We start from the raw sequence: 57,671 nt of genomic DNA, 5'->3' as shown, positions 1-57,671 counted from the left end.
CCTCCGGAGCCCACTATCGGGGCCGCGGCCTGGTGTGGGGCCTTGAGTTCCAAGACAGGGGCCGTGCCGGACAAGTCGCCCGGCGTGCCTTCGACCTCGGCCTACTCATCGAGACCTCCGGAGCGGACAGCGAGGTCCTCAAACTGCTTCCGGCTCTCACGATCACCCCCGAGGAACTGGACGAGGGACTCAGTACGCTGAGCCGCGCCATCCGGGAAGTCGAAGAATAGTGCTGCATCAGGCAATGTTCAGCTGCTGACCCTGCTGACCCTGCTGAGACAGCTCGACGCCACGTGCCAAACCGCGCCACCGAAGTCGCCTTCCAACAGCACGCCGACAGCGAGATCCTGCTCAGTTTCCCCGGACTCGGTCCCCAGCTCGCAGGCCGCGTCCTCGCCGAGATATTGGCCCCCCGCGCGCGCGGGGATCCTCCGGGAGTCGAAGCCAACGGCCTGGTGCGCGGTCGGTTGCCCCCGCGCTCGCGGGGCGGCTGGCGCTGTTCTTCCGGGCCTCTTCCAGCGCCGCGCGCAGTGCGACGCGGGCGAGGTCGGCGCCCGAGGAGGGCTTCTGAGCCGGGCTCATGCCGCACCTTTCGGGATGCAGGTCAGCACGTCGGCGAGGAGCTCCGTGTCCGTCGCCAGCGGGGTGTGCTGGTGGCGGAGGTGGGTCAGGCGCTGGGCGAGGAGGTCCTCGGCCGCGCGGGCGCTGGCGGTCTCGGCGGCGTGAGCGGCCGCAGCGATCGCTTCCGATCCGGTGGGGTCGTGCCGGTGGTGGCTGCGGGACCGCTCGGCGGTGTAGGCCCAGTGGCGCTCGGTCCGGGCCTGGCGGGTGCGGGCCAGCTGCGCGAGGGCGACGGCGCGGTACTCGGCACCAGCTTCCCGGGCGGTACTCAGTCCCCGCCAGGCGGCGACCGTCGGGATGGTGGGATCGTCGGTGATGCCGTCGGCGTCGAGCGCGGCGCGCAGCTCATCCACACTCGACGCGACACGGCCCAGGATGTCGTCGCGGACCTGGCCCATGACGGAGGCGACCTCGTCCGCACGCCGCGGGTTCGCGGCCCAGGAGACCTGGCACATCCCCGCCTCCACGATCACGGCCCTGAGCTCGCGGCGGTAGCCGCACACCTCGCACAGGTCGGCCGCATCCCGGCCACCGCAATCCGCACAGGGCAGGGCCTGCCGCACCCGCTCGCGGGCCGCAGCCTCCACGTGCTCGCGAGCCGCCCGTTCCCGCGCCGCAGCACGCATCCGGTCGCTGCGCTCACGCTGGGCGGCATGGCGCCGCTCCCGGGCCTGGGCCTCGCGCTCGGTGTGCTCGCGGAGCCGCTCCTCGAGGACACGCTGGCGCTCGGCGGCGCAGAGGGTGGGCTGCTCCTGGTCGAGCTCAGCTGCGAGGCGGGCCCGGTGTGCGCGGCGGATGTGGATCACATTCCCGCAGCTCGCACAGGCCAGGCCGGTGTCCAGGCTGATCCCGTCGTCGCAGCGCCGGTCGGGGCAGACCGGGCGCTGCACGAGGCCGCGGTGCAGCAGCCAGGGATAGGGCTGGCGGATCATCACCAGATCCGGGTCGTCGCCAGTGGAGCGCCGTTGCGTAAGGACATCGTTGTGTGAACCGATGCGGCGTCTGTGGAGCGTGCCTCGCAGTGTGCTTGCCCCACCTGCGTGAGCTGGGCTTTTCGTTCCCTGAGTGAGCGAGCGGGTGTGACCGAACCGCCGCCCTGCATGTCAGTGCTGGCTGCTTACATGAGCCCATGGACACCGTGCACACGACCGCTGCCCTACTCCCGGACCCCGCCGAGCTCCGCGCGCACCTGCGCGCGCTGGCCGTGCTGGACCAGGTGATCTGCCGCGACCCGCGATTCTCCCGCTACTCCTTCTCCACCAGCTGGGGGCCTGGGACGGAGGCGGCCCTGATGGACAATGGCTCGGGTGACGACTTCTCCGTCCTCTTCACCCCGGCCGGTGTGCTCGTCCGCGGCTTCGACCACGAGTCGGAGATGAGCCCGTACGCCACGGACGACGAACAGGTCTGGCCCGGTGTCATAGCGGACCAGGTCGATCGAGCGACGGTGCTCGCTCACGGCGTGGACGTCGTAGCGGGTGAAGTCACCGGCGATGCAGATCAGGCGGGGGCCGCTCCACAGGACCTGGGACGCGACCGTCGCCCCGAGCCGTTCGTGGACCAGGTGCTCGACCTCGGCACGGTGGTCCATCAGCCAGGCCAGGTAGAACAGGCCCTGGTTGATCACGCCGGCGTCGGTACCGCGCTTGTACTCAATGATGCACGGTGCACCGTTCTCGTCCAGCCCGAGCGAGTCGATCCGCCCTCCGTGCACCGGTCCGGTGCTGTACTCGCTCGCCAGGAACCGGACGCCGAGCAGCTTCTCCATGTGCGTCTCGACGACCGTCTGGACATCGGCCTCGTACTCGGCGAGTCGCGAGACGACCTCGGTCACGCCCTCATCCGTCGCGTGGAACAGTCTCAGTTTCCGCACCTCCCCCTTCGCCGCTAGGAAGAGATCAACATCGGACACGTGCGCGATTATTTCCTCGCACGCCTCGCCGGTTGTGAAGACGGTGTGAGATCCTGCTCCCGGCTCGGCCGGGACGCATGTGCCCCACGAGCCCTGGGAACCTAAAATTCCCATTGCGTTGCCACGCCCTGGGGATGCAGCCCGAGGCTCCTGCGTTTGCGCAGGTCAGCCCCCGTAGCTCAGTGGATAGAGCAGGCGCCTTCTAAGCACTCCTGCTGTCCGACACCGCCTCGGGCCCGCGCCAGCGGCGACTTCGCCCCAAGCACGGACCCGCCAACGGAGACATCCTCTCGTCAAGCCGCAGGAAGGGCGTCGTCTCCCTCTGCCGGCCCGCAGAGTAAGGGAATAGCGCCGGTTAGCCCAACCGGCCTTTCCGCGGACGCTTGTTCTCCCACGTCCGCTCCCGAGCACGACCACGGGGCCCGACCCACCTGAAAGCTCACCGGCACACGATCCACGACACAGTGCGGGCTTCCCGCGGTTAGGGCTCTCAAAGGCTGGATCAGGCTCCGTCACTTTCGCGTGCTCCGCGCCCCAGGAGAATCGCCCCACTTGCCCGTTGGACCAACATCACCGCACACCGGAGCGGGACAGGAACACCAGCATGAGATCGTTCCTGAGACCTCTCCTCACCAGCCCGACGCCGCGCCCACAGGCCCCGCAGCGCTCTTGGCGCATCCCTGGTACTCAACCAGCGACCTCGCCTCCTGGCTGGGGGTAGACGCGTCGACCCTGCGCCGCTGGCGCACCGCAACGCCTCCCCAGGGCCCGCCCTTCGTCACGATCTCCGAGCGCGTCACCCTCTACAGCGCCCTGGACGTGGAGGCCTGGCTGCGAAAGCGGCGCACCGTCCCCGCGAAGGGGATCAGTGGCCGATAGGACCAGCCTTCCCGCTGGCGTCCGGATATCCACCGACATCGAGCATCGCCCTGACCGCCCCGCCCCCTACCGTGCACGCGTCCGCTGGCACGACCCCGTCAGCAAACGCCGCCTTTCCCTATCCGAGGGCAAGGACACCGAGGACGAAGCGAAAGAATGGCTTCAGGCGATAGCCGAGGCCGCTGAAGCAGGACTGAGCCCGACGGTCGCCACCATGAAACTCGCGGACTACGGCACGACCAATATGGATCTGGCCCTGCGCGGCCTTGAGTTGAAGACCCGGGACCCCTACCTCGCCGGCTGGCGCACCCGCGTGATCCCCACCCTGGGACACCTCGCCGTACGGACCATCACGAACGGCGTCGTCGACCGCGCCGTGCAGGGCTGGATCGCCGACGGGCACAGCCGCTCGACCATGAAGAACACCATCGCCGTCCTGGTCCGCGTCATGGAACAGGCCGTCCGCGACAACGTCATCAAGGTCAACCCCGCCCGGGTGACCGGCTGGCAGAAGCTCTACAAGCAGGCCGAGGACGAACTCCTCGACCCCCGCGCACTGGCCCTGCCCGACTGGGAGACCCTCGTCGCGCTCGCCGACGCCCTCGTGGCCGCCTCCCACGGCCACTACCAGGGCTGGGGCGAGGTCGTCCTCTTCGCCGCCTGCACCGCCGCCCGCATCGGCGAGGTCGCCGGCTGCCGCATCGGGGACATCGACACCACGCAATGGATCTGGACCGTCCGGCGACAAACCACCCCCGCACCTGGCGGCCTCACCGACAAGGGCACCAAGGGCAAACGCGCCCGCTTTGTACCCATCATCGAGGAAATCCGCCCCCTCGTCGCCCAACGCATCCTCGCCGCCGGCCCCGACCCCGACGCCCGCCTCTTCACCGGCCCCCGAGGAGGCCGCATCTCCACCGCCGTCCTGCGCGACGCCACCCACTGGGACGAGGTCGTCACCAAGCTCGGCTACGAACACCTTCGCCGCCACGACCTCCGCCACACCGGACTCACCTGGTTCGCCGACGCCGGCACCCCCGTCCACATCCTGCGCCGCATCGCCGGCCACGGCTCCCTCAACACCACCCAGCGCTACCTGCACCCCGACATCCACAAAATCACCGCCGCCGGAACCGCGCTCTCCGCACACCTCACCGCCATACGCGCCCCACACCCACTCCCCCACCCCATCGCCATGACCCGCTGAAACACCGGTCAAGCGAGCCCTGGTCCCCAACTGGTCCCCATAAACGCCTCAGGGCCGGTGTCGGATTTCTCCGATACCGGCCCTGAGCTGCGACTTCGTAAAGTCGGGACGACAGGATTTGAACCTGCGACCCCTTGACCCCCAGTCAAGTGCGCTACCAAGCTGCGCCACGTCCCGATGCCCGGCTGAGGTGTTCCCCGTGCCGTGCGAGAAGTACATTACCGCACGTCCGGGGGGTCGTGTGCACAGGGAGGGCGGTGAGGGTCTTGGGTGAGCGTGACCGGGACGCGGAGGGGCGGGCGCGCAGTGCGCGGCCGCGGGACGGGCTGGGGCGGCCGCTTCCGTACGGGGACCCCGGTGGGGTGCCTCGGCAGCCGGAGGGGGTGGTGCGGGCGGGGGACGAGACCGTGCGCGAGGCGCAGGCGCTGCTCGACGCGGGGCGGCCCTTTCACGCGCACGAGGTCTTCGAGGACGCCTGGAAGAGCGGGCCCGAGAGCGAGCGGGCGCTGTGGCGGGCGCTCGCCCAGCTCGCCGTGGGGCTGACGCACGCCGCGCGCGGGAACGGGCGTGGCGGGGCCAGGCTGCTGCTGCGCGGGGCGGCGGGGCTCGAAGGGCGCGGGGGCGGGTACGGGCTGGACCTGCCCGGGCTCGTGCGCTGGGCACGCGCGCTCGCCGGACGCCTGGACGCGGCCGTACGGGACGGGGACGGTGTGGACCCCGTGGTGGAGGCGCCGCGGCTGCGCGGCTGAGCGCCCCTACCCCGGCACCGGCCCCCCGTGCCCCCATACGGCAGACTCCTCCCGTGCGAACCATTCACGTCATCGGGATCGGAGCCGGGGACCCGCGGCAGCTCACGCTGGAGGCGGTCGACGCGATGCGGGACACCGAGGTGTTCTTCGTCCTCGACAAGGGCGAGGAGAAGTCCGACCTCACGGCGCTGCGGTACGGGATGCTCGACGCGCATCTGCCGGACCCCGCCGCCTACCGCGTGGTGAGCGTGCCCGATCCCGAGCGGGACAGGGACCGGGGCGCCGGCCGGGAGCGCTACGCGCGGGCGGTGGACGAGTGGCGGGCCGCGCGGGCCGCGCTCTTCGGGCGGCTGTTCCGTACGGAACTGGGTGAGGACGGGGTCGGGGCGCTGCTGGTCTGGGGCGATCCCGCGCTGTACGACTCGACGCTCGGGATGCTCGCCGAGGTGCGCGCGGCCGGTGTCGACCTCGCCACGACCGTCGTGCCGGGGGTCACCGCTCCCGCGACGCTCGCGGCGCGGCACCGTACTGTGCTCAACCGGATCGGTGGCGCGGTGCAGATCACCACAGGGCGGCGGCTCGCCGAGGGCTTCCCCGAGGAGGCCGACGACGTCGTCGTGATGCTCGACGCGCACACGCGCTTCGCCGCGTACGCCGGGCGGGAGGACCTCGACATCTACTGGGGCGCCTACCTCGGCACCCCGGACGAGCTGCTCGTCTCCGGGCCGCTCGCCGAGGTGTCGGAGCGGCTGGTGCGGTTGCGCGAGGCGGCGCGGGCGCGCAAGGGCTGGATCATGGACACGTACCTGCTGCGCCGTCACCGCGACGCGGGCACCGAGCGCGCGCCGGTGGTCCTGCCGGAGAGCTGACCCCGGCCCACTGCCCCCTCCCCTTCCGGGTGCGCACCTCGTGCGGGGGGTGGGGGCCGGTGTGAGCCTGGCAGAGTGACGACCGCTCCCGAGAAGGTCCCCGCCGCAGCCGCGCAGCCGCCGGTGCTCGACAAGCGCCGCCGCAACATCGTCTTCGCGACGATCACGCTCGGCATCCTGCTCGCCGCGCTCGACCAGACCATCGTGGGCACCGCGCTCCCCACGATCGTGGCCGACCTCGGCGGCGGCGAGCACATGTCGTGGGTGGTCACCTCGTACCTGCTCGCCGAGACGGTCTCGACCGTGCTCGTGGGCAAGTTCGGTGACCTCTTCGGGCGCAAGGTCGTCTTCCAGATCTCGGCGATCGTGTTCATCACGGGATCGTTCCTGTGCGGTCTCGCCTCGAACATGACGCTGCTCATCGTGTGGCGCGCGCTCCAGGGGATCGGCGCGGGCGGGCTGATGGTGACGGCGATGGCGCTCATCGCTGACGTCATCCCGCTCCGCGAGCGCGGCAAGTACCAGGGCGCGATCGGCGCGGTGTTCGGGGTGTCGACGGTCGTCGGGCCGCTGCTCGGCGGGGTCTTCACGGATCACCTCAGCTGGCGCTGGGCCTTCTACGTCAACGTGCCGATCGCGATCGTCGTGGTGATCGCGGCGGCGCGCACGATCCCCTCCGTGCGGGCGGGCATGAAGCCCGTCATCGACTACCTCGGCATCGCGCTCGTCGCGATCGGGGCGAGCGCGCTGATCCTGGGGACGAGCTGGGGCGGCAATCAGTACGCGTGGGGCTCGGGCGTCATCATCGGGCTGTTCGCGGCGGGGGTGGTGGGGCTCGGGCTGTTCTGCCTCGTCGAGACGCGGGCGAAGCAGCCGATGCTGCCGATGCGGCTCTTCCGCAACCCGGTCTTCGCCGTGTGCGCGATCCTGAGCTTCGTGGTGGGCTTCGCGATGCTCGGCGCGCTCACCTTCCTGCCCACGTACCTCCAGTACGTCGACGGGGACTCCGCGACGATCTCCGGGGTCCGTACCCTGCCGATGGTCATCGGCCTGTTGATCGCCTCGATCTTCAGCGGCAACGTGGTGAGCAAGACCGGTCACTACCGGATCTTCCCGATCGTCGGCACGCTCGTGATGGGGCTCGGGCTGTTCCTCCTGTCGCGGATGGACAACCACTCGGGAGCGTGGCGCGAGTCGCTGTACATGTTCGTGCTCGGGGTCGGGATCGGGCTCTCGATGCAGGTCCTGACGATCGCGGTGCAGAACACCGTGGACTACTCGGATCTCGGCGCGGCGACCTCGGGCGTCACCTTCTTCCGCACCCTCGGCAGTTCCTTCGGCACGGCCGTCTTCGGCACCATCTACGCCAACGCGCTCACGCCGAGGCTGCGTACGGGCGTGGGCGAGGCGGCGCGCGCCGCCGGGCTCGATCCCGCGGCCGTGGCGCGCGGGGCGGGGAGCCCTTCCGGAGTGCACGGGCTGCCCGCGGCGGCGCGCGAGCCGATCGTGCACGCGTACGCGGAGTCCCTCCAGACCGTCTTCCTGTGGACGGTGCCTGTCGCTGCCTTCGGCTTCGTGGTGGCGTTGTTCCTGCGGCAGGTGAAGCTCAACGACCCGGCGCGCAGCGGTTCGACGGATCTCGGCGAGGGTTTCCAGGCCCCGGCGGTACGGGCCTCGCAGGACGTGCTCGAACTCGCGGTCGCCCGGGTCATGCTGAAGACCCGCAAGGACACCGGACGGCGGCTCGTGGCCGAGTCGGACACGCGCCTGGACATGGCGGGGGCGTGGGCCGTGATGCAGATCTACCTGTTCACGCGGCTCGTGGGCTTCGCGAGCATCGGCGTCATCGCCGCACGCCACCGGCTGCCGCCCGAGGTCCTCGTCCCGGTCTACGACCGCATGGTCGAGGAGGGCTACGTGACCCGGGACGGTTCTCTCCTCTCGACGACGTCGGCGGGCGAGCGTGAGACGGCCCTCATCACGGGCGCGTGGTCGCACTGGCTCCGCGACCAGCTGGAGGGCATGGAGGAGCCGGTACGGGAAGGCGCGCCGACCGGGGCGACGCTGAAGCGGCCGGACGAGGCGGAGGTGCGGGCCGCCCTCGACGCGATCGCGAAACGGCTGTTGGCGGAGGACCTGGCGGAGGATGGGACGACAGCGCCGGTACGGGCGAGGAGGCTCAGCCCCTCCGGGACGGACTGAGGGACGTGCGGGCGCCCCTTGGGGCCCTCTCCCCTCACGGGGCCCCGCCCGTCCCGGCGCTCCCGCTCCGGAGGGGCTGGACGGTCACTCCCGCCGCGCCTCCACCTGCAAGGCCAGCTCGCGCAACACGTCCGCCGAGCTGACGTCCCCCCGCCCCTCGTCGTGCACCTCCGCCAGCTCCGACCAGGTGAAGACGAACCCCGCCGCGAGGCGCGTCAGCGCATGGCTCATCTGTTCCCCGATCACCGCCCCCAGATCGGAGACAGCCGTGCCTTCGGGGATCTCCACGGCGGGCAGCACCTCCTTGACGAGGTCGCCGACGAGCCCGAGCCTGCTGAGGTCGTCTTCCTCGTCCTCCGTGCCTTCCTCGGCCCGCATCCACTCGGCCGACGCGGTGAGGAGGCTGATGATGCGGAGGATGATGTCGCGCTGTTGCTCGTCGTACTCCATGCCGCCGAGGCTAGTACGCCGCACCCGCACCACCACCCACGCGCGACCGCCCCACCCCGCGGGACGGGATGGGGCGGCGCCGGTCGAGTGCGGGGATCAGTCGCGGGCCGCGCCCGCTCCCGTACCGCTGCCGGAGGTCTCCTTGCCGAGCGCGACGGTGTCGCGCGGGGCGGGCACCTCGCCGGAGGCGACGGCTTCGGTGGCCGGCGCTTCGGTGGCCGCGGGGCCGCCCTCGGCGGCGAGGCGCTCCATGCCGCTCGTGGTCTTGAGCGGCTTCTCCTTGATGAAGAGGACCGCGATGATCGCGAGGAAGGCGAAGGGCGTCGCGACGAGGAAGAGGTCGCCGGTCGCGACACCGTAGGCGTGCTCGACGATCTCCTTGATCTGCGGCGGGAGCTTCGTCATGTCGGGTACGGCGTTGCCGCCGCTCTCGCCCGCGGGGATGCCCGCGTCCTTGAAGCCCTTCGTCAGCTCGGTGCTGACCCGGTTGGCGAGGACGGCGCCGAGGACGCTCGTGCCGATCGTGCCGCCGAGGGAGCGGAAGAAGGAGAGCACCGAGGTGGCCGCGCCGAGTTCGTGCGCGTCCACGTCGTTCTGCGCGGCGAGCACGAGGTTCTGCATCAGCATGCCGACGCCGAGACCCATGACGCCCATGTAGACGCTGAGCAGCCCGAAGTGCGTGTCGGAGCCGATGGTCGAGAGCAGGCCCAGACCGGCGGTCATGATGATCGCGCCCGCGACCAGGTAGATCTTCCACTTGCCGGTCGCGGAGATGATCTGCCCCGCGACCGTCGAGGAGATGAGCAGGCCGAAGATCATCGGCAGGCTCATGAGCCCGGCGACGGTCGGGGACTTGCCGAGCGAGACCTGGAAGTACTGCGAGAGGAAGACGGTCCCCGCGAACATCGCGATACCCACGAGGAAGCTCGCCACGGTGGTGAGCGTGACGGTGCGATTGCGGAAGATGCCGAGCGGGATGATCGGCTCCTTCGCGCGGGTCTCGACCCACACGGCGAGCCCGAGCAGCACGACGCCGAGTCCGACGAGGAGCCCCGTCTCGGTCGAGGCCCAGTCGAACTTGTCGCCCGCGAGCGAGGTCCAGATCAGCAGGTCGCAGACGCCCGCGACGATGAGGAAGGCGCCGAGCCAGTCGATGCGGACCTCGCGGCGGATCGTGGGCAGCTTCAGGGTGCGCTGGAGCAGGATGATCCCGGCGAGCGCGAAGGGGACGCCGATGAAGAAGCACCAGCGCCAGCCGAGCCAGGAGGTGTCCACGAGGACGCCGCCGACGAGCGGACCCGCGACGGTGCCGACAGCGAAGACCGCGCCGAAGATACCCGCGTACTTGCCGAGACGGCGCGGCGGGATGATCGCGGCCATGACGACCTGGGCGAGTGCGGTGAGGCCACCGCCGCCGATGCCCTGGAGGACGCGGCTGATGATCAGCGTGACGACGTCCTGCGAGAAGCCGGCGACGAGCGAGCCGACGATGAAGAGGCCGAGCGAGAGCTGAAGCAGCAGCTTCTGGTTGAAGAGGTCCGCCAGCTTGCCCCACAGCGGCACCGTCGCGGTCATCGCGAGGAGTTCGGAGGTGACGACCCAGGTGTACGAGGACTGGCTCGCGCCGAGGTCGGCGATGATGCGGGGCAGGGCGTTGGCGACGACGGTGCCCGCGAGGATGGCGACGAACATACCCGCCATCAGGCCCGACATCGCCTGGAGTATCTGGCGGTTGGTCATGGAGGTCGGCGACGACTCGGTCGCCTCGGCTGTGCTCACGTTGTCCTTCTTGAAAGGGAGACGGTGGTACGTGTGTGGGGGCGGGGCGGAGCCCGTACGGCGGGGCCGCTTCCGGGTCCCCGGGAGGCGGGCGGCGGTGCCGTACTCCGGGACGGTCGGGGGACGAGCGGTGGTGGCGGGGAGACGGGACGAGGACACCCGGGGCGGCGGACCGGCGCCGTGTCCCGGTGGGGGCTGTCCGCCCGTCAGTCGGTGGGCCGCCGTAGTCCGGCGGCGAGGTGGGCGAAGACCTCGGTGAAGGTCTCCGCGAGGTCGGTGTCCTCGGGGCGCGCGCACCAGTGCTCGAAGGTGACGCGTACCGCCGTGTGGGCCACGGCGGCGAGGAGCCGGGCGAAGAGGGGGATGTCGGCGCCCGCCCACTGCCCCGGTTCCTCGCCCTCCGTTCCCGGGGGCGGGGGCGTGTTCCCTGCGCCTGCCAGCCAGGCGGCGATGGCGCGGGCGAGTTCCCGCTCGTCGCTGGAGTAGGCGTCCATCGCGCGCACGATGAGGTGCGGGGAGCGCTGGAAGACGACGATCTGGAGGCTGAAGAGCTCTTGCCGTTCCTCGAAGGCCGTCAGCTCGCCGACGAAGGCGGCGTGGACCGCCTCCAGCGGGGTGAGCGTCGCGGGAGCGGTGCGGACCGCCTCGCGGATGCGTTCCGATACGCCTTCGTCGATCACCACGAAGGCGTCGTCGTGGCTGGCGAAGTAGTTGAAGAAGGTACGGGGCGAGACTCCCGCCGCCTCACTGATCGCCTCGACCGTGACGTTCTCGGCCCCGTGCTCCGCGGCGAGCCGGATGGCGGCCTCGGCGAGGGCGGCGCGGGTCGCGCGCTTCTTCCGCTGCCGGAGCCCGCCGACGGGCGCGTGGTCGTTCGTCACGTCCTGCATATTAGGCAAAAATGCAGAGCCTGCAAACTCTCGCTCGCAAAAGCCGCGAACACGAGCAAACGGATACACACTCACTCGTCTGGCACATTCACGGTGGATGCGGATATATCCGCCGATCACTCGCACCCCATGTCACGAACGAGCAACCGCCCGTACGGATTGCTCGCCACCTGTGCAGTCCATGTGATGTTTTCGTGTGCGCGGCGCACTTCAAGTGCCTCTCACGAAAGGGTGATCGGCCCGCTTCGCACGGCGCGTCCGCACCCCGGGCAGGCGGACTCGTGCGCGCGCGCCCAAAAAGACCAGGGGGTGGGGATGAACGGGCGGAGACTGCCCGGCGAGACCGTGCTCGGCGCCCTCACCCGGACGAGCGAGGAGGAGCGATCCGTGGACGCCAACCAGACCATGCCCCGGGGCGGGCCGGGTTTCGCGCCGCCACCCCGCCCCCCGGCACGGCGGGGAAGGTTCCGCCGGTCACGCACGCCGGCGACGGTCTTCGCCGTGATCGTCCTGGCCGTCTCGGGGCTGTACTGGTGGTACTTTCTGCGCCCCAACAGCGATCCGCGCGCCCTTCGGGGCACTCCGCCCCTGGAGAGCATGGACAAGGTGCTCACGGAGTTCGGACTCGCTCTGCCGTCGTGCGAGACGGAAGGGCTGCGGTGGTCGGGGGACTCGGAGGGAGCTGACAGGAGGCTGCTCTTGAGCTTTCGCGTCGAGAAGCAGTGCCTGAACGCGTACCTGCGGAAGTACGGTGCCGACCCCGGCGACGGGACAGAGTGGTCGACCAAGGATTCCGGGTCCCGAGTGGACTCCTTGCCGGACGATCGGTCGGTTCCCCCCATGTCAGAGACCGACCTGGAGAGGTTCGGGCTCACCAGCCGACCGGGAACCGTCTGGCTGACCTGGGATTTCCAGCTGCCCGGCGACATCACGCTGCTGCTCACGAGCGAGGCGCGCGGCGCGCTGGAGCAGGTCTACGTCAGCACGGTGTCCAACGGCGAATTCTGAGGTCCGCGCGGGAACGGGTCGGTGCTCCTCCCGAGGAGCACCGACCCGCCGCTCACACCGGCGCCGTCCCGTTCCCCGTCGCCCGCCCCGATTCCGCCGTGTCCTCGCTGACCCAGTCGAGGAGGATTTCGCCCTCGGTGCCGGTCGGGAGGCGCAGGATGAGGGCCAGGCCGGCGAGGTCGGCGAGGGCACGGGAGCCGGATGCGGCCTCCAGGGTGACCGTCCAGGGTTCACCGTGCCCCTCGGGCCCGTCCGAAGGCTCCAGGACCGCGAGGGCGACGACGACGTCGATCCCGGCCGCGCTCACCCCCGTGCCCTCGCCGACCAGCAGGGCGGGACCTTGGTAGCTGCGCATGGGTTCTCCTCGCCTCGCGCGCCGGACACTCCGCCCTCCAGGCTGCTCCGGCCGGACCCCGCGCGCATCCCGGCGAATGCCCCGCTTCGCACCGTTTGACAGAAATGACCGTGATGAGACGCTGGGTGGTGCGGGCACCGCAGTCGCGCGCCCCGTACGCACCGGGGCCCCGCACCACCCAGGAGGCCGCATGTCGAAGCACCACCGCTCCCAGTCCGAGGAGAACAGCCCCCGTCGGGGGATGCCGCGCAGGCCCGATGACGACCGGCTCGCCGCGCGCACGGAGGAGGAGCGGGTACGGGCCGGGCTCGACGCGTACAACCCCGGCGAGGTCCCCCCGGCGACGGACACCAATCCGCCCAGGCGGGTGACCGAGAGCCGGCAGTACCAGGACGAGAAGACGGAACTCGACCGCGAGGTGCGCAAGGGCGAGATCCGCCCGGACGGGCTGGAGTCGCGCCGGGAGCGCACGGAGGACGACCCGTACCCGCCGACGCGGTACGAGGACTGAGCCGAGCCCGCCGGGCGGGGAGAGCGGCGGCGCGGTGCGGACCGGGCGGTGACCCGGTCCGCACCGCGCCGCCTTTTTGTGCGGCTCGCGTGCCCGTGAGGGCAAGAAATACGAAGGAGACGCGACCTCCGGGGCACATTTTCCGGCCAACGGGGGCTCAAACCTGATGATCTATGCGCGTCACACGGGGCGGGTCCCGGGAGGAAGCGGGGAGAGACGGGCCATCCGGACGATTCAGCGGGCGGCGACATTGCGGGCACATGTCGGCGGGGGACGAAGCGGGGCTTTCCCGGCCGGACGGCAAGCGGCTTCTTTTCCAATTCTTTCCCGGGGAACGGGTCCGCATAGCGGCCCCGCGCGTCCGGGAGCCGAACGGAATCCGCCAACCTCGTGATGCGCACCTGACAAGCACGCGCCGGGGCTGCCACAGTCTCCCTCGGCCAGCGGTCGGGCACGCTTCTTCCCCACCGCCCACCGCGGGCTCTTCGTCACCCCACCGGCCGCCTGTGCGCGGCCCGTTGAAGGAGCCCTTCCTTGAGACGAACCTCCTCCCGTCGCGCCGCCGCCACCGGCGGCGCGCTGCTCGCGGTCTCCGCGCTGCTGACCGCCGCGACGCAGACGGGCGTGGCCACGGCCGCGCCCGCCCCCACAGGGAAAGCCGCCTCGGCGGCCAGGCCGGGAGCCCTGCCGGCGCAGCTGACCCCTGATCAGCGCGCCGAACTCATCGCCAAGGCACAGAAGAAGAGCGCGGCGACCGCCGAAGAGCTGAGTCTCGGCGCTCAGGAAAAGCTCGTGGTCCGCGATGTGATCAAGGATCAGGACGGCACGCTGCACACGCGCTACGAGCGCACGTACGACGGGCTGCCCGTGCTCGGCGGCGACCTGGTCGTCACCACGGACCCGGCCGGCGCGACCGGCAAGGTCGTACGGGCCTCGCAGGCGAAGCTCAGTGGTGTGAGGACCACGGCGAAGGTCCCCGCGGCGACCGCGCAAGAGCAGGCGCTCGGCGCGGCGAAGGCGCAGGGTGCCGCGAAGCCGGCGACCGACCAGGCGCCGCGCAAGGTGGTGTGGCTCGCCGGGGGCAAGCCGGTGCTCGCGTACGAGACCGTCATCGGCGGGCTCCAGGAGGACGGGACGCCCAACGAACTGCACGTCGTGACGGACGCGGCGACGGGCGCGAAGCTGTACGAGTACCAGGGCATCGAGAACGGCACGGCCAACACGCAGTACAGCGGCACCGTGACGATCACCACCACCAAGTCCGGGTCCACGTACAACCTGACGGACGCGACGCGCGGCGGGCACAAGACGTACACACTCGCCAACAAGACCTCGGGCACGGGCACGCTCGTCTCGGGCCCCGACGACGTGTGGGGCGACGGCAAGGGCACGACGCCCGAGACCGCGGCGGCCGACGCGGCCTACGGGGCCCAGGAGACCTGGGACTTCTACAAGGACACCTTCGGACGCAACGGCATCCGCGGTGACGGCGTGGCCGCGTACTCGCGCGTCCACTACGGCAACCAGTACGTCAACGCGTTCTGGGACGACAGCTGCTTCTGCATGACGTACGGGGACGGGTACGGGAACGCCGCGCCGCTCACCGCCCTCGACGTCGCGGGCCACGAGATGAGCCACGGCGTCACCTCGGTGACCGCGGGCCTCAACTACAGCGGCGAGTCCGGTGGGCTGAACGAGGCGACGAGCGACATCTTCGGCACCGGCGTGGAGTTCTACTCCAACACCGCGACCGACCCGGGTGACTACCTCATCGGCGAGAAGATCGACATCAACGGCGACGGCACCCCGCTGCGCTACATGGACAAGCCCAGCAAGGACGGCGCATCGGCCGACAACTGGTCGTCCACGCTCGGCAACAAGGACGTGCACTACTCCTCCGGGCCCGCGAACCACTTCTTCTACCTCCTCTCGGAGGGCAGCGGCGCCAAGACCGTCAACGGGGTGAGCTACAACTCGCCGACGTACGACGGCCTTCCGGTCACCGGCATCGGCAGGGACAAGGCGCTTCAGATCTGGTACAAGGCGCTCACCACGCAGTTCACCTCCACCACCAACTACGCGGGCGCCCGTACCGGGACGCTCGCGGCGGCCTCCTCGCTCTACGGGGCGACCTCGGCCGAGTACAAGGCGGTGCAGGACGCCTGGGCGGCGATCAACGTCGGCGCCCGCTCGGGGGGCGGCACGGACCCGGGCACGCCCGGCGGGACGGTCTTCTCGTCCACCACCAAGGTCGCGATACCGGACGCCGGTTCGGCGGTCACCTCCTCCGTCGCGGTGACGGGCCGCAGCGGCAACGCGCCGTCGAACCTGTCGGTCTCGGTGGACATCACGCACACCTACCGCGGTGACCTCGTGGTGGACCTCGTCGCCCCCAACGGCACGAGCTACCGCCTCAAGGGCTCCAACGCCTCCGACTCGGCCGACAACGTGAAGGCCACCTACACCGTCAACGCCTCCTCGGTCGCCGCCAACGGCACCTGGAAGCTCAAGGTGCAGGACGTCTACTCGGGTGACACCGGGAGCATCAACGGCTGGTCGCTGACCTTCCCGTAAACCCCCTGCGCGACCTCGGCGGAACGACCCCCGCCGCACGTGGTGCCCCGGCCGCCCGAGGTGGCCGGGGCACCACTCCGTGCCAACCGGGGCCGGAACAGCGCGGTCCCGCACCTCCGTCCGCCCGTGTCCCCGCCCCCCTCCCTCCGTGCCCCCCGCACCCCGTCCGCCCCGCTTCCCCCGTCAGCCCACCACCCCCCACTCCCCCACGTCCCCCGGTCCCTGCGCCACCGCCCGCTGGCGCCGCGCGGGCTCGCCCCGGCGGAGCACGTCCCGTACCACCGCGGTGACCTCCTCCTCGTCCCCGAGGTCGGCCAGTGCCTCGCCGACGTGGTCGAGCAGCGCGGCGACCGCCTCGCCCGCCGGCACCGCGGTACCGCTCCCCGGGTGGACGAGCGAACCGCCGACCCCGTACCGCGCCGCCGTCCACAGTGCGGCGGCGACGTCGTGCGCGGGGACGGGCGCGGGGACGCGGCCCGCCGCGCGTTCGCGCAGCGCCGTCACCACGAGCGCCCGCGTGAGCCCGGCCTGCGCGGCGACCTCGCCGACGGTCGGCATGACGTCGGCGACGCGCACCTCCAGGGTCGGGACGTGCGCCGACGGGCGCGCGAGCCAGTAGGCGTTGCGGGCGCGCTCGGGGAGTACGCCGGTCGCGAAGAGCCTGCGGTGGGTCGCGTCGTAGTCGGCCGCGTCGGCGAAGTACGGCGGGATCTGTGTCGTGGGCCAGCGCGAGAGGACCATCGTGCGCCAGCTCGCGAAGCCGGTGTCGACGCCGTGCTCGTACGGGGAGTTCGCCGAGAGCGCGAGCAGCACGGGCAGCCAGGGGCGGAGGTGGTCGAGGGCGTGCACTGCGGCCTCGCGGTCGGGGACGCCGACGTGGACGTGGCAGCCGCAGGTCTCGGTGCCCCGGGCGAGGAGCTGGTAGAGCCCGGAGACATCGCGGTAGTGCGGGGCCGCTGTGGGGGTGCGGGGCGGCGCGTGGCGGGCGGCGGTGCCGTGGGCGAGGACGCGGCAGCCCGCCTTCTCCGCCGCCTCGACGAGGCGCTCGCGGGCGGCCGCGACCTCGGCGCGCAGCTCCGGCAGGTCCGCGCACACCGGGCTCGTGGTCTCGATCATGCTGCTGAGGAGTTCGCGCTGCGGGACCGTCACCGCGCCCTTGGGGTGGAGCCTGTGGTGCACGTCGAGTACCCGTTCGGCGGCGTCGACAGGGACCAGGGTCTCGGCGTCGACCAGCAGGAACTCCTCCTCGACACCGAGCGTGGGGGGTGCGCTGTGGGCCGCGGGTAAGCCCGCGCCCCCGCTCTGCGTTGCGCTGGCGGGCATGCGGCAGCTCCTCGGGAGTGGACTGGGTCGCGGCGGGCCCGAACGGCGGGCCCCGGGGCCGGGCCCATCCACCTTGCCGACGGCGCGAGTGACGCACGAGAGCGCATACGGGGCGCCCCGGCGCACGGAGTCCGCGATTCCGCCGCGCGGCGGGGCGGGCGTGACAGGGCCGGTCCCCCGTTGCGCCGGAGGCGCTCTCCCCGGGTTCCGCCCCGGGCCCTGCCCTCCGAGCCCCGCGGGGGCTCGCTCACCGGGCGCGTTACTCTTGCCCCACACCGGACACGGGGTGCCCCGCCAGGGGGCTGAGATCACACCCGTCGAACCTGAACCAGCTCGTACTGGCGGAGGGATGTCTTCCATGTCATTGCCGCATGCCCCCGGTCGCGCCCCGGAGGGCGCGGCTCCGCAGCAGGCCGCCCGGGTCTTCGGCGGCCGGATGCCCGAGGCCCCGGGGGATCTGCGCGTCGAGGCGCACGGCATCGCGCCCGTGCCCGACGACCGGCGCTACGGCGGTCCCGGCCGGCTCTTCACGGTGTGGTTCGCGCCGAACCTCACCATGACAGGCGTCTTCACGGGCACGCTCGGCATCGTCCTCGGTCTCGACTTCGCGACGGCGCTCGCGGCTGTCGTCGCCGGCACGCTGCTCGGCGCTGTGCCCGTCGCGTACCTCGGTACGTGGGGCAGCAGGACCGGGGCCGGTCAGCTCCCCCTCTCGCGGCTCGCCTTCGGGCCCGCCGTCGTGCTCCCCGGCATCCTCCAGTGGCTCTCTTCGATCGCGTGGGACGCGCTCATCGGTCTCTTCGGCGGGGACGCGCTCGCGCGTCTCTTCGACTGGCCGTTCTGGCTCGGGGTGCTCGTCATGATGGCCGGGCAGGGGCTCGTGGGCGCGCTCGGTTACGAGGCGATCCACCGGCTCCAGAAGCTCATGTCCTTCGTCCTCGCCGTGGCCTTCGTGGTCCTCGCCGTGAAGATGCTCGACGGCGTGAGCCCCACGACGTCGGGCAGCGCGCACGGCATGGACCGCTTCGGCGCGATCATGCTGACCAGCACGGTCGCGCTGAGCCTGTCGCTGTCCTGGGCCCCCTACGCGAGCGACTTCAGCCGCTATCTGCCGACGGAGACCTCGCGCACCCGGATGTTCTGGTACACGCTGCTCGGCGTGAGCCTGTCCTTCGTCGTCGTCCAGACGCTCGGCCTGTGGGGCGCTTCGGTCTTCACCGACCAGACGGCGGGCGGCGTGGAGAAGCTGCTCGGCGGGGGCTGGCTCGGCGCCTTCGGGCTGCTCGCCGTCGCGCTCGCCGCGCTGTGCAGCAACGCGATGAACGACTACAGCGGCTCGCTCGCGCTCCAGACGGTGGGCGTGCGCGTCCCGCGCCCGCTCGCCGCCGCGGGCGCGGCGGCGCTCGGGCTCCCGCTCGTGCTGTGGATGCACGCGGCCGACACGACCGCGCGCTTCCAGAACGTGCTGCTCTTCGTGGGCTACTGGATTCCCGGGTTCGTCGCCGTGGTCGTCGTGGACTGGCGCGCGCGGGCGAGGGAGCGGGCCCGCACGGGTACCGGGCACGCAGGTACGGGGCATACGGGTACGGGGCACACGGGTACCGGGCACGCGGGTACGGGGCGGACGACCGCGGGGCTCGACCTCGCCGCCGAGAGCGCGCGCCCCGTGCCGTGGTGGCCCGCGCCGCTCGCCTTCCTCGTGGGCTTCGGCGCCGCCGTGCCCTTCATGAACACCTCGCTGTACGCGGGCCCGGTCGCCGACGCGCTGCACGGCGCCGACCTCGCGTACTACGTCGCCTTCGCGGTGGCACTGCTCGTCTACGCGCCGCTGCGGCTGCGCACCCGGCGCGCCGCCGCGTGAGCCCCGTGCCGCCGCCTGATCCCCGTCCCCCCTCTGGAGTGCCCTCATGACCACGGACCATCTGGAAGCCACCCGTGCCGCGCTCGCGCGGGTGCGCGGCGCCGAGCCGCTCGTGCAGTGCCTGACCAATACGGTCGTCACGAACTTCACGGCGAACGCGCTGCTCGCGCTCGGGGCCTCGCCCGCGATGGTGGACATCCCCGGCGAGGCGGACGCGTTCGCACGGATCGCGGGCGGAGTGCTCGTCAATCTCGGTACGCCGCACGCCGAGCAGCGCGCCGCGATGACGGAGGCGGCGAAGGCGGCGCGCGAGGCGGGCACGCCGTGGGTGCTCGACCCGGTCGCGATCGGCGCGCTCCCGGTGCGTACGCCGCTCGCGCACGAACTGCTCGCACTCGGTCCCGCGGTCGTACGGGGCAATGCCTCCGAGATCCTGGCGCTCGCCGGTGCCGGGGCGGGCGGGCGCGGCGTGGACGCGGCCGAGAAGGTCGAGCAGGCCGCGGAAGCGGCGCGCGAGCTGGCCCGTACGAGCGGCGCGGTCGTCGCGGTGTCGGGCCCCGTGGACCTCGTGACGGACGGGGCGCGCACGGTGCGGATCGCGAACGGGGACGCGCTGCTCACGCGGGTGACAGGCGGGGGCTGCGCGCTCGGCGCGGTGATGGCGGCCTTCACCGCCGTCACCGAGGACGCGTTCGCGGCGACGGTGGCCGCGGTGACGACGTACACGGTCGCCGCCGAGTCGGCGGGCGAGGGGCGCCCAGGACCCGGGACCTTCGCGGTCCGCTTCCTCGACGCGCTCGCCGCGCTCCGGGACGCGGACCTCGTGGCGCGGGCGGCGCTGTCGTGAGGCCCGATCTGTCGGTGTACCTGGTGACCGACACCGCGCAGTGCGCCGCGCGCGGGCGGACCGTCGCCGAGACGGTCGCCGCCGCCGTCGCCGGCGGGGTCACCGCGGTGCAGGTGCGGGAGAAGGACGCGGGCGGGCGGGCGTTCCTTGAGCAGGTGCGCGCGGTGGCCGGGGTGCTGCCCGCGCACGTGACACTCCTCGTCAACGACCGCGTCGACGTCTACCTCGCCGCCCGGGCCGCCGGGGCGCGCGTGCACGGCGTCCACGTGGGCCAGTCGGACCTGCCCGTCGCCGCGGTACGGGACCTGATCGGCCCGGACGCGCTGCTCGGCCTGAGCGCGGCGACGCCGGAGGAGCTGGCGGCGGCCTCGGCGGCACCCGTCGACCACGTCGGTGTCGGCGCGCTGCACGCGACGACGACGAAGGCGGACGCGCCGCCCGCGCTCGGCGTCGAGGGCTTCGCGCGCCTGCTCACTCCGCCGGGGCTGCCCCCCGCCGTCGCGATCGGCGGCGTGGTGCCGGGCGACCTGCCCGCGCTGCGCCGCGCGGGCGCCGCGGGCGCGGCGGTCGTCTCGGGGATCTGCGCGGCCGCGGACCCGGAGGCGGCGGCGCGCGCCTACGTGGCGGCGTGGGAGCGGGGCGCGCGCTGAGGCGGACGCCGCACGGGAGGCCCGGGCCCGCCCCCGGCCCTTCGGGTCGCCGCGCTCAGACCGTCTCGGCGACCTTGGCGCGCTCGTGCTTCCAGTAGCCCGAGAACGTGATGCGGTCCTTCGGCAGGCCCGCGCGGTGCAGGTGGCGGCGTCCCTCGGTGGCGAGCTTCGACTCGCCGACGACGAAGGCGTAGCCCGTCGCGGCGAAGGACTCGTGGCGGCGCAGCGCCGCGAGGGCGGCCTCGCCCGGCACGGCGTGGGCGTCGTCCCGTACGACCCAGGTGATCTCGATGCCGTCGGGCGCTTCGAGTTCCCTGCGGTCACCGGCGAGGGGCACCTCGATGAGGGCACGGCCCCGCGTGTGCGCGGGCAGCGAGCGCAGGATGCCGGCGAGGGCGGGAAGGCCGCTCTCGTCGGAGACGAGATGGACCTCGCTCGCGTCCTCGGGGCAGTCGAAGACGATGCCCTGGTCGTAGAGCGCGACGGGGTCGCCGGGCGCGACGGAGCAGGCCCAGATCGCCGCCGCGCCCTCGGGCTCGCCGCCGGGGCCGCAGTGCACGACGAAGTCGATGTCCAGCTCGCCCGTCTCGGCGCGGAAGCCCGCGACGGTGTAGTTGGCGCAGTGCGGCCGGATCTCCTCGGGGAGCGCGAAGTACGGGTCCCACCAGCGCTGTCCCGAGAGTTCGGGCAGTTCGAAGCCCGTCTGGTGCGGGAGGCGCAGGAAGAGCCTGAACCAGTGGTCGTAGCCCTGGTACGGGAAGGTCGCGAACTGGGGGCCGGTCACCGTCACGCGGTGCATGGACGGGGTGAGTCGCGTGCCGCGCAGCACCTCTCCGCGGAACAGGGTCGGGTTCTTCGGCATCAGCCGGGGGTTCTTCGCCACGGAATTAGGCTAGCCTAAGCTGACTTCGTGCCCAAGCCTCACCCTGTGTTCGCCCCCCGCCGTGGGGGCGCACTCGTTCTCCTGTCGCTCCTGCTGCTCCTCATGGCGGTCGCGAGTCTCCTGCTCGGCAGCAACCACCTGTCGGTCTCCGCCGTGCTCGACGGCCTGACCGGCTCGGGCTCGCGCGCCGACCACTCCGTGGTGTGGGGCTCGCGCGTACCGCGCACCGTGCTCGGCGCCCTCGTCGGCGTGTGCCTCGGCGTCGCGGGGACCGTGATGCAGGGGCACACGCGCAACCCCCTGGCGGACCCCGGCCTGTTCGGCGTCTCGGCGGGCGCCGGGCTCGCGGTCGTGCTCGGCGCGTACGTGTGCGACGTACGGAGCGGCGGGGCGACGGTGTGGCTCGCGCTCGCGGGGGCCGCCCTCGCGAGCGTCGCCGTCTTCGGCATCACCGTCGCGGGCAGCGGCACGGCGAGCCCCGTACCGCTCGCCCTCGCGGGCGCGGCCGTCTCCGCGCTCCTCGGCGCGCTCACCTCGTTCCTCACGCTGACCGACCGTGATTCGCTCGACGCCTACCGGCTGTGGGTCGTCGGCTCGCTCGCCGGGCGGCAGACCGATGTCCTCACCTCCACCTGGCCGTTCATGGTCGCCGGGCTGCTCCTCGCCGCGCTCAACGCGCGCGCGCTCGACAACCTGTCCCTCGGTACGGAGGTCGCGCACGGCCTCGGCGAGAACGTGCCGCGCGCCCGCGTCGTCGGCCTCCTCTCGCTCACCCTCCTGACCGCCGCGGCGACCGCCGTCGCGGGCCCCATCGGCTTCGTGGGCCTCACGGTGCCGCACGTCGCCCGCGCCCTCGTCGGCACCGCGCACCGCTGGGCGCTGCCCGCGGCCGGGCTTGTCGGGGCCGTCCTCGTCCTCGCCGCCGATGTCGTCGGGCGGCTCGTCGCAGGGAGCGCCGAGATCGAGGTCGGCATCGTGCTCGCCGTGATCGGCGGTCCCGTCTTCGTCGCGGTGGCACGCCGCAGATCGCTGGTGGCGCTGTGAGACACGACATCCGGGTAAGGGAACGGGCCGCCGACGGCGTACGGGCACCCGCGGGGCCGGACGGCCTCACGCCGCGTACCGGCACACGGCCCGTCACGCCCCGTACCGGCGTGCTGATCGGGCCCGTCGGGCTCGCCTGGCGCCCCCGCGTCCTCGTGGTGACGCTCGTCGCGCTCGGGCTCGCCCTCGCGCTCCTCGTCGCCTCCGTCGCCGTCGGCGCGACGGCTCTCCCGCCGCTCACCGTGGCCCGCGCGCTCACCGGGGGCGGCAGCCCGACCGACCACTTCCTCGTCGTGACGCTGCGGCTGCCGCGCGCCCTCACGGGTGCGCTCGCCGGGCTCGCGCTCGGCGTGGCGGGCGCGCTCACGCAGACGTTCACGCGCAATCCGCTCGCGACGCCCGACATCCTCGGCGTGACCTCGGGGGCCTCGCTCGGCGCGGTCTCCGCGATCGTGCTGGGCGGCGGCGGGTACGCGATGGGCGCGGCCGTGCTCGGCGGCACCGTCCCCGCGGCGGCGACGGCGGGCGCGCTGCTCGCGGCGGTGCTCGTGTACGGGCTCGGGCTGCGCGGCGGGACACAGAGCTACCGGATCGTGCTCGTCGGGATCGGCGTCGGGGCCACGCTCGACGCGCTCACGAGCTATCTGCTCGTCAAGGCGCAGATCACGCAGGCGACCGCCGCGTCGGAGTGGCTCGTCGGGAGCCTGTCGGGTACGTCGTGGACGAGCGTGTGGCCGCTGCTCGTCTCGACGGGGACCGGCTTGCCGCTCGCCCTCGCCACCTCGGCCGCGCTGGCGCTCGGTCAGCTCGACGACGACGTGGCGACGGGCGTCGGGCTCGCGGTGCGCCGCCACCGGCTGCTCGTCATCGCACTCGCCGTGCTGCTGACGGCGGGCGCGGTCGCCGCGGCGGGCCCGGTCGGCTTCGTCGCCTTCGTCGTGCCGCAGATCGCGGTACGCGTGAGCCGCGCCGCGCGGCCTCCGCTCGCGCTCTCCGGGCTGCTCGGCGCGGCCCTCGTCCTCGGCGCCGACCTCGTCGCGCGCACGCTCTTCCCCTGGGAGGTGCCGGTCGGAATCCTCACGACCGTGGCCGGTGCCCCGTACCTGATCTGGCTGCTCGTGCGGCACCGCAAGGAGATGACGTCGGCATGACCGTTCCGAAGGCCACAGGGCCCGTCCTGGAAGCGCGCGGCCTGCGGCTCGCGTACGACGGGCGGACCGTGATCGACGGGCTCGACCTGTCGCTCGAAGCGGGGAGTGTCACGACGTTCCTCGGCGCGAACGGCTGCGGGAAGTCCACGCTCCTCAAGGCGCTGGGGCGGCTCCTGCGGCCGGTCTCCGGCGAGGTGCTGCTCGACGGGACACCCATCCGGCGCGTACCGGGGCGCGAGGTGGCGCGGCGGCTCGCGATCCTGCCGCAGAGCCCGGTGGCCCCCGCAGGCACGACCGTGCGCGACCTCGTCATGCGCGGCCGCAACCCCCACCAGAGCTGGGCCCGCCCGTGGACGCCGCACGACGCGGAGGTGGCGGAGCGGGCCATCGCTGCGACGGGCCTGGCCGAGGTCGCGCGCCGCGATGTCGCCTCGCTCTCCGGCGGGCAGCGGCAGCGCGCCTGGATCGCCCTCGTCATGGCACAGGAGGCGAGCACGCTGCTCCTGGACGAGCCGACCACGTACCTCGACCTGACGCACCAGCTGGAGGTGTTGCGCCTCGTGCGGCGCGTCAACCGCGAGCAGGGCACGACGGTCGTGATGGTGCTGCACGACCTGTCGCTGGCGGCACGGTACTCGGACCGGCTCGTGGTGCTGCACGAGGGCGGGATCGTCGCGGACGGCACGCCCGACGAGGTGCTGACGCCCGCGCTCCTGGAGCGCGCCTTCTCCCTGCGGGCACGGGTGGTGCCCGACCCGGCGACGGGGACTCCGCTGGTGGTGCCGGAAGCGGACGACGAGGCGGCCGGAACGCGCGCGCAGACGGAGGAGCGGGAGGGAGCGGGCGGCCGGACGGGCGCGGAGGAGCGGGAGGGAGCGGGCAGCCGGACGGGCGCGGAGGAGCAGGTGGGAGCGGGTGCCCGGTGACACGCCGCTCAGTTACTTAGGTTAGCCTCACCTTTCATGAACCTCCCCCGCTTCGGCGCACCCCGTGCCGCCGCCGTGGCCGTCCTGACCGCGGCGGCGCTCCTCGTGACCGGCTGTTCCTCCGACGACGGCTCCTCCGGTGACGGCTCATCGGCCGCGAAGGCCGCGTCGGGGCCGTGGACCTTCAAGGACGATCTCGGCAAGACCGTGAAGCTCGACCACAGGCCGCGGCGGATCGCCGGGCTCAACGACGTGCTGGTGTCGTTCATGAACTACGGGGTCGAGCCCGTCGCCTCGTTCGGCTACAGCTCGATCACCCAGGACAAGCGCTTCGCCGGTCTCGACACCAAGGGCGTCACGCCGGTCGGCACGACGTACGGGGCGATCAACCTGGAGAAGCTCGCCGCGGCGAAGCCCGACCTCATCGTCACCAACGTCTACCCGACCGACGCCAAGGGCACGATCGACAAGACCCAGCCCTCGTACGGCTTCAAGAACCTGGAGCAGCAGAAGCAGGTCGAGCAGATCGCCCCCGTCGTCTCGCTCTACATGGGCGGTGACGGCGCGAAGGTCATCGCACGCACCACCGCGCTCGCCACGGCGGTCGGCGCGAAGAAGGCCGTGGTCGCCGCCGCGAAGAAGAAGTTCGACAGCGCGAAGCAGGCGCTCGCCGAGGCGGGCGGGAACACGGAAGCGAAGGTCACCGTCCTGTACGCCGACGCGGACGGCGTGAGCGTCGCCCGGCCGGCCGACGACCCCGCGCTGCGCCTGTACCGCGACATCGGCGTCCCGATGACCGTCCCGAAGCCCAAGGGCTACTACTGGGGCAACTACAGCTGGGAGAACGCGGGGAAGATAGGCGGCGACCTGCTCCTGCTCTCGCAGGACGGCTACCAGACCGCCGACCTGAAGAAGCAGCCCACCTTCGCCGAGGCACCCGCGCTCACCTCGGGACAGGTCCACACCTGGGAGTCCTCGGGCATGGACTACGTCTCGCAGGCCGCGTACATGAAGCGCCTCGCGGGCTGGCTGACGAAGGCGAAGGCCGTCACGAAGTGACCGGTAACCGGTCGCCGTCCCGGTGGGAGGACGCGACCGGCGCCGTACGCGCGGCGTCCCTGACGCTCAGGGCCTGCGGTCGCCCCTGGGCGGGACGACAGTGTTGTGGACGAAGTGGGAGCCGTACCGCGAGCGGTGCGCGGCCGCCTCGCCGCGGGCCTTCGCTTCGAGGCGCAAGCCCTCGGCGTCCTCCGTACGGGAGTGCGGGCGGCGCAGCAGCTTGGCGACGAGCAACACCCCGAACAGCACCAGCACGCCCAGCAGCAAGCCGATCGTGACCACGACGAGTCCCCCTGCCTCCCGCGCCCCCGCGGAGTCGTAGCGTCCCTCGTACGAGGGCTGCCCAACCTACCCCCTCCCTCCGCCCCCGGCAATCGGCGCACCCCGCGCGGACACCATGAACCGGCGCCGGGCGTGACTCAACAGGACGTTGGAATACGGGAGTTCACCGGTGGGGCGCGCGGAGGCGGTCCGCTCGTCGGCCGCGGCTCCGGGCGCCCCGTACCGACCGGGACTACCAGCCCGCCTTCGCGCCGTCGTACGCCTTGCGGCAGGCGGCGTTCGTGGCCTCGGCGGAGAGCTTGCTCATGGCATTCGTCCAGACCTTCTTGGCCACCGTCTCCAGGCCCCGCGTCCTCTCGGGGACCAGCGGCGCGAACTTCTTGAGTGTGCCGACGGATGAGGTGGCGAACTTGACGCACACCGCGCCGCTGGTCCTCCTGTACCGCTCGTCCAGATCCGTCGCCACCGCCTGGCCGTTCGCCGTGGCCCAGTTGTTCCATGCCGTGCAGGCGGGCTGCGTGAGTGCCTCCTGGTCCGCCTCGCTCAGCGCCCCGACCTCGGCGAACAGCGCGTTCTTCGCCTTCTCGGGCACGGTGAAGTACGCGACGGGGAACTTGTCGAGGGTCTTCAGGAGCGCGTCCTGGCAGGCGGGCGGCAGGGGGGCCGCGAGCGGCGCCCGGCTCGCGAGCGCCCCCAGCCCGGCGCGTGCCTCCGGTGCGACGTGTGCCCCCGGGCCCGCGTGTGACTCCGATGCCGCGTGTGCCTCCGGTGCCGCGTGTGCGAAGGAAGGGACGGTCACTACGGAGGCGGTCACTACGGAGGCGGAGAGGACGGCGGCGGCGATGACGGTGCTCCGGAGGGTGCGGCGAAGGGCCATGAGGGTGTGCTCCTTGGGGAGAGGCGGGGACCGCGACGGGCCGGGAGCGCGTCGCGGGTACGGCGGCGGAAGACGAGGAAGGCGCAGGACACGGCCGCCGCGCACCACAGGATCTGGATCTCCAGCCCGCGGGCGGATGAGTCCGTGGAGAAGGCCGCGGCCATGCCGGTCTGCACCGCTCCGTACGAGGGCAGGAAGCGGACGAGGGCGCTGTCGGACCCCGAGCTGGACAGGGGGTTCTGGAGGGCGACGTCGAGGATGCTGATCATGAGGATCGCGAACATCCCCTCCACCTCGTGCCGGAGGACCGAGCCGAAGACCACGCCGAGCGCGCCGTACGTCAGCGCGGCCCAGAAGAGCGCGGCGGTGAGCAGGACCGGCTGCCGGGGGGACCAGGCAATGCCGGTGGCCACCGTGGCGTAGGCGGAGATCGCGGCGCAGATCAGGGTCAGCGCGGAGAGTTTGGCGAGCACGAGGTGGAAACGCGGGTAACCCGCCATCGCCAGGCGCCGGTCGAAGGCGCCGCCGGTGAACGTGGCGGCGAACATCATGAAGCCGGCGATCAGGGTGACGGCGTTGAGCGCTCCTGTGATCTGCGTGAGGTGGTTGCCCGCGGGCGCCAGGAGCCGGCCCGTGGCGCGGAGCCTGAAGGGTGCCCTGCGGTCGGGAATGGTCACGTAGGCGAGGGTGATCCAGGTGGGGATGTAGAGCACCACGAGCAGCATCGCGAAGCGGTTGCGGGCGTGGCCCGTGAGCGCGTACCGGGTCGCGGTGGCGAAGAGCGACAGGTGCCCGTTCACGTCGCCTCCCCCGGACGGGTGTCCTGCGGGTGGAGGCGGCCCTCGCTCAGGCGCCACAACTCGTCGAGCCGCCCCGCGTCGTAGGCCAGGTGCGAGACGACGAGCACGGAGCGCCCGGCGTCGCGCAGCGCGCCCGCCAGTTCCCAGAAGCGCAGGTACGTCTCCCAGTCGAAGCCCTGGTAGGGCTCGTCGAGGAGGAGCACGTCCGGGTCGTGCATGAGGGCCAGGGTCAGGTTCAGTTTCTGCCGGGAGCCGCCGCTGAGCAGTCCGGCGCGCTGGTCGAGGTACTCGGTGAACGCGAGCGTCTCCAGGATCTCGTGGGCCCGGCGCAGGTCGCGGAGCCCGAAGGCGCGGCGGAAGAGGTGGAGGTGCTGCCGCACCGTGAAGGCGTCGTCGAGCACGACGGTCTGCGGGCAGTACCCGAACCTGCCCCGGTGCCTGACGGTGCCGCGGTCGGGCCTCAGCTCCCCCGAGAGCACCTTCAGGAGGGTCGACTTCCCCGCGCCGTTCTCGCCCACGATCCCGGCGAGCACGCCGGGGCGCAGAGCGAAGTCGACACCGCGCAGGACGCTGTGCCGCCGGTAGGAGTGGTGCAACCCCCCGACGTTCAGCAGGGCACCGGTGTTCGGCAGGGCACCGATGTTCGGCAGGGCGCCGGTGTTCGGCAGGGCGCCGGTGTTCGGCAGGGCGCCGTCTTCTGCCGGGCCGCCCGCTTCCGGCAGGAGGCCGCGCCCGCGCGCGGCCGCCTTCGCCCGCCTCATGCGGCGTCCGCGGGGGCCACCGCCGCTTCGAGCGCCGTCACGGCCTCCTCCCACAGGCGGGGCAGGCACTCCCCCAGCGGCAGCGCGCGGTCGGTCACGAAGGACACGTCCGCCCAGGGGCCGAAGAACGAGAGACCGACGCCGAAGAGGTGCCCGGGCAGCAGGAGCGGGAGGAGAGCGGTGCCGGTCACCGTGGTGCCGCCGAGTGCGCCGTGGTCGGCGACGGGCATGGACGTGGCCAGGATGTCGGTGACGCGCGAGGAGAACACCCCGCGCATGTACCACTCGGTGGGGCGGTCCGGCATGAACCTCACCACGTCCTGCACGGCCTGCCGCCACGGCTCGCTCCGCAGGCGCGCGGTCGCCTCCGTGACCCGTCGCAGCCGCCACAGCGGCGCGTCACGTTCCGGGCGTCCGCCTGCCGGAGCCGGGGCCCGTACGGGGAGGTCGAGCGGCAGCGCGAAGCAGCGGTTGCCCCAGGTCTGCTCCTCGTCCTGACGCCTGGCGTCCAGGGGCACCAGCGCCGAGACGCGCGGCAGCGGTACGCCCGTCCGCGCCGACCAGGCGGACAACGCCCCCGCCAGCGCCGCGAGGTGGGCGTCGTGCGCGGAACCGCCGCGCGCGGCACCGATCCGCCGCAGCGCCTCCAGCGGCACGCGCCCCCGCCCCAGCCGCCTGTCCCCCGTCGGTGTGTACGGGAGCGCGGGTCCGCGGCGGCGGGGGGTGAACACGGTGAACGCCGCGCGCGCGGTGAGGCCGAGGGCGAGCGCCACTCGGGGCCCCGTTCCGGCGCGCGGCCTGGGGACGGGACGCGCGGACGGCTCTCCCCCGCTCAGCAGCGTGCGGAAGGCGAGCGCGGCGGCCGAGCCGTCCTGGCAGGCGTGCTGGAAGCGGTAGCAGACGGCGTACGCGTCGGGCGCGAGCCCGCGGACGAGCCAGATCCCCCAGCGCGCGCCCGCGGGGAACGGCGCGTTGAGCGCCGTGTCCAGGGCGGATTCCGCCTGTTCGGGGCCCTCGGCGACGACCTCGTGCACGTGCCGTTCGACCGTGAACCCGGCATCGGTCACCCAGTGGGACCGCCGGGGCCCGCCCTCCACGCGGCTCGCGAAGAGCGGGAGCCTGGGCAGGCAGAGCCCCACGTACGCGCGCAGTTCGTCCAGGGTCGGCGGGGGGCCGCTCAGGTAGGCGATGCCGCCGGAGTCCCAGCGGACGTCGGGGCGGGTGCGCTCCAGGCGGAGGAAGGCGCGGTCCACGGAGTGGGCGGGATGACGCAGGGCCGGGACGGAGGAGGTGGACGTGGGCATGGGCGCTCCCGTTCTTCTCGGCCCGCGCGCTCCCGGGGAACGAATGCGGGCCGATGGGGCCGGTACGCCGGTACCGGCGCTTCGGTCCGGTTCGTACCTCCTGGGTTATATCCGGCGGTTGTCGGCACGGAACCCGGCCGCGGAACCGCCGACCGCTGTGACCCTCGGTAACGTGACGCGTCCGCTTTTCCCTCGCTCCCACGTCAGCCCCCGCGCGAGCCCTTCGCGAAGGCCCGGCGGACCAGCCAGGGGGTTCACCCGAAAGGGTGAGGTGGGGGGAGTGACCGGCGGGGCGAAAGGTGTCGCGCCGTCACAGAGGGGCCGCGGAGGCACGTACAGGAACGACTGTTCGTCACCTTGCTCACCTCGCACTCCATCGTTCGGGTGAGTTGCGGGGCGAGGTCTCCGCTCCCCCGCCGTCATCTGCGACCGTTCTGCTCACCTCTTCCCTTCCGTATCGGAGCCCCTGGGGGTTCAGGTCGTGCACGTCGCCCTGACCGGCGCCACCGGATTTCTCGGACTCCGACTGTTGCGCCAACTCCTCACCACTCACACGTCGTTGACGGTCCTGACACATGCGGGCTCGGGCGACGCCCTCTCCCGTATCACCAGGTTCTTCGAGCTGTCGGGCGCCCCGGAGGCGCTGGTACGCGCGCTCCCCCGCCGGCTGCGCGTGGTGGAAACCGCCCTGGAGCAACCGCGGCTGGGGCTGTCACGCACCGCCTTCAGGGAACTCGCCGACAGCCTCGGGGCGATCTGGCACAGCGCGGGGAGCATCAACCTGGAAGGCGACCTGGCGCACCTGCGCCGTACCAACGTGGAGGGCACCCGGCACGTACTCGACCTCGCCGCCGCCGGACGGCACAGACCCGCGGTCCACCACGTCAGCACCGCCTTCGTGGCGGGGGCGCGGCGGGAGGGGGTCGCGTACGAGGACGAACTGAGCGGGGCCCACGGCTTCGAGAACGCCTACGAGCGCTCCAAGTTCGAGGCCGAGACGCTGGTCAGGGACTGGTCGAGGACACACGGCAGACCGGTCCTCGTCCTGCGGCCGAGCATCCTGGTCACCGACCTGCCGCCGCACCCGGAGCTGCCCACGCATCCCCTGCAGGTCATCGAGCAGATCCTGCGGGACTCCCTGCGCGCCGCGGGTCACGAGGACGCCCCCGGTGCGGCCAGGACACGGATGCGCCTCGTCGGGCACCCGTACGGTCACCTCAACCTCATGCCGGTGGAGGAGGCGGCCGACGTCATGGTGCGGCTGGCCGAGCGCCCCGCCCCGGGGGAAGCCACCGTGCCGGGGCAGGCCACCACGCCGGGGCAGGCCACCACGCCGGGGCAAACCCCCGTGTCGGGAAGGGCCACCGCCTCGGGGCAAGTCACCACCTACCACGTGGTCCACCACCACGACGTGCCCGTGCCGACCGTCGTCGCGCTCCTGGAACGGCTCGTGCCGCTCGACCTCGCCCTGGTCCCCGAGCGGCCCGCCGACGCCACGCCCCTTGAGGCCCTGATGGATTTCTACCCGGGCTTCACCTCCTACCTCGGTCACCGCCGCCGCTTCGACGACACCCGCGTGCGAACCCTGTTCGGGGCCAGGCCCTCCGCGTACCGCGTGGACCTCGCCTACCTGTGCGCGGGGCTGATGCGCGGCCGGCCTGTCACGGGCTAGCACCCCCGCTTCCCCCCCGCCCCCTCACCAGCCCGCTGGGAGCCCGCCCTTGTCCGTTCTCGCCGGTCCCGCCGCCCCCGACTCCCTCTCCCCTTCGGCCTTCTCGCCCGAGGGCATCACCGCCTCCTGCCGCCGCGTCCGGGAACCCGCGCACGTCGTCGCCCACCCGGACGGCCGCACCCGGGGCCTCACTCCGGAGCAGCCGCCCGCCGCACCGCTCGGCACGCTGCCCCCGCTGTATCCCGAGTGGCTCGGCGGGCGGACCTTCTGCGAGGCGCACGGTGTGCGTTTCCCCTACGTGGCGGGCGAGATGGCCAACGGCATCACCACCACGGCGATGGTCACGGCGATGGCGCGCGCCGAGATGCTCGGCTTCTTCGGCGCGGGCGGCCTGCGGACGGACGAGGTCGAGCGCGCCGTGGTGGCGCTGGCGGCCGAGCTGCCGGACCGGAGCAACTGGGGCGTCAACCTGCTCCACTCACCGGCCGAGCCCGCGCTGGAGTTCGGCGTCGCCAAGCTGCTCCTGCGCCACCGCGTGCCACGGATCTCGGCCTCGGCGTACATGGAGCTGACGCCCGCCGTCGTGCTGTGCTCCGCGCGGGGGCTGCGCAGGGACCCCGCCGGGCGGATCGTGCGCGGGCGCCGGATGCTGGCGAAGGTCTCCCGCCCCGAGGTCGCCCGTGCCTTCCTGTCGCCCGCTCCCCCCGCACTCCTGCGCGCCCTCCTCGCCCAGGGGGAGCTGACACCCGAGGAGGCCGAGCTGGCCGGGCTCGTCCCTGTGGCCGACGACCTCACGGTGGAGGCCGACAGCGCGGGCCACACCGACAACCGGCCGCTGGCCGCCCTGCTCCCGAGGATCGCTCTCCTCCGCGACGAACTCACCGAGCGCTTCGGCTACCGCCAGGCGATCGGGATCGGCGCGGCGGGCGGTCTGGGCACGCCGGGCGCGGTGGCCGCCGCGTTCGCGCTCGGCGCCTCGTACGTGGTCGTGGGCTCCGCGCACCAGACCGCCACCGAGGCGGGACTGTCCGACGCGGCGAAGGCGATGCTGTGCGAGGCGGACGTCGCCGATGTGACGATGGCCCCCGCCGCCGACATGTTCGAGTGGGGCGTCCGCCTCCAAGTACTGTCCCGGGGAACCATGTTCGCGCGGCGCGCGGCCCGGCTGTACAGCGCCTACCAGGAGCACGAAGGGCTGGAGGCGCTCCCCGCGCCGCTGCGTGCGGCGCTCGAACGGGATGTCCTCGGCGCCTCCATCGACGAGGTCTGGGACCGTACGCGCGCCTTCTGGGCGTCGCGCGACGCGTCCCAGCTCACCCGTGCCGAAGCCGATCCCAAGCACCGCATGGCACTCGTCTTCCGCTGGTACCTGGGGAGTTCCAGCAAGTGGGCGATCACAGGGGACCCGGCGCGGCGCGCCGACTACCAGATCTGGTGCGGGCCCGCGATGGGCGCCTTCAACCAGTGGGTGGCGGGCACCTTCCTCGCCGACCCCGCGCGGCGGTCGGTGACCCAGATCGCGCTCAACCTCGTCGAAGGCGCCGCCGTGCTCACGCGCGCCCACCAGGCGCGCACCCACGGCGTGCCCGTCCCGGCAGCCGCCTTCACCTACGTACCGCGCCCGCTCGCATGACCGCGAGCGGCGGCGTACCGGCGCCCGCGCCGCACCTTCGACAGCAGGGAGAGACCGTGTCCGACACCCACCGCCAGGTGCCGATCGCCGTGGTCGGGATCGGTGCGCTGGTCCCGGGCGCGCGGGACGCCGCCGGGTACTGGCGGGCCGTCGTCGCGGGGCGCGACATGATCACGGAGGTCCCCGCGTCCCGCTGGCACGTGGCGGACCACTACGACCCCGACCCCACCGCGCCCGACAAGACCTACGCCCGCAGGGGCGCGTTCCTGCCGGAGGTCGCCTTCGACCCGCTCGCCCACGGGATACCGCCCACCAATCTGCCGTCCACGGACAGCGCCCAGTTGCTCGCCCTCGTGGTGGCCGAGCAGGTGCTCGCCGACGCGGGCGGCCTGCGCGGCGTGGACCGCGACCGGGTCGGCGTCGTGCTCGGCGCCGCGGCGCTGGAACTGCTTCCGCACATGTACGGGCGCACCCACCGGCCCGTCTGGCTCAGGGCGCTGCGCGAGAGCGGGCTGCCGGAGGCCGAGGCGCGCGCGGCCTGCGAGCGGATCGCCGCGCAGTACACCCCCTGGCGGGAATCCACCTTCCCCGGGATGCTCGGCAATGTCGTCGCGGGCAGGGTCGCCCACAGGTTCGACCTGCACGGCACCAACCACACCACCGACGCGGCCTGCGCCAGCTCACTCGCCGCTCTGTCCACGGCGGTCGCCGAACTCTCGCTCGGGCGCTCCGACCTGGTGATCAGCGGCGGCGTCGACACCGGCAACGACGTCGGGATGTTCGTCTGCTTCTCCAAGACGCCCGCGCTCTCCCCCACGGGCGACTGCCGCCCGTTCTCCACGGCGGCTGACGGCACCATGCTGGGCGAGGCCGTCGTCATGTACGCCCTCAAGCGCCTGTCCGACGCGGAGCGGGACGGCGACCGCGTCCACGCCGTGATCCGCGGCATCGGCACCTCGTCCGACGGCAGGGGCACGGCGATCTACGCGCCGCTGCCCGCGGGCCAGGCCAGGGCCCTGCGCCGCGCCTACGAGGAGGCGGGGTACGGGCCGGACACGGTGGAGCTGGTGGAGGCGCACGGCACCGGGACCAAGGCCGGGGACGCCGCCGAACTGACCGCCCTGCGCGAGGTGTTCGGCGGCCCGGGGCCCGCCGGACGCCCGTGGTGCGCCCTCGGCTCGGTCAAATCGCAGATCGGCCACACCAAGTGCGCGGCGGGCGCGGCGGGCCTGCTCAAGGCGGTCATGGCACTGCGGCACCAGGTGCTGCCCCCGACGATCAAGGTCGAGGACCCCGCCGCCGGGATCAGCGCCCCTGACAGCCCCTTCTACCTCAGCACCCGCGCCCGCCCGTGGGTGCGCACCGACGACCACCCCCGCCGGGCGTCGGTCTCCAGCTTCGGCTTCGGCGGCAGCAACTTCCACGTCACGCTGGAGGAGTACGTGCCCTCCCGGGCCTCGGGCCGTGCCGCCTGGCGCCATCGGGCCGCCCCCAGCGAACTCGTCCTGTTCAGCGCCTCGTCCCCGTCCGAGCTGCCCACGGCGGCGCCCGCCGACGGCAGGTCGCTCGCGGACGTGGCGCGGGAGAGCCAGAGTGCCTTCTCGCCCACGGCCCCGGTGCGGCTGGCCGTCGTCGCGGAAGGGACCGAGGACCTGGCGCGGAAGTACGCCGCCGCCGTCGAGCGGGTCCTGCGGCACCCCGGGGAGTCCTTCTCCACCCCTGCGGGCACGCACTACGCGGCCGGGCTCCCCGAGCCGGGCAGGACCGCCTTCCTCTTTCCCGGGCAGGGCGCCCAGTACGTCGGCATGGGCGCCGACCTGGCGATGCTGTCGCCGGACGCCCAGCGGGTCTGGGACCGGCTGGGCGGCACGGAGTGGGAAGGACTGCCCCTGCACAGGGCCGTGTTCCCGCCGCCCGCCTTCACCGAGGAGGAGCACGCGGGCGCCGCAGGACTGCTGACCGCGACCGAGTGGGCGCAGCCCGCTCTCGCGGTCCACAGCCTCGCGCTCCTCGCCGTGCTGCGGGGGCTCGGGCTGCGTCCCGACTGCGTCGCCGGCCACAGCTTCGGGGAACTCGTGGCCCTGCACTGCGCGGGCGTCCTGGACGCCGGTTCCCTGCTCGCGGTGGCCCGCGAACGCGGTGTCCTGATGCGGGACACGGCCGCCGCGCCGGGCGCGATGCTGGCCGTCGCCGCGGACCAGGAACGGGTGAACGCCGTGCTGGCGGCGTCGGGCGCGCGCGAGGTGTGGCCCGCCAACGACAACGCCCCGCGCCAAGTCGTGCTCTCGGGCACCCTCGCGGCGATCGGCGAAGCGGAACGCGCCTTCGCCGCCGAGGACATCGTCACCCACCGGCTGCGCACCTCGCTCGCCTTCCACAGCCCGCTGGTGGCCCCTGCCGCCGAGTCCTTCGCCGCCTTCCTGGACGGCATCCCGCTCGCGAAGGCGCGGCAGGAGGTCTGGAGCAACGCGGACGCGGCGCCCCACCCCTCCGCGCCGGAGGAGGTACGGCGCGCGCTCGCCCGCCACCTCACCTCGCCCGTGCGCTTCCGCGAGCAGATCGAGGCGATGCACGCGGCGGGGGTCAGGACCTTCGTCGAGGCCGGAGCGGGGAACACGCTGACCGGCCTGGTGGGGCAGATCCTGGGAAGCCGCGCGCACACGGCCGTCGCCCTGGAGCGGCCGGGCGGCGACGGCGTCACAGCGCTGCACGCCGCGCTCGGCCGCCTCGCCGTCGCGGGCGTTCCGCTGGACTTCGCACACCTGTGGGCACCCTACGGACCGGCCCGCACACCCGAGAAGGAGCGCGAACCGCGCATGACAGTGCAGATCAGCGGAGCCAACCACCGCGAACCCCGGGCGCCGGAGGCCGGTGCCGCCCCGGAGCAGCCGATGAGCACGGCGCCTTTCCCGCCCGGACCCCCGCCGGAGGCCGCCACGCCCCCGGTGCCGGAACCACGGCCCGCGCCCGCGCCCCGGTACGGGGGAGCGCCCGCGTACGGGGAAGCAGTGTCCGCGTACGGCGAGGCGGCCGCGTACGGCGAGGCGGCGGCACCGGCGACCTCGTACGGAGAAGCGGCGGCCTCGTACGAGCGGGCCCCCGCTCCGCCGCCCCTCCCCGTCCCACCCGCGGTGCCCGCCGCACCCGCCGTGCCCGGTCGGGCCGGTGACCCGGACTGGTACGCCCTCGTCGAGAGCGTCCAGCGGCAGACGGCCGAGGCCCACACCGCCTGCCAGCGCATGCTGATCGACAGTCATACCGCGTTCCTGCGGATGTCCGAGAGCACGCTCAGCGCGATGCTGGGCGTGCCGGGCGACCCTGGAATCGCCGCGGTCACGCCCTCGGCGCCGGCCCTCCCCGCGCCACCACCGCCACCGCCGCCGTCGATGCCGCCGCCCGCCCCGAGGGCGGCCCGGGACGCGGGAACACGGCCGCCCCTGCCGGAGCACCCGGCCGTTCCCCGCCCGGCCCCGGCGCCCGAAGTGCTCCCCAGGACCCCGACCGCCCTCGTCCCGCCCGCGGCGTCCCCGGCCTCGCCTCAGACGTCCCCCGGCCCCGTCCTGCCCGCTTCCGGTCCCGAGGAGACGCCCGGTCAGGTCGCCGCGGGACCGCTGTCCGCGCGCGCGCTCGAAGAGCTGCTGCTCTCGGTCGTGGCGCGGCTGACCGGGTATCCCGCGCAGATGCTCAGCCTGGACATGGAGCTGGAGGCGGACCTGGGCGTGGACTCGATCAAGCGCGTCGAGATCCTGTCCGCCGTGCGGCGGCACATCGGCGACGTGCCCACCGCGCAGGTCTCCGGGCTCGGCAAGCTGCGCACCCTGCGCGAGATCACCGACGCCCTCACCGCGGGCACCACCGGCACCACCGGCGCAGGGCAGCCGTCCGAAGGCGGTACGGGCCCGGCCGAACCCCCCGCCCCGGAACACCCCGCCGCCGAACTCCGCGCCGCCGGGCGCCCCGCCCCCACCCCCGTACCCGCGACGCCCCTGCCACCCGCACCAGCACCGGCACCGGCACCCGCACCCGCACCCGCACCCGCACCCGCACAGGAAGCGGCGCCGCCGCCCGCCCTGACCCGCCTCGTGACCCGCCTCGTGGCGGCACCCGCGTGCGGGCTGGCGCCCGCCGGGCTCGGTGACGGGCCTGTGGTGGTGACCGATGGGGGCGTGACAGGGGACGAGGGCGGGGAACTCGCCGCGCTCGTGGCCCGTCGCCTGACCGAGCACGGCGTCGAGGCGACCGCCGTGACGGACGTGCCCGAGGACGCGCACGGCGTGCTCCACATCGGCGGGCTGACCGCGGCGGGCGCCCCGGACGAGGCGGGCGAGGTCCGGCGCTCGGTGTTCCGCGCGGCGCGGGCGGTCGCGCGGCGCATGACGGCGGACGGCGGCGTGTTCATCACCGTGCAGGACACCGGTGGCGACTTCGGGCACGGAGCGCTGCGGCCGGAGCGTGCCTGGCTCGGCGGGATCGCCGCGCTGGCGGCGACGGCGCGCGAGGAGTGGCCGAAGGCCACCGTCAGGGCCATCGACTGCGAGGCGGGCGGGCGCGCGCCCGACGCCGTCGCCGAAGCACTCGTGCGCGAGGTCCTTGAGGGCGGCGCGGAGCGGGAGACCGGGCTGCGCGCCGACGGCACGCGGACGGTCCCGCACACGGTCGCCGCCGCCCCGGCCGCCGCGGGACCGCCGCCCGTCACGCCTGATTCGGTGATCGTCGCGAGCGGGGGCGCGCGGGGCGTGACGGCGGCCGGGCTCCTCGCACTCGCGCGGGCGCACCGCCCGCGGATCGCGCTGCTCGGCAGGACGCCCGCGGTGGCGGAGCCCGCCGGTCTGGAGACCGCCGAGGACGAGCCCTCGCTCGTCCGCCTGCTCGCGGTGAGCGCGGCGGACCCCTCGCCCGCCGCGCTCACCGCCCGGGCCAGGGAGATCCTGGCGGCGCGTGAGGTCCGGGCCACGGTGGCGGCGCTGGAGGCGGCGGGCTCCCCGGTCCGCTACGTACCCGTCGACGTGCGGGACGAGGCGGCCGTCCGTGCCGCGCTGGACGAGGTGCGCGCCGCGTGGGGTCCCGTCACCGGACTCGTGCACGGCGCGGGGGTGCTCGCGGACAAGCTTCTCGCCGACAAGACCGACGCCCAGTTCGACGAGGTGCTCTCCACCAAGGTGGACGGGCTGCGCGCGCTGCTCGCCGCGACGGCCGGGGACCCGCTCGGCCTGCTCTGCCTCTTCTCCTCCGTCGCCGCCACGTTCGGCAACGCGGGACAGGCCGACTACGCGATGGCCAACGGGGTGCTCGACCACGTGGCGTCGGCCGAGCGGGCCAAGCGCCCCGGCTGCCTGGTGCGCTCCGTGGCCTGGGGCCCCTGGCACGGGGGCATGGTCACCCCGGCCCTGGCCGGGCACTTCGGCCGCTCGGGCGTCGCGCTCATCCCCCTGGACCGGGGCGCCGCCGCCTTCTCGGCGGAACTGGGCGACCCGGAGGGTGCCCCTCGCGTCGTGATCGCGGCGGGCGACGCGGCTCCCGCCGCCGATCCCCGGCCCGGCGGCGCGCGGGTCCTGATCGGGGGCAGCCGCCTTCCGCAGCTGGCCGACCACGAGATCGCCGGGGTCCCCGTCCTGCCCCTGGCGATGGCTCTCGACTGGCTCACCGGCGCGGTCCGTCCGCAGTGGCCCGCGAGCGAGCCGCTGGTCCTGCGCGACGTACGGGTCTACCGCACGTGCGGGCTGCCGCGGCTCGGTGACGGCGGGCACCGCCTCGACGTGCGGGTCGGTGCCGCCGCGACGGGCGTCCCGCCGCGCTGGGAGGCGGAACTGCGCGACGAGACGGGCGTTCCGCACGTCGGCGCCGTCGTGGAGCGGGCCGGTGCCGCGCCCGATCCGGCCGCGTGGACGACCCCGGAGGAACTCGCTGTGCCCGCGTCCCCCGAGGTGTACGACGGTCATGTCCTCTTCCACGGGCCCCGGTTCCGGGCCGTGCGCGCCGTGCGCGGTGTCTCGCGGCACGGCGCCGAGGCGACGGTCGTGGGACTGCGGGAGCTGGACTGGACGGGTGCGGCCTGGTCGCTGGACGCCGCCGCGCTGGACGGTGCCCTCCAGGTCGCGCTGCTCTGGGGGCGGGAGGTGCTCGGTGCGGCGGCGCTGCCGATGGCCGTGGCGGAGTGCGGTGTGCACCGGCGCGGTCCGGCGCGGGGCTCGCTGCGGTGCGTCGTACGGGCGCGGAAGACGCACGAGACGGGGGCGCGGTGCGACGTCGCCGTCCTCGATCCCGACGGCGCGGTGCGCTTCGAACTGCTCGGTGTGGAACTCGTACGCCGTCCGTCCTGAACGGGACGTCTGGACCGACCTTCCTGAAAGGGGTACGCGTGGGGTGGGAACCGATCGCCGTCGTCGGCCGGGGCTGTGTCCTGCCCGACGCGCTCGATCCCGACACGTTCTGGGAGAACATCGCCGCCGGGCGGGACAGCCTCTCGGCCGTGCCCGACGGCAGATGGCGGCTGCCGCACCGCTGGGCGATGGGGTCGGTGGCGGAGCACCTGGACCGTACGTGGACCGATCGCGGCGGGTACGTACGGGGCTTCGACGCGGTCTTCGACCCGAGCGGCTTCGCGCTGGAGCCTGAACGGATTCTCGCGCTGGACCCCTTGTTCCAGTGGGTCCTGCACGGCGTGCGGCAGGCGCTCGGGGAGGCCGGGTGCGAGGGCCCGCGGCCCCGGGCCGGGCTCGTGCTCGGCAACCTGTCCTATCCGACGGCGGCGGGCTCGGCGTTCGCCGAGCACGTGTGGCTGTCCGCGCTGCCGCCCTCCTCGCGCGAGGCCCTGCTGACCGGCGGGCCCGGGAAGCGGCCCGACGCGCGCAACCGTTTCTCGTCCGGCCTTCCCGCGCACCTCGCGGCCCGCGCGCTCGGGCTGGGAGCGGGCGCGTGGGCGCTCGACGCCGCGTGCGCGTCCTCGCTGTACGCGATCAAGCTGGCGTGCGACCGGCTGCACGACGGGACGGCCGACCTGATGGTGGCGGGCGCGGTCAACCGTGTCGACAACTTGTTCCTGCACGTCGGGTTCTGCGGTCTGTCGGCCGTCAGCAGGACCGGTCGCAGCCGCCCCTTCCACCGCGAGGCCGACGGGCTGATGCACGGCGAGGGCGCCGGGTTCGTCGCCCTGACGCGGCTGTCCAGGGCGCGGGCCGAGGGGCTGCCCGTGCTCGGTGTGATCCGTGGGATCGGCCTCTCCAACGACGGGCGGGGCGGTGGCCTGCTCAGCCCGGCGCGGGAGGGCCAGGTGCGCGCGATGCGCCTGGCGTACGCGGCGGCGGGGGTCGCGCCCGAGTCGGTCTCGCTCGTGGAGTGCCACGCGACGGGGACGCCGGTCGGGGACGCCGTGGAGGCGCGGAGCATGGCGGAGGTGTACGCCCGCGCCACGGACGTGCCCGTCGGTTCGGCCAAGTCCAACGTGGGGCACCTCCTGGCCTCGGCGGGCGTGGCCGGGCTGCTGAAGGTGCTCGGCGCGCTGCGCACGGGGGTCCGCCCCGCCTCGCTCGGGGCCGAGCGCCCGATCGACGCCCTGAACGGCGCCCCGTTGCGGGTGCTCACCGCGGCGGAACCGTGGCAGGGACCGCGCAGGGCCGCGGTCAGCGCCTTCGGCTTCGGCGGCACGAACGCCCACCTGATCGTGGACGCCCCCGGCACCGAGCCCGGGCCCGGCGGTTCCTCGCGCCGCCGTACGGTCCCCGCCGCGCCCCCGGCGCCGGTACGGAGCAAGCCCGCGCCGCTCGCGATCGTCGCCCTCGGCGCGCGCGTGGGCGAGGGGAGGAGTACCGAGGACTTCCGCCGCGCGGTCCTGGGCGGCGAACGGCGGGGCCCCGTCGAAGAGATCGCCGTGGAACTGACGGGTCTTGCCTTCCCTCCGCTGTCCCTGGACCGCACGAGGCCCCAGCAGCTGCTGGTGCTTGAGGCCGCCAGGGAGGCCGTACGGGGGCTGTCGCTGCCGCGCGAGCGCACGATGGTCGTCATCGGGACGGGGGTCGATCCCGGGGTGGCGCGGGCGGGTGCCCGCTGGCGGGTCCCGTACTGGCTGGAGCGGACCGGAGCGGCCGCCGGGGCGGGGACGGCGGAGGCACAGGACGCCTTCGCCCCGCCGATGACGGCCGAGTCGGTGGTGGGCAGCCTGCCCAACCTCGTGGCGAACCGGATCAGTACGCAACTCGACCTCGCCGGGCCCGGGTTCGCGGTGTCGGCCGAGGAGGCTTCCGGACTCGTGGCGCTGGACCTCGCCGCGCGGGCGCTGCGCGCGGGCGAGGCGGACGTGGCGCTCGTCGGCGCGGTCGACCTGTCCTGCGAGCCCGTGCACCGGGCCGCGCTGCGCGAGCTGGGCCGCGACGCGCAGCCGGGCGACGCCGCCGTGGTCCTGGTCGTCAAGCCGCTGGACGCGGCGCGCGGCGACGGCGACACCGTGCTGGCCCTGCTCGACGAGGAGGCCACCGGCGCACCCGGCATGGTGATCGGTGACGGTCCCGAAGCGGCCTTCGACCCGGGTGCCGCCTTCGGCCGCGCGCACGCCGCCCACGGACTCGTGTGCGTCGCGGTCGCCGTGACGGCCCTGCAGGCGGGTGCCGTACCGTGCAGGGACCTGCCCGCCGACACCTCATCGGCTCCCCGTACCGCCACCGCCGTGGTCTCCCCGCTGGGCGGCGCACCCGTCCGCGTGGGACTGCGGGCGGCCGGCACACGCGCGTGGGCGCCGGGACCCGTGCCCCGCCTGCGCGTCTACGCGGGGAAGAACCGCGGTGAGGTACTGGCCGCGCTGGCGGCCGGTACCCCGTCCCGGGAGGGTCCTGCCACTCTCGCCCTCCTGGTCGAGCCGGGCGCCGATCCCGCCGCCCGCGAGGCGGCGGCTCGCCGCTGGCTGGAGCGCGGCGGGGTCCGTCCGAGCGGAGTGCGCTACCGCGAGCGGCCCGTGGCGGGGCGTACCGCCTTCGTGTACACCAACGGCTCCGCCGCGTACCCCGGGATGGGACGCGCGCTCGCGCTCGCCGTGCCCGCGCTCGGCGAGCGCGCCCGCGCCGCCCACGGACCGCTCGGCGGGCGCGCGGACGCGGGGAGCCGGGTACTGGGCCAGATCTGGGGTGCGGCCGAACTGGCCACCCTCCACACCGTTTTGACCAGGGACGCGCTCGGTCTGCGCCCGGATGCCGCACTCGGCTACTCCTCCGGCGAGTCGGCCGCGCTGATCGCGCTGGGCGCCTGGCCCGACGCGGCGGGGCTGTACGCGGCCACCCGGGACAGCGGCCTGTTCACGACCGAGCTGACCGGTGAACTGCGGGCGGTCCGCAGGGTGTGGGAGCGCGCGGGGGTACGGGGCGACCGCTGGGCGAGCTATCTGGTGACCGCTCCCGTCGAGACCGTGCGCGCGGAACTCGCCGCGGAGGTCGCGGTGCACCTCATGGCCGTCAACGCGCCCGGCGTCTGCGTCATCGGGGGCGAGGAGCGCGCCTGCCGCGGCGTCGTGCAGCGGCTCGGCGCGGACCACGCGTTCGCGATCGACTACGACATCGCCGCGCACGCACCGGAGTTGGCGGCGGTACGGGACTCCTGGCGCGAGGTCCACCGGCGGCCCACCGTCGCGGTGCCAGGGGTGCTGTTCTACAGCGGGGCGAGCGGGCGGGCGTACGAGCCGACGGCGGAGCGGGTCGCCGACGCGCTGACCGCGCAGGGGCTCGGCACGATCGACTTCGCCGGCACGGTGGAACAGGCGTGGGCCGACGGCGTGCGGATCTTCGTCGAGCACGGCCCGCAGGGGCTGTGCACCGGCTGGATCAAGCGGGTGCTCGGGGACAGGGAGCACGTGGCCGTCGCGCTCGACGCCCAAGGCGATCCGGGCTTGCGGCAGGTGTGCCTCGCGGTGGCCGAACTCGTCGCCGCCGGGGTGCCGGTGGGGGCCGACGCGCTCTTCGGGCGGCTCGCCCGCGCGGTCACCGACACCGCGGCGCCCGGCCCCGTCCGTACCGTCGCCGTGCCCGGCCCCCCTCGTCCGGGGTTCGCGCAGGCGCCGCCTCGCCGGGCGGCCGCGGAAGCACCGCCGCGCCCCGCGGCCGTGGCGGTGCCCCCTGTGGCCCTGCCGAGGGCACCCGCTCTCGCGCCGGTGCCCGGACCCGTGCGGGAGCCGGGCACCGCCCCCGCGCCCGCCGCCGACAGGGCACCCGCGCCCCCGGCGAGCCTCCGGGCCCTGGCCGCCCGGCACAGCGCCCGGGTGAGCGCGCTGCACCAGGAGCTGACGGCCCGCCACGTCGCCGCGCACCAGGAGTTCCTGCGCCTGTCCGCCGGGGTGATCGCCGCCGTGGCACACCCGGGGGCTGGTTCCCCCGCGCTCCCGCCCCCCGTCCCGCGTCCCCTCCCCCGCGCCGCGGGCGCGCGGCCCCCCGCCGCCCTTCCCCCGGCGCGCGGACCCGAAGCCGTACCGGCGGCGCCGTCCCCCTCCGCCAGGCCCCTCCCCGGGCCGGCGTTCGACCGGGCACAGCTGGAACACCTCGCCTCGGGGAAGATCTCCGCGCTCTTCGGGCCGCGCTTCGCCGCTCAGGACGCGTATCCCGTCCAGACGCGGATGCCCGAGCCCCCGATGCTGCTCGCCGACCGCGTCACCGGCATCGACGCGGTGCCCGCCGCGCTCGTCGCCGGTCCCGACGCCGCGCGCGGGGGCGGGACGATCTGGACCGAGACCGACGTGCGCGCGGACAGCTGGTACCTGGACGCCACGGGACTGATGCCCGCGGGGCTCATGATCGAGGCGGGCCAGGCCGATCTGCTGCTCCTGAGCTGGCTCGGCGTGGACCTCCTCCACCGGGGCGAGCGCGCGTACCGGCTGCTGGGCTGCGAGGTGACGTTCCACGGCCCGCCGCCGGGCCCCGGCGACACGGCGCGCTACGAGATCCACGTCGACGGCCACGCGGAGCACGAGGGCGTCCTGCTCTTCTTCTTCCACTACGACTGCACCGTGGACGGGGAACCGCGACTCAGTGTCAGGGAGGGGCGCGCGGGTTTCTTCACCCCGGCCGAACTCGCCGCGAGCGGTGGCGTCCGATGGTCGCCCGAGGACACTCCGCCCGGCGACGGCCTGCCGCAGGACCCGCCCGCCGTGCGCTGCGAGGCGGCCTCCTTCACCGCGCGGCAGGTGCGGGCGCTCGCGCAGGGCAGGCCCGCCGAGTGCTTCGGGCGCGGCTGGGAGGCCACGGCCGCGCACGTCCGTACCCCGAGGATCGACGACGGCCGCCTGCTCCTGCTCCACGAGGTCACCGCTTTCGACCCGGCCGGTGGTCCGTGGGGGCGCGGCTATCTGCGCGCCGAGACGCCCGTGTCCCCCGACGACTGGTTCTTCGCGGGGCACTTCAAGAACGACCCCTGCATGCCGGGGACGCTGATGCTTCAGGGCGGTCTCCAGGCGATGGCCTTCTGCCTGACGGCCCTGGGGTTCACGGTGGAGAGGGACGGGTGGCGGTTCGAGCCCGTCGGCGACGCTCCCTTCACCGCTGACTGCCGGGGGCAGGCGACGCCGGAGAGCGGGCGGATCGTGTACGAGGTGTTCGTGCGCGGTGTCTCCTCGGGTCCGGTGCCGACCCTGTACGCCGACGTGCTCGGCTCGGTGGACGGCGTGAAGGCGTTCCACGGCCGGAACGTGGCCCTGCGCCTCGTGCCGGACTGGCCGCTCGCGCAGTGGCGGCACACGGGCGGGCCCGCGGGGGAGGGCGTCGGGACCGCCGTGCCGAGGGCGGCGGAGGGCCCCGTGGCCCGCCGGGAGCCGGGCACCGTGGCCACGGTGGACGGTTTCGCCTTCGGGCACGACTCCTTGCTGGCGTGTGCCTGGGGGCGGCCGAGCGAGGCGTTCGGCGCCCCGTACGCGGTCTTCGACGGCACCCGCAAGGTCGCGAGGCTGCCCGGTCCGCCGTATCAGTTCATGAGCCGGGTGGCCTCCGTGGACGGTCCGCAGGGCGGGATGCGCGAGGGCAGCGAGGTCGTCGCGGAGTACGACGTACCCGCCGACGCCTGGTACTTCGGGGAGGGCGACGGCCGGACGATGCCGTTCGCCGTGCTCCTGGAGGTGGCGCTGCAACCCTGCGGGTGGCTCGCCTCCTACGTGGGCAGCGCGCTGACCACCACGGCGGACCTGAAGTTCCGCAACCTCGACGGCTCGGGGACCGTCAGGGGCGAGGTCACGCCGGGGACGGGGACGATCCGCACGCGGGCCAGGGTGACGCGCATCTCGCGCGGTGGGGACATGATCATCGAGGCGTTCGACGTGGAGTGCGCCGCCGGCGGCGCGCCGCTGTTCACGCTGTCCACCGTGTTCGGTTACTTCCCGTCCTCGTCCTTCGCCGACCAGCCCGGTCTCGCGGTGTCCGCCGCGGACCGGGCGCGACTGGAGGAACCGAGCGCGTACGAGGCCGGCCTCACCGTGCGCGGGAACCCCGGGCTGCCCGGTCCCCTGCTGCTCATGCTGGACCGGGTGACGGGCTACTGGCCCGCGGGCGGCAGGGCGGGGCTCGGCCGCCTGCGCGCGGAGCAGGAGGTGGACCCCGGCGCGTGGTTCTTCCGGTCCCACTTCTTCCAGGACCCGGTGCAGCCGGGCTCGCTGGGCATCGAGGCGATGTGCCAGCTGCTCCGGCACCACCTGCACGAGAGCGGGCTGACCGCGGGGATCACCGACCCGCGCTTCGTGACGATGCTGCCGGAGACCGAGCTGACCTGGACCTATCGCGGCCAGGTCACCCCGGCGACCCGCAGGGTCCGGATCGAGATGGACATCCTGGAGGCGGAAGGAACTCCCGGACACGCCTGCGCCCGCGCCGAGGCCACGCTGTGGGCCGACGACACGTGCATCTACCGCGCACGCGGCCTGACCGTGCGCGCGGTACCCGGCCTGCGGTGAGGGCGTCGGCCCGGTCAGCGCCCGTGTCCAGGTACCACCGGGGCCACGGGGCGGCTCCGCGACCGGCCACGTGCTCGGCCCTGTGTGTGCTCGGCCCTTCCTGTGCTCGGCCCTGCCTGTGCTCGGCCCTGTGTGTGCTGGCCCTGCGTGCTCCCTCAGCCCTCCCTGTGCTCCCGCAGAAGGCGCTGGATCTCGGCGACGGTGTCCTTGTCCGGGCCGGGCCGCCCGCCCGCGAGGGCGCCCAGGCGCTCGGCGGTGCGGACGTCGTAGGCGCGTTCCTCGTCCTCGCCGGGCACGGACGCGTAGGCCCTCTCGTCGGTGAACCCGATGACGAGGTCGACGGCCTTGGCGATGAGCCAGGTCATGGCGAACGAGAAGGCCATCACCGCGAGGATCGCCACCACCTGCTTCCCCAGCAAGGTGCCCCCGCCCCCGTAGAAGACCCCCTTCTTGCCGCTGATGCCCGAGGTGGCGAAGAAGCCGACCATGAGGAGCCCGACGAGGCCGCCCGCCCCGTGCACCCCGACGACGTCGAGGGTGTCGTCGACACCGAGGCGGTACTTGAGCGTGATCGCGAAGGCGCACACGGCACCGGCGACGAGTCCGGTCACGAGCGCGCCCACGGGGTCGATCTCCCCACAGGCCGGAGTGATGGCGACCAGGCCCGCCACGGCGGCGGAGCCCACACCCATCATCGTGACCTGCCGTGTCCGCGCGTACTCCACGAGCGGCCAGGTGATCATCGCCCCGGCCCCGCCGAGCTGGGTGTTGACGAACGCGGTGGCCGCGCTCCCGGTGTCGCGGACGGCCGAGCCCGCGTTGAAGGCGAGCCAGCCGAACCACAGGAGTGCCACGCCGATGGTCGCCAGCGGGATGTTGTTGGGCTTCGGTTCCGTGCGCCGGAAGTCCTTGGGCCCCCTGACGACCAGGGCCGCCGCGAGTCCGGCGACGCCCGAGTTGAGTTCGACCGGGAGGCCGCCCGCGAAGTCGAGGGCGCCGAGGTGCTTCGTGATCCAGCCGTGCTCCTGGTCGAACACCCAGTGCGCGATGGGCACGTACACGAGCAGCAGCCACAGCGCCGAGAAGACGAGCCACCCCCGCATCGTCGCCCGGCCCGCGATGGAGCCGCTGATCAGCGCGACGGTGACGACGGCGAAGCCCATCTGGAAGGTGGCGTAGACGTAGGTGGGGACGGACCCGGTCAGCGAGTTCGGTTCGACGCCGCGCAGGAGCGCGTGGTCCAGGTCGCCGATGAGGCCCGCCCCGCCGACGTCGGAGCCGAAGACCAGCGCGTAGCCGAGGAGGAACCAGAGGATGGTCACGAAGCACAGCGAGGCGAAGCTCATCTTGAGCATCACCAGAATGTGCTTCGTGCGCACCATGCCGCCGTAGAAGAAGGCGAGGGCGGGGGTCATGAGCAGCACCATCGCTGCGGCCGCCAGCATCCAGGCGGTGTCGCCCGAGTCGTAGCCGGGCGGCATGGGGGCTGTCGCGCTGATCATCGCTCGGACTCCTCCGGGTCGGGCACGCTACGGTTTGCGCAGGTCGGGGGCGGGGAGGCCGATGAGCAGCCGCCGAACGGCATCCCAGGCGGCGCGGCAGGCGGCGGTGAGCGCGGGCTGTCGCCTCGCGAGGACACGCACCCAGGCCCCGCACTCCCCGGGCAGCACGCTCGCGCCGTGCAGCACCTCGTGACCGCGCAGGGCCTCGTGCAGCGTGTCGGCGATCTCGGCGGCGGGGCGCAGCGGGCTCACCACGAACAGGGAGCTGACGTGGTCGTGCCCGGCGAAGACTCCGGGGCCGTCGACCGTGCTGCGGCCCCGGGGCCGCAGCCGCGCGGTGTCCACGGCGAGCAGGGTCCCGTCGGGCCTGCGGATCTCCAGGTCGCTGCTGAGGCAGGTGTAGTCGTGCCGCTCGCCCCTGGCGATGCGCCCCGCCGTGATCGTCTCGCCGTGGATCACGGTGGCCGTCCCGTCCACGGTGAGCACCGTGCTCTGGTGGAAGCGCGCCCCGGCGAAGGCGATCAGCGGATCGGGGAGGTACTCGACCCAGGCGCCCTCGGCGGCGCCCAGGTGGACCTGCTGCGTCGCGTAGTCGTGGTCCATCCGGTAGACCTTGGTGGCCGCCTGGGTGGTGAAGAGGGCCTGAGTGCCCGGACCGCACCGCAGGTCCTGCCGGTAGCGGTCCGCCTGCGCGATGCCGCCGCCCGTGGCCATGACGTACGTGCAGGCCATGCCGGGCAGCGCGGGATCCACGTAGAGGGGCCGCATGATCTGGAGGGGTGTCTTCTGGTAGCGCTCGACGAGTTCCGTACGGTCCCCGCGCAGGGCGAACCCGAGGTCGAGCACGCCCACTTTCGCGGCCGAGCCCGGGCCGAGGGTCTCGGGGGCCGCCGAGAGGGCCGCCAGCTCCGGTGGCAGCCGGGCGGGCTCGTAGTGTTCCGGCGCGAGCCGGTCGCGGACTGGCGGCATGTCAGGCCAGCACCCCGCGACGGGATTCGAGGAAGGCGGCGACCTCGTCCACGCCCTTGCCGGTGAGACAGTCGGTCAGCACGACCGGTCCCTCGCCGCGTACGCGGTGCGCGTCGCTCTCCATCACGCCGAGGTCGGTGCGGACGTACGAGGCGATGTCGATCTTGTTGATGACGAGCAGGTCGGAGTCGGTGATGCCCGGTCCGCGTTTGCGCGGCATCTTCTCGCCCTCGGCGGTGTCGAGGACGAAGACGAAGACGTCGACGAGGGCGGGGCTGAAGGTGAGGGTCAGGTTGTCGCCGCCGCTCTCGTAGAGGAGGACGTCGACGTCGGGGAAGCGTTCGAGCATCTCGGCCCCGGCCGCCAGGTTCATCGTCGGGTCGTCGCGCACGGCGGTGTGGGGGCAGGCCCCCGTCTCGACGCCGACGACGCGTTCACCGTCCAGGACGCCGTCGAGCGTGCGACGGATGTGCTCGGCGTCCTCCTGCGTGTAGATGTCGTTGGTGATCACCGCGGGCTGATGCCCCGACGCGAACAGGACGGGCACGAGCGCCTCGATGAGGGCGGTCTTGCCCGAACCCACCGGCCCTCCGATACCGACACGCAGGACGTTCTCTCGCATGGTCTTCCTTCCCTCGCCGGCCGGGGGCCGACGGATCAGCTGGCGAACAGCCGTGCTTCCGCCCGCTCGTGGCGGGCGGACATGATGTCCGCGGCGAATGTCGTCGCTCCCAGGTCGTCCAGGGAGCGGGTCAGCGCCAGCGAGGCCGTCTCCTCGATGACCTCGGCGCTGTGCCGCAGCAGGACCTGCGCCTGGCGGTGGTCGGTCAGGCGCAGCCGCAACGCGGCCCCCGCGAAGCTCGCGCAGAACGCGAACAGGTCGGCGACGACGGCCTGTCGTACGGGCACCTCCGTCATCGCGTTGACGACACCGACGGTCACGGCCTGGGTGCCGGGCGCCCGGCGGGCCGCCACCGCCTCGCGGTAGGGGGCGAGGAGGCCGGCGTCGAAGACCTCGGCGGCGAGGTCGAGCAACTGGCGGCCGGTACGGGTGGCCGCCCGCCGCATCTCCTCGGTGAGTTTCGTCGCGTGCAAGCGCCTGTCCACGGCGGCCACCGCCGCCCAGTCCGCGCGGGCGGCGGCCTGGTGCGCCAGGGCGAGCGCGGTGGCGTCCGAGGGTCCCACGCCGTGCCGGAGCAGGTCGTGGAGGAGCGCTGGCAGACTGTCACGGTCGACCGCCTTCGCCTGCGTGAAGCCCTCCAGGCTGTGCGAGAGCGTGTAGAAGCCGCTGGGGAACGCCGAGTCGGTCAGCTGGAGGCTGACCAGGAGGCGGCCCACGTCGGTGCTGCCGGGTGCCGCGCCCGGGACGGGGGTGGCGTCCGGGGCGGCGGCCTCGTCCTGGTACACGCGCTCAGGCCAGGAAGTAGAGCTGGTTGAGCGGGAGCCTCTGGGCCGGGTCGATGGTGACGACCTCGCCGTCCACCGTGACCTTGTAGGTCTCCGGGTCCACCTCGATACGGGGCACGACGTCGTTGCGGATCATGTTGTGCTTGCCGATGGTGCGGGTCTTGCGCACCGGGAGCACCCTGCGCTCCAGGCCGAGCTTCTCCGGCACTCCCGCCGCGATGCCCGCCTGGGACATGAAGGTGACGTGCGTGGACTGCATGGCACGCCCGTACTGGCCGAACGAGGGCCGGTAGTAGACCGGTTGCGGCGTCGGCAGTGAGGCGTTGGGGTCGCCCATCTGCGTCCACGAGACGATGCCGCCCTTGACGACCATCTTCGGCTTGGCGCCGAAGGAGTGCATGGGCCACAGGACGATGTCCGCCAGCTTGCCCGCCTCCAGCGAGCCGACGTGGTCCGCTACGCCGCAGGCGATCGCGGGGTTGATGGTGACCTTGGCGAGGTAGCGCAGGACGCGCTGGTTGTCGTTGCGCGCGGAGTCCTCGGGCAGCGCGCCGAACGCCTCCTTGCACACGTGCGCGATCTGGAAGGCGCGCGTGACGGACTCGCCGACACGCCCCATCGCCTGCGAGTCGGAGGAGATCATGCTGATGATGCCGCGGTCGTGCAGGACCGTCTCGGCCGCGATGGTCTCCGCCCGCACCCGGCTGTCCGCGAAGGCGACGTCCTCGGGGATGTCGTGGCTGAGGTGGTGGCACACCATCACCATGTCGAGGAGTTCGTCCACGGAGTTCTTGGTGTAGGGCAGCGTCGGGTTCGTGGAGGAGGGCAGGATGTTCGGCTCGCCCGTGACCCGCAGGATGTCCGGGGCGTGGCCGCCGCCCGCACCCTCGCTGTGGAAGGTGTGGATCGTACGGCCGTCGATCGCGGAACGGGTGTCCTCGAAGAAGCCGCCCTCGTTGAGCGTGTCCGTGTGGATGGCGACCTGGATGTCGTGGCGGTCGGCGACGGCGAGCGCGTTGTCGATGACGGCGGGCGTCGCCCCCCAGTCCTCGTGGACCTTCAGGGCGGCCGCCCCGGCCTCGATCTGCTCGTCGAGCGCGCCGGGCAGGCTTCCGTTGCCCTTGCCCATGATGCCGAGGTTGACGGGGAGGTCCTCGGCGGCCTCCAGGAAACGCGCGATGTTGTACGGGCCGGGCGTGCACGTCGTGCCGTTGGTGCCGTCCGTGGGCCCGGTGCCGCCGCCGAAGAGCGTCGTGATGCCGTTGGTGAGCGCCTGCTCGCACTGCTGGGGCGAGATGAGGTGCACGTGCGAGTCCAGGGCCCCGGCGGTGGCGATGAGGTGTTCGCCGGCGATGACCTCCGTCCCCGGGCCGATCACGAGCCGGGGGTCGACGGCGTCCTGCGTCTGCGGGTTGCCCGCCTTGCCGAGACCGGCGATGAAGCCGTCCTTGACGCCGAGGTCGCACTTGACGACACCGGCCACGGGGTCCATGACCACGACGTTGGTGATCACGAGGTCGAGGGCGCCCTGCGCCGCCGTGGCCTGCGGGTCGGCGGCCATGCCGTCCCGCATCGTCTTGCCGCCGCCGTAGACGACTTCGTCGCCGTAGGCGCCCTCCCTGACGTCCTTCTCCACCTCGACGACGAGGTTCGTGTCGGCCAGCCGGAACCGGTCGCCCACGGTGGGGCCGAACAGGGCGGCGTACTGCTCGCGCGAGAGGGTGGGCATGTCAGTGGGACCCCTTCTTCTTGGTCTTCTCGGCGCCGGTGCTGCCCGGCTGCTTCTTCCGCCGGGTGTCCGCGTCGCCGGTGCCCTCCGCGCGCCCGTGTGTCTCCGCGCGCCCGTGTGTCTCCGCGGGCCCGTCCGTCTCCTGGTGCCCGTCCGTGTCCGCGTGTCCTTCGGCCTTCGCTCCGGAGAATCCGCGCTCCAGGGCGCGCCGTACGGCCTCGACCCGGGCCGGGTGCGATTTCACGCTGCCGTTGAGGAGGCCGCTGAAACCGGTGAGGCGCCCGGTGCCCGCGTACGCGCACAGCTCCACCTCGTGGGTGCCGCCCGGCTCGAACCGGACGGCGGTGCCCGCGGCGATGTTGAGGTGCATGCCGAGGGCCTGGTCCCGCTCGAAGTCGAGCGCCGGGTTGACCTCGAAGAAGTGGTAGTCGGAACCGACCTGGACCGCGCGGTCGCCCGTGTTGCGCACGGTGAGCGTGACCGTGCGGCGGCCCGCGTTGATCTCGATGGGTCCTTCGCCGTACTGGTAGCGCGGGGGCAGTGTCATCGCAGGCTCCTGTGGACGGTGAGGTCGTGGGGGAGGACGAGTGAGGCGGGGCCGGGAGGCGTCCGCGCCGCGCGGTGGTCGCCGCGCCCGGCATCGGCGTCCTCCCCCGTTTCCTGGGCGTGGTGGTGGTGCCCGGGTCCGTGCGGGGTGTCCCCCGGTCCGTGGACGTGGTCCGCGGGCCCGTGGCTGTGGGCGTACCCGTGACCGTGCGCGGCCTCGATGCCGCGGGACACCCCGTCGTCGCCGTCGCGCGCGTACCGCTCCACGGCCTCCCGCACACGGGCCCGCAGGACGCCCGCGACGGCGGGTGCCGGGAGCAGCGGCCCGCTCACGGCGCAGTGCGCGACGCCGGGGAGCACGGGCAGCGTCCAGGCCGCAGGGAGCAGGACGACGTTCTCGGCGCCGAGGGCGCGGCAGCGCCGTACCCCTTCGGCCGGATCGGGGTCCCCTCCCGTCAGGGCGACTTCGACGATGCGGTGCCGCCCGTACTGCCGTACGAGGCGCGCGATACGGAAGAGGTCGGCGTCGGTGAAGGGGCCGCCCGATGGCGCGGTGAGCAGGACGGCCCGGTCCGCCTCCACCCGGGTGGCCGCTGACCGCAGCCAGCCGGTCAGGTGGTCCTGGGTGCCGAAGGGCCGCGCCAGCAGGGTCCCCGCGCGCCGCGCGGCCGGGAGGTTCAGCAGGGTACGTCCGGCGTCCGCGACCAGCTCCGGGTCCCGGCCCAGCGTCATCGGCACCACGCAGACGGTCTCGCCCCTGGCGCGCAGCGCGCTGACGCACCGGTGGAGCGGGCGTCCACCGGCGACACACGCGATCTCCGGGGCGAGCAGCCCGCGCAGGGCCCGCCCGCCGTCGCTCTCGTGGCCGCCGACGGCGACCACCGTGGGGGACGACACGGCTCAGCCCCCCACCGGGTCGTGGCAGGAGACGAGCTTGTTGCCGTCGTCGAACGTCGCCTCCACCTGGAGCAGCGGAAGCATCTCCCGTACCCCCGGCATGGTCGCGTCCTCGGGGATCACCTGCCGTCCCAGCTCCATGCAGTCGGCGACGCTCTTGCCGTCCCTCGCGGCTTCCAGGATGGCCTCGCTGATGAGGGCCACCGACTCGCTGTAGTTGAGCTTGAGCCCGCGTTCGCGCCGCTTGCGGGCCAGGTCGGCCACGACGTACACGAGCAGCTTGTCGATCTCTCGGGGTGCCAGATTCATGGGCGGGGCCTTTCTCGGTGCCGCGGGGCTTCGTTCCGCGCGGGCGGGGACTTCAGGCGTCGTCGGCGCGGAGGGTGATACGGGGCAGGAGCGGGACCGCGGCGAGCAGCGCCCAGGTGGTGATGTTGAACGGCCAGGTGAACGTGTGGCTGCCGAAGGTCTTGAAGAGCACCGACAGCGAGGCCGTCAGGCCGGTGCTGGCGCCCGCCGCCAGCACCGTGTAGAGGAAGTTCGGCAGGGTGGCGGTGAGCAGGACGACGCCGAAGGCCAGGCTCGTCAGGACGGCGTTGTACCCGTAGACGCCGTCCCCGATCAGGGCGGCGGGCGCGCCGAGCGCCCAGGCGACGAGCAGGCCGACGACGCTGCCCACCACGGAGAAGAGCCCGACCTTCCCTCCGGCGAGGAAGAGACCGGCCAGCATGATCAGGCCGACGTACCAGGTGTCGACGAAGAAGATCTGCGAGACGTTCGCGAAGAACCCCTGCCACAGGTCGGTCCAGCTGACGACCGGACTCGTGGAGGTGGCCGGGGTGACCGCCGTTGACGGCGTGCCGTGCCAGACGCGGCCGAAGGAGGGCGCGCCCAGGACCATCACGAGGGCGACGAGGCAGAACGGCCCGGTGAACGCGCGAAGGCCCCAAGGGGCGAGCAGGTGGTTGAGGGTGGCGGTGACCAGGGTGCACATGATCCCCGCGGCGACGGCCATGACGTAGGTCGAGGGATGGTGGCCGAGGTAGACCAGCATGGCGATGCCGCCGAGCACTCCGCAGTAGGTCAGGAGTCCCTGGGAGAGCGGATCGCGCCGCACGGCGAGCAGCCGCGCGGTGAGCGTCGACGCCACCGCCCCGATGACGGCGAAGAGGCCGGTCTGCCAGCTCTCGACCCACAGAGCGATCAGGAGGACCGCCGAGGTCCACACACTCGGCTGGAAGTCCACCTGTCCCACCCCGCGCAGCGCGCCCAGCGCCGTCTCACGCGGCGAGGCCGACGGCGTCGCAGCGGACGCGGTGGCGGTGGGAGAGGTCACGTGTACTCCTTGGCGTACGGCCGCGGTTGCGCTGAACGAGCGGAAGTCACGGGCTCCGGAGCACGCGGGGGTCTCCTCGCTCACGGACCACTTACCGTGAGCATATGCATATGAATGGTCATATGCCCGTACGCTCTCACCCGGACCACGCGGACGGCCCACACCTGCCTGTGGTGGCCGTCGTGGCACTGGTCGGCGCGGTCGGCGCCGTTCCGCGGTACGGCGTTTCGCGGGTGTGGCGCAATGGCAACGACGCGTCCCTCCTGTGGCGTACCGGAGCGGCGGCGTTCCCGTGGACGACCCTCGTCGTCAACGCGGTGGGCTGCCTCGTCATGGGGGTGCCGACCGTCGCGCGCAAGGAGCGGCTTCCCCGGGCTCCCCGCCCGCCGAGCCCCCTGCTGACGACGGTCGAAGCGGGTACGCGGGGCGTACTGGGCGCGCCGGAGCGGGCGTTGCCGGCGACGGGCTGCTGCGGGGCGCTCTCGACGTGGTCGACGTCTCCCGGGAGCCGCTGCCGATGGCGACCGGGCGCCGGGTCGCGGGAGCGGCCGCGTACCTGCTGCTGACGGTCGCCATCGGGCTTGGCCTCTCGTTCGCGGGGATGGCGGCGGCCGAGGCGACGTGACCCGACGCCGGTCCGGAAGACCGGAGCCGCGACCGCCCGGCCCGCCCCACCACCCCGAGGCGCGCCCGTCGTTGAGCACGGATAGCCGGGACCCGACCGAGACGGAGGCACCCCTTGCGCCCCCTCACCAGGACGACCCGTCGCGCCGTGCTGACCGGACTGCTGGTGTCCGCGACAGCGCTGACCGCCCCGCACGCCGTGGCCGCGGGTACGGACCCGGTCGGCAGGCTCGGCCCCCTGACGGGCCTTGTCGTCGAGCGCCTCCGCGTGAGCGACGACGTCGCCGCGTCCAAGTACGCCACAGGCTCGCCCGTCGACGACCCGGCGCGCGAGGCACAGGTGCTGCGGCAGGTCCGCGAACAGGCCGCCGCCGCGGGAGGGGACCCTGACGCGGCGGCGGCGTTCTTCCGGGACCAGATCGCCGCGAGCAAGACCGTGCAGAAAGGGCTTCTGGCCCGCTGGACCGCCCGTCCCGCCGAGGCCCCCAGGACCCAGCCGGACCTCGGCCGCACGCGCGCGGCTCGACGCGCTCACGACGGCACTGCTCCAGCAGCTCAAGGACACGGAGCAGGAGCGCCGCAACCCCGCCACCTGCGCCGCCCGGCTCGCCCTGGCCACCGCGTCGGGAAAGGCGCTGCTGCGCCTGGACCCCCTCCACGGCCGGGCGCTCGGCACGGCGACGCAATCCGTGTGCCGCCCCGGCACACCCGGAGAACCGGCACGACCCCACCACGAGCCACCGGCCGCCCCGCCCCGCGGGAGCGGCCTCGGCACCCCCGCCCCCACCCCGCTGTTGTCCCCCGAGCGCTGGAGGGCTTTTCCCGCGCGGTCCGTTCAGTGCCCCGCCCCCGGCGCGGACGCACGGCCGTCTCACGCCGCGTCACGGTCTTGACGCGCCGATCACCCGTACCGCGCGTTCGATCTCGGCCCCGGAGAGGTCCGCTCGCGCGGTCAGCCTGAGCCGTGAGACGCCGTCGGGCACGGAAGGAGGACGGAAGCAGCCCACGGCCAGCCCTGCGGTACGGCAGTCGGCCGCCCAGCGCACGGCCGCCTCCGGGGACGGCGCACGCACCGACACCACCGCGGCGTCGGGACGCACCGCTTCCAGGCCCGCGGCGGACAGGCGCGTGTGCAGCTCCCTGGCCACGTCGCGCGCCCGGGCGGCCCGCCCGGGTTCGCGCCGCAGCAGGGTGAGCGCCGCCAGCGCGGCGCCGACGGCCGCCGGCGCGAGCCCGGTGTCGAAGATGAACGTCCGCGCCGTGTTGACCAGATGGTCGATCACCCGGGCCGGTCCGAGCACGGCTCCGCCTTGGCTGCCCAGCGATTTGGACAGGGTGACCGTCACGACCACGTCCCCGGCCCCCGCGAGCCCCGCCGCCTGCGGCGCCCCGCGACCGCCCTCGCCCAGCACCCCCAGTCCGTGCGCGTCGTCGAGCAGCAACCCCGCCCCGAACTCCCGGCACGCCCGGGCGAGCGCCCTCACGGGAGCCGCGTCCCCGTCGACGGAGAACACCGAGTCGGACACCACCACGGCCGGCCCGTCGTGCGTCCGCAGCGCCTTGCGCACCCCGTCAGGATCGGCGTGCCCCACGACCTGGGTGGTGCCCCTGGCCAGTCGGCAGCCGTCGATCAGCGAGGCGTGGTTGCTCGCGTCGGAGACGATCAGCGCACCGCGCGGGGCCAGCGCGGTGACCGCCGCGAGGTTGGCCGCGTACCCGGAGGAGAAGACGAGGGCCGCATCGAACCCGGTGAACTCGGCCAGCTCACGCTCCAGTCGGGCGTGCAGCTCGGTCGTACCCGTTACCAGTCGCGCGCCGGTGGCGCCGCCGCCCCAGCTCCGCGCCGCGGCAGCGGCCCCCTCGACGACCTCGGGATGACGGGCGAGACCCAGGTAGTCGTTGCTCGCGAGATCGAGCAGCCCCGAGTCGGCGGGACGCGGGCGCAGCCTTCGCACCAGCCCGGCGGCGCGGCGCAGCTCCGCCTGGTCGTCAATCCAGCCGAAAACCATGATTCCTCCGGGGATTTGTGGGTAGTGCACAGACACTAATCGGGTGAACTACTGCTCATGCTGTGGTTTTACCCACATACTCGCCTCCATGTTTTGTGTGAGTTCTCCATGCCCGCAGGTGCTCCCTTAGGGCAGGATCGGGCCTCATGAACCTGCTGAACACGCTCGTGGGCAAGGGTCTTCGGCGCGAGCTGCCGACCCGCGCCGAAGCACTCGCCGTCCTCGCCACATCCGACGACGATCTGCTGGATGTCGTCGCCGCGGCCGGAAGAGTGCGCCGGCACTGGTTCGGGCGGCGGGTGAAGCTCAACTACCTCGTCAACCTCAAGTCGGGGCTGTGCCCCGAGGACTGTTCCTACTGCTCGCAGCGCCTCGGCTCCACGGCCGACATCCTGAAGTACACCTGGCTGAAACCCGACGACGCCTCGAAGGTCGCGGCGGCCGGTGTGGCGGGCGGCGCCAAGCGGGTCTGCCTGGTGGCCTCCGGCCGGGGGCCGACGGACCGGGACGTCGACCGGGTCGCGGGCACCATCAAGGCGATCAAGGACCGGCACGAGGGTGTCGAGGTGTGCGCCTGCCTCGGTCTGCTCTCCGAGGGTCAGGCCGACCGGCTGCGCGAAGCGGGCGCGGACGCCTACAACCACAACCTCAATACCTCCGAGTCGG

Annotated in this window: 45 protein-coding genes, 1 tRNA gene, 2 pseudogenes and 1 riboswitch (2 of these 49 running past the window's edge); of the genes and pseudogenes, 24 read left to right on the top strand and 24 right to left on the bottom strand. The window is 73.4% G+C overall.

The features are described 5' to 3' along the window. Positions 1–230, top strand: partial view of a diaminobutyrate--2-oxoglutarate transaminase gene (gene ectB / locus ACQYWQ_RS27545; protein WP_431038362.1) — the end only. It extends 1,042 nt beyond the left edge of the window; 230 of the gene's 1,272 nt are visible here — the last part of the coding sequence; its start codon lies off the left edge, out of view; it ends in the stop codon at positions 228–230. A gap of 31 nt (positions 231–261) precedes the next feature. Beyond that, positions 262–422, top strand: a pseudogene (locus ACQYWQ_RS27540) (IS110 family transposase); the annotation flags it as partial. 156 nt (positions 423–578) lie between these two features. Here the strand turns inward: ACQYWQ_RS27540 and ACQYWQ_RS27535 are convergent. Both ACQYWQ_RS27535 and ACQYWQ_RS27530 read right to left on the bottom strand, forming a co-directional pair. Then, the gene (locus ACQYWQ_RS27535; protein ID WP_431038360.1) at positions 579–1,553 is read right to left on the bottom strand and encodes a hypothetical protein; all 975 of its coding nucleotides are present in this window, start codon (positions 1,551–1,553) and stop codon (positions 579–581) included. A 224-nt stretch (positions 1,554–1,777) separates the two neighbouring features. Then, positions 1,778–2,494 carry a hypothetical protein gene (locus ACQYWQ_RS27530; RefSeq protein WP_431039377.1) on the bottom strand — a complete coding sequence of 239 codons (717 nt, stop codon included), beginning with the start codon at positions 2,492–2,494 and terminating at the stop codon, positions 1,778–1,780. A gap of 907 nt (positions 2,495–3,401) precedes the next feature. Here ACQYWQ_RS27530 and ACQYWQ_RS27525 point away from each other — a divergent pair. Further along, positions 3,402–4,619, top strand: coding sequence for a tyrosine-type recombinase/integrase (locus ACQYWQ_RS27525; RefSeq protein ID WP_431038358.1), 1,218 nt, complete (start codon positions 3,402–3,404; stop codon positions 4,617–4,619). A gap of 103 nt (positions 4,620–4,722) precedes the next feature. Here ACQYWQ_RS27525 and ACQYWQ_RS27520 read toward each other — a convergent pair. Next, positions 4,723–4,796: transfer RNA gene (locus ACQYWQ_RS27520), tRNA-Pro, on the bottom strand. A gap of 80 nt (positions 4,797–4,876) precedes the next feature. Here ACQYWQ_RS27520 and ACQYWQ_RS27515 point away from each other — a divergent pair. The 3 genes from ACQYWQ_RS27515 (at position 4,877) to ACQYWQ_RS27505 (ending at position 8,439) form a co-directional block, all read left to right on the top strand. Continuing rightward, positions 4,877–5,368 (top strand): DUF309 domain-containing protein, encoded by a 492-nt coding sequence (locus ACQYWQ_RS27515; RefSeq protein WP_431038356.1) that lies wholly within the window; start codon positions 4,877–4,879, stop codon positions 5,366–5,368. A 53-nt stretch (positions 5,369–5,421) separates the two neighbouring features. Further along, entirely contained in the window at positions 5,422–6,237 is an 816-nt protein-coding gene (cobF, locus tag ACQYWQ_RS27510) for a precorrin-6A synthase (deacetylating) (protein ID WP_431038355.1), read from the top strand. Positions 6,238–6,312: 75 nt separating this feature from the next. Next, positions 6,313–8,439 carry an MDR family MFS transporter gene (locus ACQYWQ_RS27505; protein WP_431038354.1) on the top strand — a complete coding sequence of 709 codons (2,127 nt, stop codon included), beginning with the start codon at positions 6,313–6,315 and terminating at the stop codon, positions 8,437–8,439. Between the two features lie 84 nt (positions 8,440–8,523). Here ACQYWQ_RS27505 and ACQYWQ_RS27500 read toward each other — a convergent pair whose 3' ends face one another. From ACQYWQ_RS27500 to ACQYWQ_RS27490, 3 genes are all read right to left on the bottom strand, one after another. Further along, positions 8,524–8,889 carry a hypothetical protein gene (locus ACQYWQ_RS27500; RefSeq protein WP_431038353.1) on the bottom strand — a complete coding sequence of 122 codons (366 nt, stop codon included), beginning with the start codon at positions 8,887–8,889 and terminating at the stop codon, positions 8,524–8,526. Between the two features lie 96 nt (positions 8,890–8,985). Next, entirely contained in the window at positions 8,986–10,629 is a 1,644-nt protein-coding gene (locus ACQYWQ_RS27495; RefSeq protein WP_431039376.1) for an MDR family MFS transporter, read from the bottom strand. A gap of 245 nt (positions 10,630–10,874) precedes the next feature. Further along, entirely contained in the window at positions 10,875–11,558 is a 684-nt protein-coding gene (locus tag ACQYWQ_RS27490; RefSeq protein WP_431038352.1) for a TetR family transcriptional regulator, read from the bottom strand. A 315-nt stretch (positions 11,559–11,873) separates the two neighbouring features. On the opposite strand from ACQYWQ_RS27490, the gene ACQYWQ_RS27485 reads away from it, so the two are divergent. Then, positions 11,874–12,566, top strand: coding sequence for a hypothetical protein (locus tag ACQYWQ_RS27485; RefSeq protein WP_431038350.1), 693 nt, complete (start codon positions 11,874–11,876; stop codon positions 12,564–12,566). Between the two features lie 52 nt (positions 12,567–12,618). Here ACQYWQ_RS27485 and ACQYWQ_RS27480 read toward each other — a convergent pair whose 3' ends face one another. Next, positions 12,619–12,921: a hypothetical protein gene (locus ACQYWQ_RS27480; protein ID WP_431038348.1), complete on the bottom strand. Its 303-nt coding sequence runs from the start codon at positions 12,919–12,921 to the stop codon at positions 12,619–12,621. Positions 12,922–13,111: 190 nt separating this feature from the next. Between ACQYWQ_RS27480 and ACQYWQ_RS27475 the strand changes: the two genes are divergently transcribed. Both ACQYWQ_RS27475 and ACQYWQ_RS27470 read left to right on the top strand, forming a co-directional pair. Beyond that, positions 13,112–13,432: a DEAD/DEAH box helicase gene (locus ACQYWQ_RS27475; protein ID WP_431038346.1), complete on the top strand. Its 321-nt coding sequence runs from the start codon at positions 13,112–13,114 to the stop codon at positions 13,430–13,432. A gap of 534 nt (positions 13,433–13,966) precedes the next feature. After that, positions 13,967–16,006 (top strand): M4 family metallopeptidase, encoded by a 2,040-nt coding sequence (locus tag ACQYWQ_RS27470; RefSeq protein WP_431038344.1) that lies wholly within the window; start codon positions 13,967–13,969, stop codon positions 16,004–16,006. A gap of 183 nt (positions 16,007–16,189) precedes the next feature. Here ACQYWQ_RS27470 and ACQYWQ_RS27465 read toward each other — a convergent pair whose 3' ends face one another. After that, entirely contained in the window at positions 16,190–17,329 is a 1,140-nt protein-coding gene (locus tag ACQYWQ_RS27465) for a carboxylate-amine ligase (protein ID WP_431038342.1), read from the bottom strand. A gap of 272 nt (positions 17,330–17,601) precedes the next feature. Continuing rightward, a riboswitch (TPP riboswitch) is annotated at positions 17,602–17,696 on the top strand. Here ACQYWQ_RS27465 and ACQYWQ_RS27460 point away from each other — a divergent pair. From ACQYWQ_RS27460 to thiE, 3 genes are all read left to right on the top strand, one after another. Further along, positions 17,688–19,190 (top strand): purine-cytosine permease family protein, encoded by a 1,503-nt coding sequence (locus ACQYWQ_RS27460; protein WP_431038340.1) that lies wholly within the window; start codon positions 17,688–17,690, stop codon positions 19,188–19,190. It overlaps the preceding riboswitch by 9 nt. A 46-nt stretch (positions 19,191–19,236) precedes the next feature. After that, positions 19,237–20,037 (top strand): hydroxyethylthiazole kinase, encoded by an 801-nt coding sequence (gene thiM, locus ACQYWQ_RS27455; RefSeq protein ID WP_431038338.1) that lies wholly within the window; start codon positions 19,237–19,239, stop codon positions 20,035–20,037. Beyond that, on the top strand, positions 20,034–20,687 hold the full coding sequence (thiE, locus tag ACQYWQ_RS27450) for a thiamine phosphate synthase (protein ID WP_431038336.1): 654 nt from the start codon (positions 20,034–20,036) through the stop codon (positions 20,685–20,687). Before thiM ends, thiE begins: the two co-directional genes overlap by 4 nt. Positions 20,688–20,742: 55 nt before the next feature. Here the strand turns inward: thiE and ACQYWQ_RS27445 are convergent, their stop codons facing one another. Continuing rightward, positions 20,743–21,570 (bottom strand): siderophore-interacting protein, encoded by an 828-nt coding sequence (locus tag ACQYWQ_RS27445; protein WP_431038334.1) that lies wholly within the window; start codon positions 21,568–21,570, stop codon positions 20,743–20,745. Between the two features lie 27 nt (positions 21,571–21,597). On the opposite strand from ACQYWQ_RS27445, the gene ACQYWQ_RS27440 reads away from it, so the two are divergent. From ACQYWQ_RS27440 to ACQYWQ_RS27425, 4 genes are read left to right on the top strand one after another with little or no spacing between them, the layout of a single operon-like run. Then, positions 21,598–22,614, top strand: a complete 1,017-nt coding sequence (locus ACQYWQ_RS27440) for a FecCD family ABC transporter permease (RefSeq protein ID WP_431038332.1) — start codon at positions 21,598–21,600, stop codon at positions 22,612–22,614. Further along, positions 22,611–23,765: a FecCD family ABC transporter permease gene (locus tag ACQYWQ_RS27435; protein WP_431038331.1), complete on the top strand. Its 1,155-nt coding sequence runs from the start codon at positions 22,611–22,613 to the stop codon at positions 23,763–23,765. Before ACQYWQ_RS27440 ends, ACQYWQ_RS27435 begins: the two co-directional genes overlap by 4 nt. Next, entirely contained in the window at positions 23,762–24,691 is a 930-nt protein-coding gene (locus tag ACQYWQ_RS27430) for an ABC transporter ATP-binding protein (RefSeq protein ID WP_431038330.1), read from the top strand. Before ACQYWQ_RS27435 ends, ACQYWQ_RS27430 begins: the two co-directional genes overlap by 4 nt. A gap of 36 nt (positions 24,692–24,727) precedes the next feature. Next, the gene (locus ACQYWQ_RS27425; RefSeq protein WP_431038329.1) at positions 24,728–25,750 is read left to right on the top strand and encodes an ABC transporter substrate-binding protein; all 1,023 of its coding nucleotides are present in this window, start codon (positions 24,728–24,730) and stop codon (positions 25,748–25,750) included. Positions 25,751–25,816: 66 nt separating this feature from the next. Here ACQYWQ_RS27425 and ACQYWQ_RS27420 read toward each other — a convergent pair whose 3' ends face one another. The 5 genes from ACQYWQ_RS27420 to ACQYWQ_RS27400 form a co-directional block, all read right to left on the bottom strand. Continuing rightward, on the bottom strand, positions 25,817–26,032 hold the full coding sequence (locus tag ACQYWQ_RS27420) for a hypothetical protein (protein WP_431038327.1): 216 nt from the start codon (positions 26,030–26,032) through the stop codon (positions 25,817–25,819). A 232-nt stretch (positions 26,033–26,264) separates the two neighbouring features. Beyond that, a complete protein-coding gene (locus ACQYWQ_RS27415) occupies positions 26,265–26,909 on the bottom strand; it encodes a hypothetical protein (protein ID WP_431038325.1) in 645 nt (214 codons plus the stop codon). Continuing rightward, positions 26,846–27,709 carry an ABC transporter permease gene (locus ACQYWQ_RS27410; RefSeq protein WP_431038323.1) on the bottom strand — a complete coding sequence of 288 codons (864 nt, stop codon included), beginning with the start codon at positions 27,707–27,709 and terminating at the stop codon, positions 26,846–26,848. The genes ACQYWQ_RS27415 and ACQYWQ_RS27410 overlap by 64 nt, the downstream gene beginning before the upstream one ends. Continuing rightward, positions 27,706–28,305 carry an ATP-binding cassette domain-containing protein gene (locus ACQYWQ_RS27405; RefSeq protein WP_431039375.1) on the bottom strand — a complete coding sequence of 200 codons (600 nt, stop codon included), beginning with the start codon at positions 28,303–28,305 and terminating at the stop codon, positions 27,706–27,708. The genes ACQYWQ_RS27410 and ACQYWQ_RS27405 overlap by 4 nt, the downstream gene beginning before the upstream one ends. A 161-nt stretch (positions 28,306–28,466) precedes the next feature. Then, the gene (locus tag ACQYWQ_RS27400) at positions 28,467–29,774 is read right to left on the bottom strand and encodes a wax ester/triacylglycerol synthase domain-containing protein (RefSeq protein WP_431038322.1); all 1,308 of its coding nucleotides are present in this window, start codon (positions 29,772–29,774) and stop codon (positions 28,467–28,469) included. Positions 29,775–30,255: 481 nt separating this feature from the next. Between ACQYWQ_RS27400 and ACQYWQ_RS27395 the strand changes: the two genes are divergently transcribed. From ACQYWQ_RS27395 to ACQYWQ_RS27380, 4 genes are read left to right on the top strand one after another with little or no spacing between them, the layout of a single operon-like run. After that, positions 30,256–31,446 (top strand): SDR family oxidoreductase, encoded by a 1,191-nt coding sequence (locus ACQYWQ_RS27395; RefSeq protein WP_431038320.1) that lies wholly within the window; start codon positions 30,256–30,258, stop codon positions 31,444–31,446. Positions 31,447–31,495: 49 nt separating this feature from the next. After that, on the top strand, positions 31,496–33,079 hold the full coding sequence (locus ACQYWQ_RS27390) for a PfaD family polyunsaturated fatty acid/polyketide biosynthesis protein (protein ID WP_431038318.1): 1,584 nt from the start codon (positions 31,496–31,498) through the stop codon (positions 33,077–33,079). A gap of 56 nt (positions 33,080–33,135) precedes the next feature. Then, positions 33,136–39,399 carry an SDR family NAD(P)-dependent oxidoreductase gene (locus ACQYWQ_RS27385; protein WP_431038316.1) on the top strand — a complete coding sequence of 2,088 codons (6,264 nt, stop codon included), beginning with the start codon at positions 33,136–33,138 and terminating at the stop codon, positions 39,397–39,399. A 38-nt stretch (positions 39,400–39,437) separates the two neighbouring features. Further along, on the top strand, positions 39,438–45,986 hold the full coding sequence (locus tag ACQYWQ_RS27380) for a beta-ketoacyl synthase N-terminal-like domain-containing protein (protein WP_431038314.1): 6,549 nt from the start codon (positions 39,438–39,440) through the stop codon (positions 45,984–45,986). 155 nt (positions 45,987–46,141) lie between these two features. Here ACQYWQ_RS27380 and ACQYWQ_RS27375 read toward each other — a convergent pair whose 3' ends face one another. The 9 genes from ACQYWQ_RS27375 to ACQYWQ_RS27335 are packed head-to-tail and all read right to left on the bottom strand — an operon-like array spanning position 46,142 to position 54,372. Beyond that, positions 46,142–47,488 (bottom strand): ammonium transporter, encoded by a 1,347-nt coding sequence (locus ACQYWQ_RS27375; RefSeq protein WP_431038312.1) that lies wholly within the window; start codon positions 47,486–47,488, stop codon positions 46,142–46,144. Between the two features lie 27 nt (positions 47,489–47,515). Next, positions 47,516–48,457, bottom strand: coding sequence for an urease accessory protein UreD (locus tag ACQYWQ_RS27370; protein ID WP_431038310.1), 942 nt, complete (start codon positions 48,455–48,457; stop codon positions 47,516–47,518). Position 48,458: 1 nt separating this feature from the next. Further along, positions 48,459–49,079, bottom strand: coding sequence for an urease accessory protein UreG (gene ureG / locus ACQYWQ_RS27365; protein WP_431038308.1), 621 nt, complete (start codon positions 49,077–49,079; stop codon positions 48,459–48,461). Between the two features lie 35 nt (positions 49,080–49,114). After that, positions 49,115–49,864: an urease accessory protein UreF gene (locus tag ACQYWQ_RS27360; RefSeq protein WP_431038307.1), complete on the bottom strand. Its 750-nt coding sequence runs from the start codon at positions 49,862–49,864 to the stop codon at positions 49,115–49,117. A gap of 4 nt (positions 49,865–49,868) precedes the next feature. Then, a complete protein-coding gene (gene ureC, locus ACQYWQ_RS27355) occupies positions 49,869–51,593 on the bottom strand; it encodes an urease subunit alpha (RefSeq protein ID WP_431038306.1) in 1,725 nt (574 codons plus the stop codon). 1 nt (position 51,594) lies between these two features. Continuing rightward, a complete protein-coding gene (locus ACQYWQ_RS27350; protein WP_431038304.1) occupies positions 51,595–52,140 on the bottom strand; it encodes an urease subunit beta in 546 nt (181 codons plus the stop codon). Beyond that, on the bottom strand, positions 52,137–53,036 hold the full coding sequence (locus tag ACQYWQ_RS27345) for a sirohydrochlorin chelatase (protein WP_431038303.1): 900 nt from the start codon (positions 53,034–53,036) through the stop codon (positions 52,137–52,139). Before ACQYWQ_RS27345 ends, ACQYWQ_RS27350 begins: the two co-directional genes overlap by 4 nt. A 3-nt stretch (positions 53,037–53,039) precedes the next feature. Continuing rightward, positions 53,040–53,345, bottom strand: a complete 306-nt coding sequence (locus tag ACQYWQ_RS27340) for an urease subunit gamma (protein ID WP_431038301.1) — start codon at positions 53,343–53,345, stop codon at positions 53,040–53,042. A 52-nt stretch (positions 53,346–53,397) separates the two neighbouring features. Beyond that, positions 53,398–54,372, bottom strand: coding sequence for an urea transporter (locus ACQYWQ_RS27335; RefSeq protein ID WP_431038300.1), 975 nt, complete (start codon positions 54,370–54,372; stop codon positions 53,398–53,400). A gap of 104 nt (positions 54,373–54,476) precedes the next feature. Here ACQYWQ_RS27335 and ACQYWQ_RS27330 point away from each other — a divergent pair. The 3 genes and pseudogenes from ACQYWQ_RS27330 to aroQ all read left to right on the top strand — a co-directional run. Further along, positions 54,477–54,809, top strand: a pseudogene (locus ACQYWQ_RS27330) (FluC/FEX family fluoride channel); the annotation flags it as partial. A 50-nt stretch (positions 54,810–54,859) separates the two neighbouring features. Then, complete coding sequence (locus ACQYWQ_RS27325; protein WP_431039421.1) at positions 54,860–54,997, top strand: hypothetical protein; 138 nt, start codon at positions 54,860–54,862, stop codon at positions 54,995–54,997. Positions 54,998–55,144: 147 nt separating this feature from the next. After that, positions 55,145–55,957, top strand: coding sequence for a gamma subclass chorismate mutase AroQ (gene aroQ, locus ACQYWQ_RS27320; protein ID WP_431039374.1), 813 nt, complete (start codon positions 55,145–55,147; stop codon positions 55,955–55,957). Here aroQ and ACQYWQ_RS27315 read toward each other — a convergent pair. After that, entirely contained in the window at positions 55,878–57,005 is a 1,128-nt protein-coding gene (locus tag ACQYWQ_RS27315; RefSeq protein ID WP_431038299.1) for an 8-amino-7-oxononanoate synthase, read from the bottom strand. The genes aroQ and ACQYWQ_RS27315 overlap by 80 nt on opposite strands. Positions 57,006–57,151: 146 nt before the next feature. On the opposite strand from ACQYWQ_RS27315, the gene bioB reads away from it, so the two are divergent. Beyond that, a protein-coding gene (bioB, locus tag ACQYWQ_RS27310) for a biotin synthase BioB (RefSeq protein ID WP_431038298.1) crosses the window boundary here: on the top strand, positions 57,152–57,671 show its 5' portion. It continues 743 nt past the right edge of the window; the window shows 520 of its 1,263 coding nt (coding positions 1–520); its start codon is at positions 57,152–57,154; the stop codon falls past the right edge of the window.

Source organism: Streptomyces sp. P6-2-1, from assembly GCF_050613165.1.
In the GTDB taxonomy this organism is placed as follows: domain Bacteria; phylum Actinomycetota; class Actinomycetes; order Streptomycetales; family Streptomycetaceae; genus Streptomyces.
This window is presented reverse-complemented; position numbering and strand designations above follow the sequence as displayed.

Bases quoted from the DNA above. Each gene is read 5' to 3' on its own strand.
- ACQYWQ_RS27375 (WP_431038312.1), bottom strand. From the start codon at position 47,488: ATGATCAGCGCGACAGCCCCCATGCCGCCCGGCTACGACTCGGGCGAC.
- ACQYWQ_RS27350 (WP_431038304.1), bottom strand. From the start codon at position 52,140: ATGACACTGCCCCCGCGCTACCAGTACGGCGAAGGACCCATCGAGATC.
- ACQYWQ_RS27370 (WP_431038310.1), bottom strand. From the start codon at position 48,457: ATGCCGCCAGTCCGCGACCGGCTCGCGCCGGAACACTACGAGCCCGCC.
- ACQYWQ_RS27490 (WP_431038352.1), bottom strand. From the start codon at position 11,558: ATGCAGGACGTGACGAACGACCACGCGCCCGTCGGCGGGCTCCGGCAG.
- ACQYWQ_RS27460 (WP_431038340.1), top strand. From the start codon at position 17,688: ATGTCATTGCCGCATGCCCCCGGTCGCGCCCCGGAGGGCGCGGCTCCG.
- ureC (WP_431038306.1), bottom strand. From the start codon at position 51,593: ATGCCCACCCTCTCGCGCGAGCAGTACGCCGCCCTGTTCGGCCCCACC.
- ACQYWQ_RS27415 (WP_431038325.1), bottom strand. From the start codon at position 26,909: ATGGCCCTTCGCCGCACCCTCCGGAGCACCGTCATCGCCGCCGCCGTC.
- ACQYWQ_RS27480 (WP_431038348.1), bottom strand. From the start codon at position 12,921: ATGCGCAGCTACCAAGGTCCCGCCCTGCTGGTCGGCGAGGGCACGGGG.
- ACQYWQ_RS27430 (WP_431038330.1), top strand. From the start codon at position 23,762: ATGACCGTTCCGAAGGCCACAGGGCCCGTCCTGGAAGCGCGCGGCCTG.
- ACQYWQ_RS27475 (WP_431038346.1), top strand. From the start codon at position 13,112: ATGTCGAAGCACCACCGCTCCCAGTCCGAGGAGAACAGCCCCCGTCGG.
- ACQYWQ_RS27315 (WP_431038299.1), bottom strand. From the start codon at position 57,005: ATGGTTTTCGGCTGGATTGACGACCAGGCGGAGCTGCGCCGCGCCGCC.
- ACQYWQ_RS27500 (WP_431038353.1), bottom strand. From the start codon at position 8,889: ATGGAGTACGACGAGCAACAGCGCGACATCATCCTCCGCATCATCAGC.
- ACQYWQ_RS27485 (WP_431038350.1), top strand. From the start codon at position 11,874: ATGAACGGGCGGAGACTGCCCGGCGAGACCGTGCTCGGCGCCCTCACC.
- ACQYWQ_RS27465 (WP_431038342.1), bottom strand. From the start codon at position 17,329: ATGCCCGCCAGCGCAACGCAGAGCGGGGGCGCGGGCTTACCCGCGGCC.
- ACQYWQ_RS27400 (WP_431038322.1), bottom strand. From the start codon at position 29,774: ATGCCCACGTCCACCTCCTCCGTCCCGGCCCTGCGTCATCCCGCCCAC.
- ACQYWQ_RS27495 (WP_431039376.1), bottom strand. From the start codon at position 10,629: ATGACCAACCGCCAGATACTCCAGGCGATGTCGGGCCTGATGGCGGGT.
- ureG (WP_431038308.1), bottom strand. From the start codon at position 49,079: ATGCGAGAGAACGTCCTGCGTGTCGGTATCGGAGGGCCGGTGGGTTCG.
- ACQYWQ_RS27340 (WP_431038301.1), bottom strand. From the start codon at position 53,345: ATGAATCTGGCACCCCGAGAGATCGACAAGCTGCTCGTGTACGTCGTG.
- ACQYWQ_RS27425 (WP_431038329.1), top strand. From the start codon at position 24,728: ATGAACCTCCCCCGCTTCGGCGCACCCCGTGCCGCCGCCGTGGCCGTC.
- thiM (WP_431038338.1), top strand. From the start codon at position 19,237: ATGACCACGGACCATCTGGAAGCCACCCGTGCCGCGCTCGCGCGGGTG.
- ACQYWQ_RS27535 (WP_431038360.1), bottom strand. From the start codon at position 1,553: ATGATCCGCCAGCCCTATCCCTGGCTGCTGCACCGCGGCCTCGTGCAG.